This is a genomic window from Aliisedimentitalea sp. MJ-SS2 (genome assembly GCF_032586155.1).
Classification (GTDB): Bacteria; Pseudomonadota; Alphaproteobacteria; order Rhodobacterales; family Rhodobacteraceae; genus JAWHTC01.
On the sequence record NZ_JAWHTC010000004.1, the window covers coordinates 166,946 to 222,740 of the forward strand.

The following is a 55,795-nucleotide window of genomic DNA, read 5'->3' on the forward strand; positions in this document are numbered from 1 at the left end:
ATCTGGAATTGGCCGGTGTTGCCAGCTCGTCCTATGTCAGCGGCGTGTCGTCGCTGGTCGAGGATGAACAGGAATTGGGCGCGGCCTGTATTGATCTGGGTGGCGGCTCGACCGGGATTTCGATCTTTATGAAGAAACACATGATCTATTCGGATGCGGTACGCATTGGCGGGGATCACGTGACCGGCGATATTTCGATGGGGCTGCAAGTGCCGCTGACCACCGCCGAGCGGATCAAGACCTTCTATGGCGGGGTTGTCGCCACTGGCATGGATGATCGCGAGATGATCGACCTTGCGGGTGACACGGGCGATTGGGAACATGACCGGCGCAGCGTCAGCCGGGCCGAGATCATCGGGATCATGCGGCCGCGGGTTGAAGAGATTTTGGAAGAGGTGCGGGTACGGCTGGATGCGGCCGGGTTCGAACATCTTCCCAGCCAGCAGATCGTCCTGACCGGGGGTGGCAGTCAGATCCCCGGGCTGGACGGGTTGGCGTCAAAAATTCTGGGCCAGCAGGTACGGCTGGGCCGTCCGATGCGGGTGCATGGGCTGCCGCAGGCGGCGACGGGGCCGGGCTTTGCCAGCGCCGTGGGCATGTGTCTGTTCGCCGCCCATCCGCAGGACGAATGGTGGGATTTCGAAATCCCGGTTGACCGCTATCCGGCGCGGTCGCTGAAGCGGGCGGTGAAGTGGTTCAAGGACAACTGGTAACTCCTGTAACTGGCATCACAGAAGCCATTCCACCGGGAGCAAGCCGATGATGGTCAACGCGATCTGCTGAGTCCAGCTTGCTCCGGGCTCTTGCTGATAGATATTGGGGTCCCCTTGGAGTAAGTCCTCGCGCCAGATCATTTTGGTTTCGGGCGTCAGGGCGGGGCGGTAGCTGACCGCCTTCAGTGGACCGTCAAAGGCGCCGCTGATCCGACTGGCGAGAGTGGGGCTGTCGATCAGGAACCCCATTTCGCAATTCAGCATGGCCGAGCGCGGATCGAAGTTGAACGAGCCGATGAAGATGCGTTTGCCATCCACCGCGAAGGTCTTGGCATGCAGGCTGGCGCCTGACAGGCCAAGGGGCAGGAGTTGCAGATCGGCCTCGGACTCGGCGCCGCCGCGGAGTTTCAGCTCGAACAGATTAACGCCGGCTTCAAGCAGTTCGCGGCGGTACTTGGTATAGCCGGAATGTACCATCAGCACGTCGGTGGTGTTGAGCGCGTTGGTCAGGATGTTGACGGTCTTGCCCGACCGGGCGAGATCGGAAAAGATCTGCGTGCCTGTGCTGCCGGGTACGAAGTAAGCCGAGATCAGGTCCAGACGGGTTTCGATAGCGCCAAGAAAGCCGCTAAGCCGGGTAATCATCAACTGGTCGCGCCGCGCCACGCCCTGACCCTTGATCGGATCATCGGCCACAAGCTGTACGCTGGTCCATTCCAATGCGCCGCTGAGTGGCATACGGGCAAGTATGGTTTCGGCCTCGGACAGGAAGGTCTTGGCGGCGCTGCTTTCGTGGACTTGAGCAATGCGTTTCCTGAGCGCGCCGAGGTCGCCTGTGCCGTCGATAATGGTTTCAGACGCGTGAACGGAAATGCTGTTCCAGTAGTCGTCGAACACGGTTGTGGTGTCCGCCACGATGGCGCCTGCCGCCAACACATCGAGGTCGACATAAAACTGATCTTCGCCGACCTGGAAGTACTCGTCTCCGATGTTGCGCCCGCCGATGATTGTCATCGCCCCGTCAACGATCAGCGACTTGTTGTGCATCCGGCGGTTCATGCGAAAGAAGTCGAAGGTGTAGCCCAGCAATTTCGGGCTGCGCACGGTCGAGGGATTGAACAGGCGAATTTCGAAATTCCGGTGGGTATTGAGGGCCGCGACAAAACTATCGAGGCCGGGAATGCCGTTGTCATCGAGAAGAAGCCGCACATGCACGCCGCGTTCGGCGGCATCAAGAAGGGCCTCGAACATTAGGACGCCCGAGGTGTCGTCGTGCCAGATATAATACTGGCTTTCGATGCTGTGCCGGGCGGCATTGATCATCGCGATGCGGGCCGCAAGGGCGGCCGTGCCATCAAAAAGGGGAACGACACCAGACTTGCCGGGGTTGGCGGCCATGTCCGTGCTGACCATTTGCGCGAGCGGGTTGTCGGGGTCAGGTGTTTGCGCGGCGCTGTGGGGGCGTTCAGAAATGTCGGGCAGCGGGAATGTGAGCCGCAGGAGGAAGACGGCGATCACCCCAACAAAGACGAAAAAGCCGAAGAATCGCAGAAACCGCATGATGGCTACTCCAGACCGACAAACAGGTATGGACGAGTTTTGGCGAGAGTTCGAAAGACTGCAATAGTGAACATTGCGACGGTTTTCCCTGCGAATACCCCGGCGTCAAAGCAGCCATTCCACGGGCAGCAACCCGATGAGAGTGAGCGCAACTTGTTGGCCGAGCGAAGCGCCGGGTTCTTCCTGGTAGATGCGGGTCGAGCCGTCTTCTCGCGCTTCGCTCCACACCATCCGCTTTTCCGGTGTCAGCTGCGGCTTGTAGCTGACGGCGTCGACCGGCCCGTCGAAATGAGACTGCATGCGCCCGGCCATTGTCGGGCTGTCGATAATCAGCCCCATTTCACAGTTCAGTATAGCCGAACGGGGATCGAGGTTGAGCGAGCCGATAAAAACCCGGCGACCATCCACGGCGAAGGTTTTGGCATGCAGGCTGGCACCGGCAAGGCCCAGCGGTTTGAGCTGTGCGTCAGGGCCGGTTGCCATCCCGGGGCGGGGTTTGAGCTCGAACAGCGAAACACCGGCCTTGAGCAGGCGACGCCGGTAGCGGGTATAGCCGGAATGCACCAAGAGCACGTCGGTGGTGACAAGCGCGTTGGTCAGGACGTTGACCTTGACCCCGCGCTTGGCGAGATCGGTGAAAAACCGCGCGCCCCGCACGCCGGGCACGAAATAGGCCGATATCACGTCCAGCCGGGTTGAAACACCACCCAGGATGTCGGCAAAGTGCGAGATCAGCAGCTTGTCGCGCGACACCTCGCCTTCGCCCTTGGCGGGATCGTCGGCCACAAGGGCGACATCGGTCCATTCCACCTGTTCTTTGTTGGCGATGTGCAGGTCTTCTGCGGTTGCCGCCTCGGTGAGGAAGGATTGGGCCTCGGGACTGTTTTTCACCCTGTCGGCGCGGGCCTGGAAAGCGGTAAGATCACCGCTGCCTGAGATGATGGTTTCGGCCTCGAAGGCGGAGGCGCAGTTCCAGTAGTCGTCGAAGACCCTGGTGGCCCGGGCGACGACCGGCCCCACGGCCAGCACGTCGAGATCGAGGAAGAACTGACCCTCACCAATGGCGAAGTATTCGTCGCCGATGTTCCGCCCACCGATGATCGCGGCGGTGCCGTCAACGATGAATGACTTGTTGTGCATTCGCCGGTTCATCCGCACGAAGGAAAAGGCGTAGCCCAGAGTTTTCGGGCGGCGCACGGTGGACGGGTTGAACAGGCGGATTTCGAAATTTGGCTGGGCGTTCAGCGTGGCGACGATGGGATCGAGCCCGGTAATGCCGTTGTCATCGAGAAGCAGCCGAACCTGCACGCCGCGACGAGCAGCAGCAAGCAGCGCGTCGAGAAGCAGGATGCCCGAAGTGTCGTCGTGCCAGATGTAATACTGTGCGTCGATGGCGCTTTGCGCGGCGTGAACCAGGGCCAGTCGCTGGGCCAGCGCGCTGGAGGCTTCGTTCAGAGTGACCACGCCGGTTTTGCCGGGATTGTTGTCTATCTCTTCGGTCAGGAAACAGCTCAGTGGGCCGGTCTTGTCCGCCGGCAGGGCATAACTGGGCGCGCGGCGGGAAATGCCGGGCAGGGGGAAGACCAGGCGCAGCAACGCGACCGCGGCAATGGCAGCCAGAACAATGAGGACGAGACTTCCCAGAAAGGTCATAGAGTTTGCCCGGTTAGACAGGCGCGGGGGCCTGGCAGTAATCTGGGCCATGCCCAGGCCGGATTCAATCGAACAGCGCGGATTTACATGCTGAGCGGGAAAAACCGGCTGGTCTTGTCGCGCGACACTGGCTAAGATGCGTGCAGCCTTCCATAAGAGAGGGCCGGAGGGTCGAGCAGGGACCCCGAAAACTTGGAACGGTGACTCGCGCGCGAAGCTTTCGCGATTACGCGACTAATCCCTTTTTGTGCTGGACATGCCGATTTCCGCAATATCTGGACAAATCGGCAAAATCCCGCGTGAATCCCCAATAAAACGCGCCACATTTTGTGTTGAAACTGTGTTTTTTGGGTGACGTTTGCGGCTGCAATGGTTAAGAATGGGACAGATAAGGCAGAAAAACCCGCGGAATGCGGGGCTCACGACATCAGGCGGACAGTATCCATGACATTGAACCTTACCATGCCCGGACATGAAGAGTTGAAACCCCGTATCACGGTATTTGGCGTTGGGGGCGCAGGCGGTAACGCGGTCAACAACATGATCGCCAAGGAACTGGATGGCGTGGATTTCGTGGTGGCCAACACCGACGCGCAGGCGCTGCAGCAGAGCAACGCGACAAGCCGCATCCAGATGGGCATCAAGGTTACCGAAGGTCTGGGCGCTGGCGCCAAGGCCACGATCGGCGCTGCCGCTGCCGAGGAAAGCATTGAGCAGATCGTCGATCACCTGGCTGGCGCGCACATGTGTTTCATCACCGCCGGGATGGGCGGCGGCACCGGCACCGGGGCCGCACCGATCATCGCGCAGGCCGCACGTGAACTGGGCGTTCTGACCGTGGGCGTTGTGACCAAGCCGTTCCAGTTCGAGGGCGGCAAACGGATGAAACAGGCGGAAGACGGTGTCGACAGCCTGCAGAAGGTCGTCGATACCCTGATCATCATTCCGAACCAGAACCTGTTCCGTCTGGCCAACGAGAAGACCACCTTTACCGAGGCGTTCTCGATGGCGGATGACGTTCTTTACCAAGGTGTGAAAGGTGTGACCGACCTGATGGTGCGCCCGGGTCTGATCAACCTCGACTTTGCCGATGTGCGTGCCGTTATGGACGAGATGGGCAAGGCAATGATGGGCACCGGCGAGTCCGCTGGCGAAGATCGCGCCACCCAGGCCGCCGAGAAGGCGATTGCCAACCCGCTGCTGGATGAGATCAGCCTGAAAGGCGCCAAGGGCGTGCTGATCAACATCACCGGTGGTCATGATCTGACCCTGTTCGAGTTGGACGAAGCCGCCAACCGCATTCGCGAAGAAGTCGACCAGGAAGCCAACATCATCGTCGGTTCGACGCTGGATACCGGTATGGAAGGCGAGATGCGCGTCAGCGTGGTTGCCACCGGCATCGATGCCAGCGAAGTGCATACCGACATTCCGGTCCCGCGCCGCAGCCTGGCCGAACCGCTGAAGCAGACCGTGTCGGTTGAGGACGAACATGAAGCCGAGGTCGCCGTTGCTGCGCCTGCCGCGTCGGAACCGAGCCTGTTTGAAGACCTGGACGCCCAGGCGGCTGCCGCCGAGGACCAGATGGAAGACATCTTCGAAGAACAGCCTGCCGCCGTAGCGCAAGAGATTGCAGACGATTTGCCGCCACCGGCCTATCAGCCGGAAGTGGCAGCGTTCCAGCCGCAGGCCGATGCGCTTGATGCGGATCCGGAAGAGTTCGTCGCGCCGCAAGCTCCGGCCCCCGGCACACCCAGCCCGGATGCCATGGCCCGACTGAAAGCCGCTGTGCAACGCGCGCCGGGCGCCGCCGCGCCGCAACAGCCCGAACAGGCTGCTTCGCAAGAGGCTGAGCCCGAGGTCGAGCGCCCGCGTTTCGGCATCAACTCGCTGATCAACCGGATGACTGGCCACGGTGCCGAGCCGCAGCAACAACAGCAGCCGCAGGCCCCGGCACCGCGCCCGGTGGCACAGCAGCAGGCCCAGCCCAGCGTTCAGGCGCCGAGCCCGGCAGAAGAGGCCGAGCAGGATCGAATCGAGATCCCGGCCTTCCTGCGGCGTCAGGCGAACTGATCGTTAACGGTCAATTGTGACAGTTATGAAACCCGCCCCGCGAGGGCGGGTTTTTCTTTGGTCACAAAGGGTTACGCTGCGTTGCGGCGACAAGTTGCCGATTGAGAGGGGTGACTGTTTCAACACCGTTGCAAAGCGTGAATTGAGGCGGACCCCGGCTTTGCTTAAATTCGCGCCAACAGCGGACCAGTGTGTCCGCCCAGACCTGGGGCCCTTCGTGCAGACGACCATCAAATCTCCAGCCGTTTTTCAAGGCGTCGGATTGCATTCGGGCAAGCGCACGCGGATGGTGATCCGTCCGGCCTCGGCCGAGCATGGCATCTGGTTCAAACGTAGCGATATCCGTCTTGGCGATGCATTGATCCCGGCCCGATGGGACGCGGTCGAGCAGACGCCGCTGTGCACGTTGCTTGTGAATGACCGGGGAGTAAGCGTCTCGACCGTCGAACATGTCATGGCGGCGCTCGCGGGTTGTGGGGTGCACAACGCACTGATCGAGATTGACGGGCCGGAAGTGCCGATCCTGGATGGCAGTGCTGCGGCTTTTGTCCGGGGCATTTTGGCACGGGGTGTGGCACGGTTGGATGCGCCTGTGCGCGCAATCGAAGTTCTCAAGCCGGTCGAAGTGCGCCGCGGAGAGGGCGCGAATGAAGCCTGGGCACGGCTGGAACCGGGCAAGAGCCTGACCATCGATTTTTCCATCGAGTTCGAGGATGCCGCGATTGGAGAGCAGCGCAAGGTGCTGAACATGGCCAACGGCTCCTTCGTGCGCGAGCTGTGCGACAGCCGTACCTTCTGCCGCCAGGCGGATGTGGACGCGATGCATGCGCAAGGTCTCGCCTTGGGCGGAACGTTGGAAAACGCCGTGGTGGTCGACGGTGAAAAGGTACTTTCGCCCGGCGGGCTGCGCCACGCTGACGAGGCTGTGCGCCACAAGATGCTGGATGCACTGGGTGATTTGGCGCTGGCGGGTGCTCCGATCATCGGTGGCTATTTCGGGCACCGTGCCGGTCATGCGCTGACCAACGAGCTGTTGCGTAAAATGTTTGCGACCCCGGGGGCGTTCCGGATGATCCGCTGTGATGCCGAGACGGCGGCGCGTTTGCCGGGAGCGGGGGTGCATGCCGGTGAGATTCCCACCATCGCCAAGGCCGTTGCCTAACCTCTCTCCATGCCCCTCGAGGACGGGTTCAAGCCGCAATCCGCGAGAAAATGCATGGGATTCCGCACAAGTAAATCAGGATTTTAGGGCTCAAATGCGAATTGACAGCCACGTTAGGTGTCAAAGGCGTTTTGCACCGGAATTTTCTGTGCTAGGAGAGGCATTAAGAAACGGGGCGCAGAGCCCATGAACTTGTTCGAGCAAAGGGTTTTTCGAGCATGACAGGCGGCGAGGGCAACAAATTCAGGGCCAAGATTCTGGCCATGGGCGTGGGCTTGGCAATGCTTGCGGGCTGTGCCGACAGCGTGGCGAATGCCGTGCGGCGCGGCGACGTGCCGATCGAGAACTACACTGCGCAACAGATTTACGAGCGGGCCGAGTTCGAGCTCAACCGGAAACAGGCCGGCGAGGCGGCGCATTTCTTTGGCGAGGTCGAGCGGCTTTATCCCTATTCTGACTGGGCCAAGCGTAGCCTGATCATGCAGGCCTATGCCTTCCATCAGGACAAGGATTACGAGAACAGCCGGTCAAGCGCCCAGCGGTTCATTGATTTCTACCCGACCGATGACGATGCCGCCTATGCGCAGTACCTGCTGGCGCTAAGTTATTATGACCAGATCGACGAGGTCGGTCGCGACCAGGGGCTGACCTTCCAGGCGCTGCAGGCGCTGCGTGCGGTGATCGAGCGTTATCCCGGAACGGAATATGCCCGCTCGTCGGTGCTGAAATTCGACTTGGCCTTCGACCACCTGGCGGCCAAGGAAATGGAGATCGGGCGCTATTACCTGCGTCACAAGCATTACACGGCCGCGATCAACCGATTCCGCGTTGTGGTCGAGGATTTCCAGACCACCTCGCACACCGCCGAGGCGCTGCACCGGCTGGTCGAATCCTACCTGTCGCTTGGTCTGACCAACGAAGCACAGACCGCAGGCGCCATCTTGGGCCACAACTTTGTCGGCACCGACTGGTACGAGGACAGCTACAAGCTGCTGACCGGGCGCGGGCTTGAGCTGAAGGCCTCGGGCGACAACTGGTTGCGCAAGATCTATCGTCAGATGGTCAAGGGGCGGTGGTTGTAAGCCATGGGCGAATGGTGCGTTGAAAACGCACCCAACGGGGCGGTCATCTGATGCTGCGCACGCTTGAAATCCGCGACATGTTGATCATTGACCGGCTGGACCTGGAATTCCGGCCGGGTCTCAACGTGCTGACCGGGGAAACCGGGGCGGGCAAATCTATCCTTCTGGACAGCCTGGGATTCGTGCTGGGCTGGCGCGGGCGGGCCGAGCTGGTGCGGGCCGGGGCCGAGCAGGGCGAGGTCACGGCGGAATTCGATCTACCCAACGGGCATGCGGTACACGCGGTTCTGGCGGAAGCGGGATTGCCGCAATGCGAGGACGGCACGCTCTTGTTGCGCCGGGTTAATGGGCGCGACGGGCGCAAGACGGCCTGGGTCAATGATCGGCGCTGTTCGGGCGAGGTGCTCAGGCAGTTGTCGGACGTGCTGGTTGAACTGCATGGGCAGCATGACGATCGAGGGCTGCTCAACCCGCGTGGGCATCGGGCGCTGCTTGACGAGTTTGCCGGCAACGCGGAGGCGATAGATCGCACCCGCAAGGCGTGGGCCGGTTGGCGCAGGGCGGAGAAGGAATTGGGTGTGGCACGGGCCGCGCTGGAGGCGGTGCGCGACGAGGAAGAATTCCTGCGCCACGCGGTGGGAGAGCTGGATGCGCTGGACCCACAGCCGGGCGAGGATGAAGTGCTGGACCGTGAACGCCGCCGGATGCAGGCGGCCGAACGGGTGCGCGAGGATATCGACAAGGCTCGCGGGGCTGTGTCCGGTGGCGACGGCGGCGCCGAAGGGGCTGCCGAGGATGCGCTGCGCTGGCTTGAGGCGGTGGCCGGTGATCTGGACGGGCTGCTGGATGAACCCGTCGAGGCTTTGGGTCGGGCCCTGAACGAGTTGGCCGAGGCCGGGGACGGGATCCGCCGCGCACTGGACGCGTTGGATTTCGAGCCCTTTGCATTGGAAGCCTGTGAAGAACGGCTGTTCGCGATCCGGGCACTGGCGCGCAAACATGACGTGTTGCCCGATGAGTTGGGCAGTTTTGCCATGGGACTGCGTGACCGGCTTGACGCGCTGGAACGCGGCGATGCGGATATTGCCGCACTGGAAGAGGCCGAACAGGCTGCGAAAGTGGGCTATGACAAGGCTGCGGCAGTGTTGAGCGGCAAGCGGGCGCGCGCGGCCAAGGCTCTGGACAAGGCGGTGATGGCGGAGTTGGCGCCGCTCAAGATGGAGCGGGCAGTGTTCGTCACCGAGATAGACCTCGCCGCGCCAGGGCCTGAGGGGATGGACGCAGTGAGTTTCACGGTGGCGACCAACCCGGGCGCGCCTTCCGGGCCGATTGCCAAGATTGCCTCGGGTGGGGAGTTGAGCCGGTTCCTGCTGGCGTTGAAGGTGAGTCTGGCGCAGAAGGCCAATCCGGGCGTGACGATGATTTTCGACGAGATCGACCGGGGTGTCGGCGGGGCGACTGCGGATGCGGTGGGCCGCAGGCTGGCGGCACTGGCCGAGGGAGCGCAGGTGTTGGTGGTGACCCATTCGCCCCAGGTGGCGGCGCAGGGCGGGTATCACTGGCGGGTCGAGAAACGGGTCGAGAAAGACATGACCCTGTCGACGGTGGTTCCACTGAATGGCGTTGAGCGGGTGGACGAGATTGCCCGGATGCTGTCTGGCGACGTGATAACCGATGAGGCCCGCGCTGCGGCGGAACGGCTGCTTGGTTAGGGCTGTGGGTGGCGGGTTTTGGTCTGAAGCGGACTTTCGAATTGCTTCGCAATCCGACCAGCTGGGGGGCGCTGCCCCCCAAGACCCCCCGGGATATTTCTGGCAAAAGGAAGAGGCGGCGCTGGTTGTTTGAAGGGCCGCTTCAGGCCATTTCAGACAGCTGTTAGATAAGGCAGATAGGTTGACCCTAGCAATATGGTAAAGCCAGCCGGGGATCGCCGGGTTCGGCCTGGCGCAAACGAAAAAGCCCCGCACCGGGTACCGCCAATACGTTGCGGCAGGGCCAGTGCGGGGCCATTTTTTTTGCGGGAGGCCCGCTTATGTCGCAGACCCGGTAAAGACGGGACATGCTCGTTAAGTAAAATTTCGTGCCCGGGGGCAGCTGAAAATTCGTTGTGGAATCACCATGCCAAAGCCTGGACGAATTGTCATACCCCAGATGGTGTAAGGCGTGTTTCGTCAGATATATTTTTCAACCAGATCAAGTACTTCGGGCCACTTTGCAAAGAAAACAAGTTGGCCTGAATCCTCGTAGTTTATGAAGTCGATCCAGGGGTATTCCCCCTTGAGTTCGGCGAGTGTCGCCGGTGGTGTTTGCGGATCTTGGCTGCCGTTGAGGAAGTGAACCGGGCATCGGTCCCGCGTGCGTCTGACCGGGCCGCTCCAATCGGTGGTTTCCTGCAAGGTCACTTCGGAGGCAAAAGCGGCATGGGCGGAATGATCATCCGACAAGCAGACTTCGGAGCCGACGACCATGGCCTCGAACACCTCAGGGTTTTCGAAAGTGGCGACGTCGGCGGGGCTGTCGCCATAGACCGCGTGAACAAATTTGCGCTTGCCCAGACGGCGGGCCAGCGCAAAGCCGGCCTTGACCATGAAGGGCAACAGGTGCGGGGTATAGCGCGCACCGGCCAGGATGAAACGGTGCCATTTGTGCATCCTTTGATATTGTTCGGCGCGGTTCAGCGGCAGGATCCCGGCACAGGCGATGAGAGCGCTGACCCGGTCGGGATAGGTATCGTGGAAATGCGCCGAGAAGAAGAAATCGCCACCCAGCGAGATGATCGGACAGCGGCTGACGCCGAGATGGTCGAGCAGGTGAGCATAATCCAAGATGATGCTGCGGGTCATGTCAGCGTCACGCGGCAAGGGGGTGGAATTGCCGTAACCCGCGCGGACTGGCACGATCACCTTGACGCCGCGCAGGGCGGCGTCGGCCTCGGCCGAGGCGGGCCAGCGGGTAAGGCCGTAATCCTGCGGGCCAAAGAGAACGGGCCGTCCGGCTGGATCGCCGAGTATAAGATAGTCGAAGCGCCGCCCGTCCGGCAGCATCAGCGTGTGATAGGGGCGTGGTCGCAGCGCGGCAAATCCGCTACTGTGATCGGTCTGGGGCCGTTGCGCCTGCGCGGCAGCGTCCTGGGTGTAGGTGGCGATGTCCATCGTTGACAGCGTCAGGCGGATCAGTTCGGCTTGGCTGTGGGTTTCGGTTTTGGCCAAAATCGACTTGATCTGGGTGCGCACGGTATCGAGCGAACGCCCGCGCTGGTCGGCGATGTCCTGCAACGAGTGGCATTCGGAGAGCGCGCGGAGCACCTGGGTCTCGGCCTCAGTGAGGGAAAAGACCGATTTCAGGAAGTCGTCGAACCTGTCGGGCCAGATCAGTTCCGAACTGACCGCAACGATGAAGGGTGGCGCGTCCTCAGGGCGCAGCACCCGCAGCTGGAACACGGCCAGCCGCGATGTCTCGCGCAGGCGGGCACGCAGCAGATGCGGGGTATCGACATTCGCGGTGAAGGCCCGGGTGACCTGTTCGATCAGCGCCGCAAGGTCATCGGGTTCCAGCGGCAGCGACGACAGCGGCGCCCCGGTAAAGAGGTTGAAGACCTGCATGGCGGGCGGGTTGATTTCACCCAGCGTGAGATCGCGGTTGATGGTGAAGGCCGCGGAAGTCTGGAACCGGGACAGGATGCCCGGGGTGGTGGTGTTTGGGTCGGCATTTGCAGTGAGACTGTCGAGAACCTGATCCGCCCGGCGGAAATGGCTTTCAAAGTCGATCGCGGTCAGGGCGATTGGAGTATCGAGGCCCAGGGTCCGGCGATACGGGCTGATCAGGGTTTCCCACTGATCCAGAAGCTCCTCGTAGCGTGCAGGATCGACCGCGACTTCGTAAAGCCGGTCGATCACGTCCTGGGCAAGCCGGCTGGGACTGCCGCTATCGGTTGAAATCCTGTGTGGTTTGGCATTCATACCCGCAGCCGTCCCGTTTCTCGTGTCGCAAATTTTACCCGTTGGTAAGATATCGCGCGGGGGCAAAGGGTCAAATACGATATTCTATACCTTTGCGCAGCAGAACGAGCGGCAAAAACTCCCTGTGGAGGATTAATTGGACGGCGGCACAAGCTTTCCGGGATTCATGATGTTGTCCGGGTCGAGCGCCCGTTTGACCGCCCCCATCACCGCCCAGCCCTGGCCATGTTCGGCCTGCATGTAATCGAGCTTGCCCAGGCCGATGCCATGTTCTCCGGTGGCCGTGCCGCCCATGGCCAGTGCCCGTTCGACCATTCGGTTTGAGGCGGCCTTGACCGATTTGAACTGGTCCGCGTCGGACGGATCGAACATGATCACCGAATGAAAATTGCCATCACCAACATGGCCCAGGATCGGGCCATAAAGCCCGGCCTCGGTCAGGTCGGTGGCGGTTTCGTTGATCGCATCGGCCAGGCGCGAGATCGGTACGCAGACATCGGTGACCAGCGATTTCCAACCGGGGCGCGCGGCATAGATCGCATAGGCGCCATTGTGACGCATGGTCCAGAGCGCAGTGCGGTCCTCGGGGCGGGTGGCCCAGTTGAAGCCGTGGCCGTCATGTTCGGCAATGACCTCGCCAAAGGTGGTGGCCATTTCCTCGACACCACTTTCCGATCCGTGAAATTCGACCATCAGATGTGGACATTCAGGCATGGTGGCGCCGGAATAGGCGTTGAAGGCCTTGACGGTTTCGGTATCGAGCAGTTCGATCCGTGCCATGGCAAGGCCGAGCTGGATCGTGTCGATGACCGCGCGCACGGCGTCGTCGACGTTGTCGAAGGCGCAGATCGCGGCGGTGATCGCCTCGGGCTGTCCATGCAGTTTCAGGGTCAGTTCGGTGATCAGGCCAAGGGTGCCTTCTGAGCCGACCATCAGGCCGGTCAGATCATAACCGGCAGAGGATTTGCGGGCGCGGCTGCCGGTGCGGATGATGCGGCCATCGGCCAGAACCACCTCAAGCCCCATCACATTTTCGCGCATGGTGCCATAACGTACGGCGGTGGTGCCAGAGGCCCGGGTCATCGCCATGCCACCCAACGACGCGTTTGCACCGGGATCAACTGGAAAAAAGAGCCCGGTGGCGCGTAACTCTTCGTTCAGCTCTTCACGGGTGAGGCCCGGTTGAATTGCCGCGTCCATGTCACCCTGACGGACCTCAAGCAATTTGTTCATGCGCGAGAAATCGACCACCACGCCACCGTGCACCGCCTGGGCCTGACCTTCGAGCGAGGTGCCGGTGCCCCATCCGACCACAGGCACGCGATGGGCGGCGCAGATCTTGACCAGTTCGGACACTTCAGCACTGGTTTCCGGATAGGCCACGGCATCCGGTGGTGTCAGCGGAAAATGGGTTTCAGACCGGCCATGCAGCTCGAGATCGGACTTGGAGCGCGTCAGCCGTTGGCCTAGTAATGTGGAAAGCGCATCGAGCGCATTCTGGATCGGCATCGTTCCCCCCGGTGAGATGCGGTTTCACGATCCTAGGACAAGCATGGGGCATGGGGAAGGGGAGGCGGTTCCGATTTGATTAAAATGCCGGATATTTGCCAGTCATGACCCCGGGGCCCCGATCATTCCTTGGGCAATACATGGCGTCGGCCTGGGCCGATCTGCGCCGTGCGATCGGTATCATGCGCAGCCATGGACCAAGCCAGGTTCAGTTTTGGTTTCTCGCGTTGCTGATCGGGATTGGCGCCGGGTTTGCAGCGCTGCTGTTTCGGCGCGGGATCGAAGGGCTGCAGGCTTGGGCCTATGGCACCGACGATACCGCACATATCCATTCCTTTGCCGCGACGCTGCCGTGGTACTGGCTTATCCTCATCCCGACCCTGGGCGGGTTGGCGGTAGGGCTGATCCTGCATTTTTTCACCGATGACGGACGGGTGCGGTCTGTGGCCGACGTGATCGAGGGGGCGGCAATGTACCAGGGCCGGGTCGAGGGCCGGGCCGGGCTGGCCAGTGCTCTGGCTTCGCTCATCACCCTGTCGACCGGTGGTTCGTCGGGGCGCGAGGGACCGGTGGTGCATATGGCCAGCGAGATTTCCAGCTGGATCAGCGAGCGAATCCATGCGAGCGGGATCACCGGGCGTGATTTGATGGGATGCGCCGTGGCGGCGGCGGTGTCGGCCTCGTTCAACGCGCCGATTGCTGGGGCATTGTTCGCCATGGAGGTTGTGCTGCGCCATTTCGCCGTGCACGCCTTTGCGCCGATCGTGATTGCATCCGTCGCGGGCACGGTGATCAATCGGCTGGCCTTTGGCGACGTGACCGAGTTCACCCTGCCCACAACCTCGGCCCTGGAGTTTTACGCGGAATTGCCGGCCTATCTTATTCTGGGCGTCGTCTGCGGGTTCGTTGCAGCAGCGTTGATGCGGTCGATCTTCTTTGCCGAAGATGTGGCGACCCATGTGCAGGGACGGATCGGCCTGCCCCGGTGGCTGCGTCCGGCGGTAACGGGCTTGATGTTGGGCGTGCTGGCGATCTGGTTCCCGCATGTGATTGGCGTGGGCTACGAAACCACCAGCGCAGCGCTGACCGGTAAGCTGATCCTGCATGAGGCGGTGATTTTCGCGGTGCTCAAAGTGGTCGCGGTGACGCTGACCATGGCCGGGCGCATGGGCGGCGGGGTGTTTTCACCCTCGCTCATGGTGGGCGCGCTGACCGGATTGGCGTTCGGGCTGATTGCTACCGCGATTTTTCCAGAGGTGTCGGGGTCACACACGTTATACGCTTTGGCGGGTATGGGGGCGGTGGCGGCCGCGGTGCTGGGCGCGCCGATTTCCACCACGCTGATCGTGTTCGAGATGACCGGCGACTGGCAGACCGGATTGGCGGTGATGGTGGCGGTGTCCATGTCGACGGCGATTGGCACACGGTTGGTGGACCGGTCGTTCTTCCTGACGCAGTTGGAGCGGCGCGGCGTGCATCTGGCGGCAGGGCCGCAGGCCTATTTGCTGGCGATGTTCCGGGTGGCGTCTTTGATGAAACCGTTGGGGGAGAAGGATTGCCCCAGCGAGGAAGAGCTGTGGGAGATGGTGCAGGACGGGCTTTATGTCGATGGCAACGCCACGCTGGAAAGCGCCATGCCAGTGTTCGAACGCTCGCAGGCGCTGCATCTGCCGGTGCTGAGCATCTCGGGCGAAGATGCCCCGCCGGAACTCTGGGGGGCGCTGTGCCACGTGGATGCGCTTGTCGCTTACAACAAGGCGCTGGCGGCGACGGCGGCGGAGGAGCACAGTTGAGGTAATGGTGGGTTAACACCCGCTCGACGGTGCCGGCTTAGTTAAAGGGCACATAAGTCCTGCGTTGTGCGCGTTTCGCGAGAACCAATAGGCCTGATGTTTCGCGAAACGCGTTGGATTACCTGTCTTTAGGTGTTGCGGGAACGTGCCCGAACGGGTTTAGAAACTCATCGACGCGTCAGCGGCCAAAACGGATGCAGCCATTTCGCCGGGTTTCGCCACGCCTATTCCGTCAAGCAGTACGTCTTTTTCGGCACCGGTTGCGGGCAGGTAGATCGCGCATACCTCGACCTTGGCATTGGGCATTCCGATGATCTTCTTCATCAGGCCTTGCGGGCTCATGCCTTTTGGCGGTTGTCCCTGGGTCGCGCTTTCGGGGGCGTCTTTCAACGCCAGGTCACCGGCGGAATCACACAACAGAACATGGGCCGCCGCACCTTGTTTTGCGGCTTGCATCGTCAGGACCATGGCCATGAGCTGGGTTTGCGGCTCGGCATCGGTCAGGATGGTAACCAGTTGTTTTTGTTCATCTGCCTGCACGGAAAAGGCGGCAAGCGAAATGGCCGCAGCTGTTAGTAGTTTTTTCATCAGTGATGCTCTTAGATATGAGATACTCTGCGAACGCGCGTTGGCAATTATTCCCGAGCAGGAATAAACCACATCGCGCCTATGAGTGTCATGATGCAGGTCAAGGTTTTTCAGTATCGCAAGTACAGTCCGCTAAACCCGCTCCACCGTCACCTCATCCCCGGTGTAGAACGCCAAGTGATCCTTGATCCGCGACACGCCGTCGTTGGGGGTCTCATATGACCACACCGCGTTTTCGATCGTTTTCGACTTGGTGATGATCGAAAAATACGAGGCATCCCCTTTCCACGGGCAATGGGTAGTGTGATCGCTGGTATCCAGAAGCGCCATGGCAATATCCGAGCGCGGGAAGTAGATCACTGCAGGATAGTCGCCCTCGACCAGTTCCAGCGCGTGTTTCGATTCACCCAGAACGGCACCGCCGGCGCGGACGGTCCAGGTGCCCGGTGCGGCGGCGACGGTGATTTTCGGTGCCATATGCGTATTCCCCCCGTTTGAGCGGCCAAGCCTAGCGATGAAGTGTTACGTCAACAAGTCAAAGCGGTTTTGTCGCTGCGTCCAACCATAGACGGGCGGCGTCGGAAACCCGAGGGCCGATTTTGTCGCGGCAGGTGATGTGGTAGCGGTTGAGCCAGTCGATCTCACCGGCGTCCATCATCGCAGGCAGGATCAGGCGGCGGTCGATGGGGACATAGGTCAGCGTCAGGAAATCATACATTTCGCGATCGTCAGCCCCGTCAAACAGTTCGGCCTCCTGCACCACGATCAGGTTTTCGATGCGGATGCCGAAGGCGCCTTCGCGGTAATAGCCCGGCTCGTTTGACAGGATCATGCCGGGTTTCAGCGGCACGTGAGAGACGCGGGATATCCGTTGCGGGCCTTCGTGAACGCAGAGATAGACGCCGACACCATGGCCGGTGCCGTGGTTGAAATCCTGCCCCGCCAACCACAGCGGATAGCGCGCCAGCGCATCGAGATCGCGGCCTGCCAACCCCTTGGGGAACCGTGCCCGCGAAATGGCAATCATGCCCTTGAGGACGCGGGTGAAGGCGCGGCGTTCCTCGTCGCCGGGCTGGCCGATGGGCAGGGTGCGGGTAATGTCGGTGGTGCCGTCGATATATTGGCCGCCGGAATCAACGACGATCAGCTGGCCGTCTTCGAGTGTCGAGTTGGAGGTTTCCGTCACCCGGTAATGCATCACCGCGCCATTGGCGCCGGTGCCGGCGATCGTATCAAATGAGATGTCCAAGAGCGCGTTGGTGTCGCGGCGGAAACTCTCCAACCGCTTGGCCATGTCGATCTCGGTCAGGCTGCCGGGGGGCTGGACATCGAACCAGGTCAGGAACTCGACCATGGCGGCACCGTCGCGCAGATGCGCCTCGGAGGTGGCGCTGATCTCGGCCCTTGTCTTGGTGGCCTTCGGGATCAGGCAAGGGTCTTCGCCGTGTTCAAACGCGATATTGGCCTCATCCAGTGCATGACGCACGGCCATGGGGGCCGTTTTCGGGTCAAGCCGGGCGATTCCGGTGATCGAGTGCAATGCGGGCAGGAAGGCCTGGGTTGGGCGCAGGTTGACTTCGGGGCCCAAGTGGGCGCGCAGGGCGTCGTCCACCTTTGCCGGGTCGACGAAAAGCGCCACATGGCCGTCATCACGCAGGATGGCAAAACAATGCGGCACGGGGTTACGCGGAATGTCAGAGCCGCGGATGTTCAACAGCCAGGCGATGGAATCGGGCAGGGTGATGATCGCCGCGCCGTGGCCTTCCTTTTTCAGGCCTTGCGCAAGGCGGGCGCGTTTCTGGCCATGCGGTTCCCCGGCAAGCTCGGTCGGATAGGGGGAGATGTGACCCTGCGGCGGGGCAGGTTGGTCGGGCCAGACGTGATCGATCAGGTTGTTCACAGCGGCAAAGCGGATGCCATTCGCAGAGCAGGTTTTTACCAGTTTCTCGATTTCTTCGGGCGTGTGCAGCCAGGCGTCATAGCCGACGGTGCCGCCGTCAGACAGCTGATCGTTCAGCCAGTCGCCCAACTGGACCTCGGGCCAGTTGACGGGCGTGAAATGTGCAAGATCAACCTGACGCTTGACCTGAGTGCGATAGCGGCCATCGACAAAGACCCCGGCAATGTTCGCGAGCGCAGCGCAGAACCCGGCCGAGCCGGTAAAGCCGGTGGCCCAGCTGAGGCGCTCGTCATGGGGAGCCACATATTCGCCCTGATGTGCGTCGGCGCGGGGGATCAGAAACCCGGCGAGGCCTTCGCGCACCATTTCGGTGCGCAGGGCAGCCAAGCGCGGCGGGCCCTGTTCCGGGCTGGCAGTGTCTTGGAAAGATTGGAACATGTTCGCTTCCCCTGTGGCTTGGCCCGTATTGAGCCGCGATTAGGGGCTGGGTGCAAGGGCGAATGCGGACTGTCAGGCCAGGCGCCGCCGTTTGCGGATGATCCGGATGGGCAGGTAGATCATCAGGGCCACCAGGCCGACGCCCAAGACCAGCAAACCGACGGCGGCCCATGTCAGGTAGTTTCCGCCGGAAACCAGCTTGATCGGGTTCAGGCTGTCTACGATCACCTGGCGGCCTTCGAGGGCGGCATAACGCTCGGGCATGTTGGGCAGGCCGTTGGCGTTGGTGTCAGGGAAAGTCTGGACATATTCGATCAGCGCGGCCCATTCCTTGACCTCTTGCAGACCGGCGGTGGTCGGGTCGGCGTCGATCAGGGCAGTGTCAAGATCGTCAATCGGTTGGTTGTTGGCATCCTTGGGCACGATCGTCAGGATTCCCTGGGTAAAGCTGCCGATCACCTTGAGGAAGGTGGCGTGGTAAAGGCTGGCCACGACTTTGTAAGTCTCTGTATTTGAGGGTGAATAGTCGAGCGGGACAAAGCGGCCCTCGCCGTCGTCAAGGGCGATTGCGGTGACCCGGTCGAACAGCATCCGGTTGGGGTTATAGGTAACCTTGGCACCCGAGGCGTGCAGGTAGTAATAATCGCCCTTGAGGTGGGGCAGGGTGGTGAGGACCTCGAACATCTTTTTGATCTCGGGGCCGGTCATGTAGACAGACACCAGCGGGTAGCCGATGGAGCCGTCCGAGCCGATACCAAGGGGCACGACGCGGAACAGGTCGGCCACGGTGATCTGGCCGGTTTTACCTGCGATGATGTGATCACGGATCCCGCCATTGGAATGCAGTGCCAGACGGACTCGGCTATGCGGGTCGGCGGGATCATGTTCGGCCCGGTCAGCGGCCCAGCGGGTGGCATCGGTGACCAGGTTGCCGAGGGCGGCTTCGTTTTCGTGGATCAGCAGGTCAAAGCCGGTTTCGACCACGGGTTGATCGAAACTCAGACCCAGCGGAGCGAGGGTTTGCGCGGTGACCATCTGCTTAGCGCCTTCCACCAGGGCGGTGATGTCGGGGTCGCCGGGAATGGCATCATCGACGGTGGTGTAGGTGTAACCTGCCAGCGCTATGCCTTTGTCAGTGATATCAAGGTCAAGCACACCAAGACGTTGGCCATAGATATAGGCGTGCACGATGATCGTGTTGTTTTCGACGATCGGCTCGGGCAGCACAGTGTCAGTATGGCCGCTGATAATGAGGTCGAGCCCGTCCACGGCCTGGGCGAGCAGAAGGTCCTCGGATTTCTTCGGGTTGTCATCAAGGCCGGAATGGCTGAGGCAAATGACGATATCGACGGCTTCATCGGTACGCAGTTTGGCGACCATGGCTTTTGCGGTTTCAATCGGATCGCCAAAACTGACCGGGCTGGCGAAGGGGGCGGCAAAATCGGCGTCCTTGCCCACCAAACCGAAAATCCCGACCCTGAGGCCATCTTTTTCAATCACGGTGTAGGGTTTGATCAGGCCGTTTGTGACATGGGCCTGCAGGCTGTCGTCACGCGGGTCGGCGGGATCGAAGATCAAATTGGAGGCAACGATTTCCGGCATGGCAGCCTTGCCGATTGCCACCCGGAGAATCCGGGCAAGCCCGTCAGGGGTCAGGTCAAACTCGTGATTGCCGAGGGTGGTGACTTCGACGCCCATTTCCTTGAGTAACACCAGTTCGCTGGCCTGTTGCCGGCTGATGGTGTGGAACAGCGAGCCCATGAGGAAATCCCCGGCATCAAGCACCAGGACCGGGTTGTCACGGCTCGCTTTGGCTGTCTTGATGATCGTTGCAATCCGGGCCCAGCCGCCAAGCGTGGCGTCATCGTTGACCGTGTTGGGGGTATAGTCGGAATTGGGCGAGAAGCCGAGGACATGCGAGTGCAGATCGTTGCTGTGAACGATAGTCAACTTTTGGGTTTCGGCTAATAGCGCGGGTGCGAAGCCAAACAGGATCGCGGTGAGCAGCAGCAGTGAACGTGTAAAACGGCGCATGAGCAAGGCCCCTTCCCATGGTGGCCGACCCCGATAAGGGCCGAGTCTCACCACGGGCAAGGATGCCACGTTTTACCGGTTTTCGGTATGATGTGCGTCAACGCCAAGGCCGGGGTCAGCCGGCCTTTTTGATCCCGAGGAAGCGGGCGCGGGCGCGCGGGTCGTTGTCGAACAGAGCTGCCAGTTGCTCGGTCATCGCCCCGGCCAATTGCTCGACGTCCGTGATAGTGACGGCGCGGTCATAATAGCGGGTCACGTCGTGTCCGATGCCGATGGCCAGAAGCTCGACCATGCGTTTCTTCTCGATCATGGCGATCACGTCGCGCAGGTGTTTTTCGAGATAGTTTGCGGGGTTGACCGACAAGGTTGAATCATCCACCGGGGCACCGTCGGAAATCACCATCAGGATCTTGCGGGCCTCTGGCCGCATACCCATGCGCCGATGCGCCCATTCCAGCGCCTCGCCGTCGATGTTTTCCTTCAGCAGCCCCTCTTTCATCATCAGTCCAAGATTGGGCCGGGTGCGCCGCCACGGGGCGTCGGCGCGTTTATAGACGATGTGGCGCAGGTCGTTCAGGCGCCCGGGTTGTTGCGGGCGACCGTTGCCCAGCCATTTCTCGCGGGACTGGCCGCCTTTCCAGGCACGGGTGGTGAAGCCGAGGATCTCGACCTTCACGTCACAGCGTTCCAACGTGCGGGCCAGAACATCGGCGCAGATCGCGGCGATCGAGATCGGGCGGCCGCGCATTGAGCCGGAATTGTCCAGAAGCAGCGTCACCACGGTGTCGCGGAATTCCATGTCCTTTTCGCGCTTGAAGGACAGCGGCGTCGTCGGGTTGGCCACCACCCGGGCCAGGCGCCCGGCATCAAGGATGCCTTCTTCGAGGTCGAATTCCCAAGAGCGGTTCTGCTGTGCCTGAAGCCGGCGTTGCAGCTTGTTGGCAAGACGGCTGACCGCGCCCTTTAGCGGTTCGAGCTGCTGATCGAGATAAGCCCGCAGCCGTTCCAGTTCGACCGGTTCGGCCAGGTCCTCGGCGGCGATTTCCTCGTCGAATTCGGTTTCGTAGGCTTTGTAATCCGGGTCGGCATCGGAAAGCGGCGCAGGGGGCGGGGGCTCCAAGGGGGCCTCGCCATCGGGCAGGTCGGCCTCGTCGCCCATGTCCTGATCGGCCATCTCGTCCATGCTGACTTGGGCCTCGGCTGCGTCCTGCTGGTCTTCCTGGGTCTGTTCGGGATCGGCCTCGCCAGATTGGTCCTGGCTTTGCTCGTCGCCGCTGTCGTCCTGTTGTTCCTCGTCTTCGGATTGTTCGTCCTGATCGTCCTGTTGGTCGTCGTCCATGTCCGGGTCATCGCCCAGCTGGTCACCATAGCCGAGATCGGTGATCACCTGGCGGGCAAAGCGGGCGAACTCGGCCTGATCCGATAGCGCCTCTTGCAGCCCGTCCAGCGTGCCACCGGCCTGTTCTTCGATGAAGCCCTGCCACAGTTCCATGACATTGCGCGCACCCGCAGGCAGGTCGCGCCCGGTGGCGAGGTGGCGGACAAGGTAACCGGCAGCATGGCCCAGCGGGGCTTCGGCCCTGTCAGAGATGCTGTCAAAGCCCGAGCGCGCCGCGTCATTGCCGATCTTGGCGTCGATATTGCCAGCGGTGCCGGGCATGTCGCGTGCGCCCATCGCCTCGCATCGGGCGGTTTCCATTGCCTCGTAGATGTCGCGGGCCATATCTCCGGGCGGCACGTAGCGGGCGTGGGTCTGGGCATCGTGATACTTGTGGCGCAGCGCCAGCGCGTCCGCCGTGCCGCGGGCCAGCAAGACCTCATCGCGCGACATCCGGCGCGAAACCTGAGGCAGGCGCATGGCGTCACCGGTCAGGCCCGACGGATCCACCGTGTAGGAAACCGACAGTTCGGGATCGTCGGCCATGACCTTGGTGGCCTCGGCCAATGCCTTCTTGAACGGATCGGCGGGGTTGTCGCTGGGCTTTTTCATTCAGGCATCCTCGGGCAGAGGCTCGTCGGCCCTTGCGGGCCACTTCGAGAGACCGGCGTGTAAGGGAGAGATGAGAGCGCCTTTCTCACCCCAAGCTCACGCTGGCCGCGCTTTCCGGCAGTTCCTCGTCAAAGCAGCGCTGGTAGAATTCGGCCACGGTCTGGCGTTCGAGTTCGTCGCATTTGTTCAAGAAGGTCACCCGGAAGGCATAACCGAGATCGCGGAAAATCTCGGCGTTCTGGGCCCAGTTGATCACCGTCCGCGGCGACATCACGGTCGACAGATCACCGTTCATGAAGGCGGTGCGGGTGAGGTCGGCCACGGTCACCATCTGAGCGATCTGCTGACGGCCACGCTCGGTGTTGAAATGCGGGTTCTTCGACAGGACGATCATGGTCTCGGCGTCGTGGCTGAGATAGTTCAGCGTCGCCACGAGGCTCCAACGGTCCATCTGCGCCTGGTTGATCTGTTGCACGCCGTGGTAAAGCCCGGTGGTGTCACCCAGGCCAACGGTGTTGGCGGTGGCAAACAGGCGGAAATACGGGTGCGGTGTGATCACCTCGTTCTGGTCCAGCAGCGTCAGTTTGCCGTCATGTTCCAGGATCCGCTGGATCACGAACATCACGTCGGCGCGGCCAGCATCGTATTCGTCGAACACGATCGCGGTGGGATGGCGCAGGGCCCAGGGCAGGATGCCTTCGTGAAATTCCGTGACCTGCTTGCCGTCTTTGAGCTTGATCGCGTCCTTGCCGATAAGGTCGATCCGGGAAATGTGGCTGTCGAGGTTGACCCGCACACAGGGCCAGTTCAGCCGCGCGGCGACCTGTTCGATGTGGGTCGATTTGCCGGTGCCGTGATAGCCCTGAATCATCACCCGGCGGTTATGTGAGAACCCGGCCAGGATGGCGAGCGTGGTGTCAGGGTCGAACTTGTAGGTGGTATCAAGGTCCGGCACGCGGTCGCCTTTTTCGGCGAAACCTTTGATTTTCATATCCGAATCGATGCCGAACACGTCACGGACCGAAATCTCGTCGGTGGGTTTCGCGTTGTTGTCCATCTGTCCGTCCGCCATGGTGTTCTTCCCTATCTTCCCGGCCCCTTGGCCGGTCGCGCAGCAATATCGCCCCGTGGTGCATGAAAACGCCCCCAAGCGCAAGAGGCCGGGTGGCGGAACGCGGGGTCGGAACGCCCGGCACGGGATCACGCGGAATTGTCCGGTTTGTGAAAGGGTGTTTGTTGCATGGGCTGACCGCGCTGCGCAGAAAGGGCGGCAAGGAGGAATTCGCCATGCAGAGACGCTTTCTTGTTGGAACCGCACTGGCCGGAACGGCACTGATGCTGGCGGGGATATCACCGCGCAGGGCGGCGGCCTTTGAGGTGACGCGCAGCGACGCGGAGTGGCGCGCCATGCTGACGCCCTTGCAGTACAAGGTGATGCGGCGCGAGGGGACGGAACGGGCTGGGTCGTCGCCCTTGGACAAGAATTACAAAAAGGGCAGGTATTTTTGCCGTGGCTGCGACCTGCCTCTTTATAGCTCGAAGCATAAATTCGACAGCGGAACCGGCTGGCCCAGCTTCTGGAAGGCGCTGCCGGGTGCAATCGGCACCAAGCCCGACCGGACCATCTGGGGCGTGCAGACCGAATGCCATTGCAAGCGTTGCGGTTCGCATCTGGGCCACATCTTTGACGACGGCCCGAAGCCGACCGGCAAGCGGCATTGCATCAACGGTGTGAGCCTGGTGTTCAAGCGGTGATGAGTGTTACCGCAATTCGTTAAGAAGTGTGAATATGGGCGTTCGGAGCCTTTGCGGCGGCCACAACCATGAGCTTATCCGCGCCTATACCTATCGTTTATGTTGCTGACCGCAAGTTTATGGCACCCGTTTTGCCGGTTGGGCAGGGTGGTGTCAGTCATTGTCCTTACCCAACGACATGACCTTGAGCGGCAGGGCACGGCGCCCCACCTTCAGTCGGGCTGTTCCCCAAGCAGCTTTGGATGCTGTGGCCTGCCGCTTATCCCAGATTGCAGAAAACCTGCGCAAAGCCGGTGGTTCACCTGCGCCTTGGCGCGGGTAGAGCGGATCTTGGACCGCGTTTGACAGGGGAAAGGAAGATGGATTGGTCCATAGGGGCGTTGCGCGAACCTGCTTGGGAGATCGCCGGGCAGATAGGGGCGATGTCGCCGATCATTCTGGTCTGGTTGGTCGTGATGGCGCTGATCCAGGCGCGGACCCTCACTTTGCGACAGTGCAGGGACGCGCGGATCCTGGCCGAAGGCTGGCGCGCGTAATTACTTGAAGTTCCGGCTTTCCTTGATCTGATCCCAGGCCCAGACAACCTCTTGCAGCTGCTCTTCCTGGCTGCGGTCGCCGCCGTTCATGTCAGGGTGAAGAACCTTGATCAACTTCTTGTAAGCCTTGCGGATTTCCACCTTGGTCATGGTGTCCTCAACCTCGAGGATTTCCACCGCGCGGCGTTCGGTGGGCGGCAGTCGACGGCCGCCACCGGGTTTGCCCTTGCCGGGGTTCTGGGTGGCGTTGCCGCCCAGCACCTGATGCGGATCTTCGATGCCCAGACGGGCCCAGGCGCGGGCCTCGGGGTCGCCCATCGGTTTGGTCTGACGTTCCCAGACTTTGTCCTTGGACATCTGGGCATTTAGCTCTGCCTCGGTGGTGCCGTCAAAGAAGTTCCACTTGAGGTTATACTCGCGGATGTGGTCCTTGCAGAACCAGTAGAAATCATCGAGCACATCGGGCGCCTTGGGCGCGCGATATTTACCTGCCTCTTCGCAGCCCTCCTTGTGGCAGACACGCTGCGAGGTTTCGGACGCGCCGGACATGCCACGGCGGCCGCGCGGGTTCTTCTTCTTGGCCGTCGAGACGGACATATCGAAACCGAAGGGATCGTTTTTTGCAGGCATGGGTCTTGGCACCTTTTCGACTCGGACGCAGGAGTTTACCCTAACCAGCGAAAACCGGAAGGGGTGAGGTGAGAAAAAATGAGCAGAGAGGCAGAAATCCGCAACGCACTGGAAACAGCGTTCGAGGTGCAAGAGCTTGAAATCATGAACGAATCTTCGCGTCACGCGGGGCATGGCGGGGATGACGGATCAGGTGAAAGTCATTTCGCCGTGAGGCTGCGGGCGCCGGAGCTGGGGCCATTGAGTCGCGTGGCACGGCATCGCGCGGTGCACAAGGCGCTGGGGGCGGAGCTGGTTGCGGCGATCCATGCCCTGGCGCTGGACCTCGGTTAGAGGTCAGTCGCGGCGGTAATCGTCCTCGGCCACGTGGTCTTCGGCGTGCTCTTGCCAGTGCTCGTCGGGGGTTTCGGCGGCGTAGGCCGCTTCGTCGTCGGGCATTTCAAGCTCGGCTTCGTCGTCTTCGGCGATGTCTTCAGAGACTACCGGTGCGGGGTTAACCGGCTCTTCTTCTTCCGCGCGGGCGCGGCGGAAGACCAGCAGATCGCGGTAGACGGTCTTGGAGGCTTTCAACCCGTGGCGTTCGTCACTGGGAAGGGTTTCGGCGCGCTGAAACTCCCATCCCTCGGCGGCCATTTCGTTCATAAGGGTTTGAATTGCATAGGCAAACCGTGCCTCTGCGCCCTTGATGCCCTTGCCCTTTTGGCCTTTGCGGGGGGCGGGAACGATCTTGTATTCGAAATGCGCCATTGATGGTGATCCTGAGTATTGACCGGCGCGTTGTAGCAGGGGTTTTGCACGGATTCCAGCGGTAGGATTCGGCGCGTTTTCGGGGACAAAGGTAAAGGCAGCGTCCGGGCGGGTTAACGAGCGGTGTTAACCGGATGGAAAGGGGCTGGAATCCGTCTGGTTTCCGTCGGGTATCTGTCTGGCGCGCGGTGGGGCAGGAATTTGTTAGGGAATGGGTTAACGCGGCGGGTGGTGGGTGTTGAAGGGTGTAAATTGAGGAGTTGCGGTGGATGAACCTTCACGTCGGCGAAGAACCACCCATCCTACGCCAACGCATCGAGCGCGGCTTGGATATTGCTGCGCAGTTGAGTGGCCGTTTCATAGCCGGTGTGTACCGGCTCATAGACGGTGAGTGCTTCCTGTACATGTGTAAGGGCGGTTTCGAGATGGGACCGAGGATCGGTGCAGGCGTCGTGTTCGGACCATTGGGTGTGGAGTCCGTGGATGTGTATGGGGCGTTTGTTCCCGGAAAGTCGGAACTGTACCTGGCAGCGGCGGGGTTATACGTGCTGTTGTGGGTGAGGGGGTGAGTTTCACCCGGCCTTTGGGCCGGGCAGCCCCCGACCGCCCCCATGGGCGGGGGCTTGGCCCCCACCCGCGGCCGGGGGCTGCCCTTGTATATTTGCCAAGTGGCTTAGCGGCGGATGGCGATGGCTTTGCCGGTGGTCTCGGGGCGGGGCATGGGGGCGTGGGCGGCCTTGAGGGCCTGGAAGCCCGAGAGGATCGCGGGCGGCATGGGAGCGACGCGGGGGTTGTCGCCCGATTGATCAACATGCAGACCGAGGCCTTCGCCACGGGCCGAGAGCCAGCCATCGATATGGCGCAGTTCCTGGTAGAAGTGGAAGCTTTTCTCGGTGTGGTCGATCAGTTGGAAGGAGACGCGGACCTGATCGCCGAGGTTCAGCTCGCGCATGTAGCGCATGTGATACTCGGCGGAGAAAGTGGTGCATCCCGTGCGGGTGCGATAGTCAATGCCGAAGCCGAGAAGGTCCCAGAGCTGATCGACGCCACGATCCATCAGCACGTTGTAATAGGCCATGTTGAGATGGTCGTTATAGTCGATCCATTGTGGTTCGACCGGCATCGGGTCGCTGATGAAGGGGGCGTCGAATTGCATCAGAAGGGTTTGACCACGACGGTCCAGAGGATGGCGATGGCGCCGATGACCGAGACCTCGTTGAAGATGCGCAGGAACAATTCGCTCTCGCGGAACTCGCCGCGTTTGCCGCGCACCACGAGGACGCCGGTCCAGATGTAATGCAGCGCCAGAAGCGCCACGAGGCCGAGTTTCAGGTGGGTCCATGCGGCGAAGTCCCAAAGGCTCCACGCCAGCCACAGGCCGGTGATCACGCCGATGATCGCAAGGCCCGCCGAGAAGCGGTAGAGCCGGATGGTGAGATCGCCAAGCGGGCCGAATTCGTGGATCCGGTCATATTCGCGTTTCCAGTAGATGATGGCGCGGGGCACGGCGAAGACCGAGGTCATCCAGCCCATGACAGCGAGGATATGTATGATTTTGAGCCAGTCCATGGGGCGATGAATGCCCGCATAGGCTGGTGAGTGCAAGGGGTATGGCAGCACAGGCTGTTAGACCGTGACCTCGCGGATCAGGGTGTCGAGATACGCGCGGGTTTCGTTGTCCCAATCGTCCGGGTTTTCGTCATGCGCGATGCGGGCGTGGTGGCCCATGAGTTGCCAGAGTTCGTCCTTGGTTTGAGCAGTGATGCTGGCCGGACAGGCCTCCATCCCCTCACAGTCACGGCAGGCATAGGAATAGGCTTTGGTCATGGCAGTCTCCTTTCAGGGAAAGCGCGGATAGTTGCGCGCGGTTTCGTCATAGGGCGCCCAGGGCTGGCGGTGATCGAGAAAGACGTTCGATTCCGGGGTGATTGCGCCGGGATCGTCCAAAGATGCAGCTGTGATACCTAGCTCGTCCCAGCCTTCGCCGCGGAAGGTGAGCGAGGTGCCGCAGCGGCCGCAAAACCCGCGCTGGATCCCGGGCGAGGTTTCGCAATGGGTGATGTTTCCCTTGGTGACCTTGAAATCCCCGGGCTTGGCGCCGATCCAGGTGACATAGGCCGCGCCGATCGCATGTTGACAATCGCGGCAGTGACAGTTGCCGGCATAGGTCAGTTCGCCGTTGATTTCATAGCGAACCGCGCCGCAGAAGCAGCCGCCCGAGTAGTACGTGTCGGTTCCAACCATTTTTTCCCTATCTGTTAGTTATTGCGCAGAGCACAGAGGTGTTTTCCAGTGGTTTCCTAAGGCAGTTTCGTTGGATTTTTGCGCATTTTGCGTTCATAAGCGATATATTAATTCTTCCTATCTGAAAGGAAATCTAACAGATGGACTGGAAGGTGTTGCCGTCACTGAACGCGTTGAGGGCCTTTGCGGCACTGGCCGATTGCGGGTCGTATTCCGAGGCAGGCCGGGCTCTGAACGTGACCCATGCGGCAGTCATGCAGCAGGTCAAGGCGTTGGAAAAACGGTTTGGTCTGGCGTTGGTTCTGCGATCGGGTCGCGGTATTGCGCTGACCCCTGACGGGGCGGCATTGGCCACTGCACTGGAAGCCGGGTTTGCGCGGATCGCGCGGGGCGTGCAGGCCGTCAAGGAGAGCGGCGAAAGCCAGCCGGTACAGGTCACGATGTCGCCGGTTTTTGCGGTGAAATGGCTGATGCCGCGGATCGCAGATTTTCAAAACCGGCACCCCGAGATCACGCTGATGTTAAATCCGACGGGGCGAATTGTGGACCTACGTCGGGGAGGTATGGATCTTGCCATCCGCTATGCGCCGGCGGGGCAGGAGCCGAGGGACGCAACTGTCCTGATCAAACTTGACCTCGGGATCATGGGGGTGCCGTCCCTTCTTGATCCGGCCAAGGTGAAACGGCCAGCAGACCTGCTCGGATTGCCGTGGCTACAGGAGCTTGGAACCAATGAAGTTGGAGAATGGTGTGCCCGGCGCGGGATGGATACGCGGCCTGCTCTGGTATCCCATATGCCGGGCAACCTGATCATGGAGGCGGTGACACGGGGCGACGGGATCACATTCACGGCGCGGCAATGGCTGGCGTCGGAGCTGCATGACGGAACATTGATCGAGGTGTTCCCGGAAGAGAAAAGCGGATTGTTTTACCTGCACACGCCGCCGGGCGAACCGCACCGGGGGGTGCGGACTTTCATGGCGTGGCTGAAGAAACAGGCCGCAGGGTAGGGCATCATGAGCCGAGTTTTGCTTGCACCAGTTGGTTTACCGCCTTGGGGTTGGCCTTACCGCCGGTGGCTTTCATCACCTGGCCGACGAACCAACCCGCCAGTTTCGGGTTCACCTTGGCCTTTTCGACCTGGGCGGGGTTGTCGGCGATGATCTGATCCAGGGCGGCCTCGATGGCACCGGTATCGGTGACCTGCTTCATGCCTTCGGTCTCGACAATTTCTTCGGGATCGCGGCCCGAGTCGTAGGCGATGCCAAAGACGTCCTTGGCGATCTTGCCCGAGATGGTGTCGGACTTGATCAGCTTGATGATCCCGCCCAGTTGGGCCGGGGTCAGGGGGCTGTCGCCGATGTCTTTTTCATCCGCCTTGAGACGGCCGAAAAGTTCATTGAGCACCCAGTTGGCGGCCATCTTGCCGTCGTCGCAGGCGGCGACAACGTCTTCGAAATATCCCGCGCTGGTGGTGTCGGCGGTGAGGACGCTGGCATCGTAATCGGTCAGGCCATAATCGCCGATGAAACGGGCCTTCTTGTCATCCGGCAGTTCGGGAAGCGAGGCGGCGATGTCGTCGACCCAGGCCTGTTCGATCTCCAAAGGCATTAGGTCGGGGCAGGGGAAGTAGCGGTAATCATGCGCTTCTTCCTTCGAGCGCATCGAGCGGGTTTCGTTCTTGTCCGGATCATAAAGCCGGGTTTCCTGATCGACGCTGCCGCCCTCTTCGACGATGCGGATCTGGCGGCGGGCCTCGACCTCGATCGCGGCCTGGATGAAGCGCATCGAGTTCATGTTCTTGATCTCGCAGCGGGTGCCGAGATGCGAGAAATCCTGGGTCTCCATGTATTTCTCGTACTGGCCGGGGCGGCAGATCGAGACGTTGACGTCGGCGCGCAGATTGCCGTTTTGCATGTTGCCATCGCAGGTGCCGAGGTAACGCAGGATCTGGCGCAGCTTGACGACGTAGGCGGCAGCCTCTTCCGGGCCACGGATGTCGGGGCGGGAGACGATCTCCATCAGGGCAACGCCGGTGCGGTTGAGGTCGACGAAAGACATGTTGGGGTCCATGTCGTGGATCGATTTGCCGGCGTCCTGTTCGAGGTGGATACGCTCGACCCGGACCAGCCTGGCGATGCCTTCGCCCATTTCGACAAGGATCTCGCCCTCGCCGACGATGGGTTCGTAAAGCTGGGAAATCTGGTAGCCCTGCGGCAGGTCGGGGTAGAAATAGTTCTTGCGGTCGAAGGCGGATTTCAGGTGGATTTCCGCCTTGAGGCCAAGACCGGTGCGCACGGCCTGTTCGACGCAGTATTCGTTGATCACCGGCAGCATGCCGGGCATGGCGGCGTCGACGAAGGCGACGTTCGAGTTCGGCTCGGCGCCGAATTTTGTCGAGGCGCCGGAGAAGAGCTTGGCGTTCGAGCTGACCTGGGCGTGGACCTCCATCCCGATGACGAGTTCCCAGTCGTGCTTGGCCCCCGAGATCACTTTCGGTTTCGGGGCTTCATAGGTGAGATCGAGCATGTGTCCAGCCTTACGTCAACGCAACGCTTGGCTTTTAGGACAGGGGCGAAAGAGGGGCAAGAGACAAGAACAGATCGCTTGCCCCCTGAGTCTTCGAATTCGTTTGGTTCAGGCGCGTTGCAAGCGGGCGTGGCACAGGGCGCGGGCGTCCGCTTCGGCCACCGCTCGGGCTGCTTTCGCCCGAATTCGCAGGTGGAGGTAGGGATTTCCGCACCCCGAATTGCGGCAAAGGGCGGGAATTCCGCACTGTCGGACAGCCCGGGTGCGTGGTGTGATCAGGTATATCTGGAGGGTATTGCCATGAAATTTCATCACAAGATCGTTTTGGCGGCATTGAGCTTTTCTGTTCTGGTCGCCGGGGCGCAGGCCCTGCCGGGCGCGGACGGGGCGCAGGACCTTGTCGATCCGGGTTACTGGGTGGCATTGGGCGAAAGCATGGTCGGCATGGGTGAAAACGGCTGGAGCAAAGGGTCCTGAGCCTGGCGGGAAAAGCCGCCCTCAGGCACGCTCCCATCCGAATTCACCGTCTGTGCGCTGGGCGAGGAAGCGCCTGCCCACCCCGGTGCCTTCGGGCGGCTTTGGGTGTCGGATTTGATGGCTTTAGCTTGCGTGGTGGCGTTGCCGATTGAGTATTTGAACCAGGAAGGAGATCCGTGTGCAACTCCGTCGTACCCTTTGTCTCTTTCTTTGCAAAAATACTCATTCAAACCTGTCCGCTTGGCGTTTCGCTTGAAACTGATGCACCGGAAAGCAGTCCGCCGCATTCCAGCGCGGCGCCTGCAGAGTCCGTGTGGGGCCGAGCGGAGCGAGGCCCCCTGGCGACGCCGTCAGGCGGCGCAAAGCCTCGATGGGCTGAAAGCCTCCCGGGTTTTGCGACATTTTCAGGCTTTTCTCCATCCTTCGGAGTGCCACGAATTGCCGTAGCGTTTTGGGGGCTTGGCATCGGACAAGTCCATCGGCTAGGCTCACGTCCAAGCGGCCCCGGGAGCGGTCGCAAAATGGGAGAGATACTTATGAAGATGTGGAAAACCGCCGCTGTGGCGGGTTTGGCTTTTGGCTTTGCAACAGAAGCGATGGCGACCGAATGGAACGTGTCCGTCTGGGGTAAGCGCCGCGCCTTTACCGAGCATGTCGAGAAACTGGCCGAACTGGTGAGCGCCAAGACCAATGGCGAGTTCACCATGAATATCAGCTATGGTGGCCTCAGCAAGAACAAGGAGAACCTTGACGGGATCTCGATCGGGGCCTTCGAAATGGCCCAGTTCTGCGCCGGGTATCACCGCGACAAGAACCGCGCGATCACTGTGCTGGAGCTGCCGTTCCTCGGCGTGGCGAACCTGGATGAAGAAGTCGCTGTAAGCCACGCGGTTTACGCTCATCCGGCCGTACAGGATGAAATGGCGCAGTGGAATGCGCGGCTTCTGATGACCAGCCCGATGCCGCAATACAACATCGTCGGCACCGGCGAGCCGCGTGATACACTGGCCAAGATGGACGGCATGCGGGTGCGTGCCACCGGTGGTATCGGCAACGCGTTCAAAAGCGTTGGCGCCGTGCCGACCTCGGTAACTGCGACCGAAGCTTACAACGCCATGGAAAGCGGCGTGGTCGACACCGTGGCCTTCGCCCAGCACGCGCATTTCGCCTATCGCACCATCGACATCGCCGAATGGTGGACTGCCAACCTGAACCCCGGCACGGTGAACTGTCCGGTGGTGGTCAATATCGACGCCTATGAGGCGCTGTCCGATGCCGAGCGTGAGGCGCTGGATAGCAGTGTTGACGAAGCAATCGCCCATTACCTTGATAACTACGGTAAGGTTCTGGCCAAGTGGGACGCCGTTCTGGCCGAGAAGAACGTCAAGAAGGTGATGCTGGAGCAGGGCGAGATTGACGCCTTCCGCGCCAAGGCTGCCGACCCGATCCGCGAAGCCTGGATCAAGGACATGACCGCCCAGGGCCTGCCCGCGCAGGAGCTTTATGACCTGGTCATGGAGACCCTGAAGAAACAGCGCATGTAAGCGTCCAATGCACGGCCCCGGCAGAGTGATCTGCCGGGGCTTTTTTGACATCATGCGGGGGGCAGAGCGATGGCAGGTGGGGCATCGGTTCTGGAGGATGGTTCGGTTCTAAGCCGGATCGACCAGAAATTGCACAAGATCGAGGGTTGGCTGGCGTTGATCAGCGGCGTTGGCGTGTTCATGCTGATGGTGTTGGCGGTTTATTCCGTCGGCGGGCGCAACATGTTCAACCGGCCGATGCCGGGATACGTGGACTGGATCGAGCAGCTGCTGCCGGTGATTGCCTTTCTCGGCATTGCCTATACCCAGCGCGATGGCGGGCATATCCGGATGGATATTGTTGTAGGGCGGTTGAATGGTCGTGTGTTGTGGGCCGCCGAGCTGATTACCTCTGTCGTCACGCTGATCCTGATCGTGCTGCTGATCTGGGGGACGTGGTCGCATTTCGACCGGGCCTTTGATATGGGCCGCCCGAATTGGAGTCGCGATAGTTCGATTGATATCGGGATTCCGCTGTGGCCGGCCAAGCTGCTGGTTCCCATCGCCTTTTCAGTGCTGAGCCTGCGTCTGCTGATCCAGATCTGGGGCTATGGGCGCGCATTGGTGCTTGGGTTGAGCGAGCCGGTTTCGGTGCCGATGGTGCTGTCGGCGGCGGAGCAGGCCGCCGATGAGGCGGCTATCGTCTCGGACGATGACGGTCAGGAGGCACGTTGATGGAACCGATTGAAATTGGATTGTGGGTTTCGGGCGGGCTTTTGGTTCTGGTCATTCTGGGAATGCGGGTCGCCTTTGCCGCAGGTCTGGCCGGACTTGTTGGCCTGGTGTGGATTTTCTGGGCCAAATTTGGTTACGACCCTGAGCGGTTTGGCAAGGCGTTGACCATTGCGGTGAAACAGGCGGGGCAGGTGCCCCATTCGAAGATTACAACACAGGCGCTTAGCCTGATCCCAACTTTCATCCTGATCGGCTATCTGGCCTATTACGCGGGGCTGACCAAGGCGCTGTTCGAGGCCGCCAAACGCTGGGTTGGCTGGTTGCCGGGGGGCTTGGCGGTTTCCACCGTGTTCGCGACGGCAGGCTTTGCCGCCGTATCCGGCGCAAGCGTGGCAACGGCGGCGGTGTTCGCCCGGATCGCCATTCCCGAGATGCTGCAACAGGGTTACGACAAGCGGTTCGCCGCCGGGGTTGTGGCCGCAGGGGGCACGCTGGCCAGCCTGATTCCACCAAGTGCAATCCTTGTGATCTATGCAATCATCGTCGAGCAGGACGTGGGCAAGTTGTTGTTGGCCGGGTTCATTCCGGGGGCGTTTTCGGCGCTGGTCTATGGCGGGTTGATCGTCGGTATGGCATTGATCTGGAAAGGGTTCGGGCCGCCAGTGGGCGGATTCACCTGGAAAGAACGCTTCGCTTCGATCCCGCCAGCGTTTCCGATTTTCTTCGTGGTTCTGATCATCATCTTCTTTATCTACAACCCGTTTGGCGATGCCTGGGGCACGCCGACCGAGGGGGGCGCGCTGGGGGCCGCCGTGGTCTTCATGATGGCGCTGTTTCGCGGGATGAAGTGGGCGCAGCTGAAGGATGCGCTGTTGGAAACGGCGAAGCTGTCGGCGATGATCTTCACCATCATCTGGGGCGTGCTGATCTATGTGCGCTTCCTCGGGTTTGCCGATCTGCCCGGGGCGTTTTCGGACTGGATCACCTCGCTTGAACAGAGCCCGATGATCACTTTGATCCTGATCCTGCTGGCCTATGCGGTGTTGGGGATGTTCATGGATGCGATTGGCATGCTGCTGTTGACCCTGCCAGTGGTTTACCCCGCTGTCATGGCGCTGAATGGCGGTGAGTTCGTGTCTGCTGCCGATAGTGCCTTTGGCATGTCGGGGCCGATGTGTGCGATCTGGTTTGGTATTCTGGTGGTGAAGATGGCCGAGTTCTGCCTGATCACGCCGCCCATCGGGTTGAACTGTTTCGTGGTGGCGGGCGTACGCGATGACATCAGCGTGCAGGACGTGTTCCGTGGCGTGACGCCGTTCTTCATTGCCGACGCGCTGACCATTGCCGGGCTGATCGCGTTTCCGGCGATCGTGTTGTGGTTGCCGTCACTGGCGTAAGGAATGGTGGGGTGAACCCCGCCCTACGGGATTGGCAGCGGCGCGTGAGGGGCCTATACGGCGGCCATGGCGGAGTTTGAGCGCATAAGGCGGGCGGCACGGTTGAGCGTGGCGCCGATGATGGACTGGACCGACAGGCATTGCCGGGTTCTGCATCGGATGCTGTCGCGCGAAACGCTGCTTTATACCGAGATGGTGACGTCGCCCGCGCTGGTGCGGGGCGGGGCCTTGCATCTGCTGGAGTTTTCGCCGGTCGAGCATCCGGTGGCGTTGCAACTGGGTGGGTCGGAGCCGGATGAGCTGGCCAAGGCGGCGACGCTTGGGGAAGAAGCCGGCTATGACGAGATCAACCTCAATGTCGGCTGTCCCAGTGACCGGGTGCAGTCGGGCACGTTTGGCGCGGTACTGATGCGCGATCCCGGACTGGTGGCAGAGTGCTGTGCGGCAATGATCGACGCGGTTGACGTCGAGGTGACGGTGAAATGCCGGATCGGTGTCGATGAGCAGGAGCCGGAAGACGTGTTGCCCGGTTTCCTGGATCGGGTGGCCGGGGCCGGGGTGGCGCGTTTTGCCATCCACGCGCGCAAGGCGTGGCTGCAGGGGCTGAGCCCGAAGGAGAACCGGGACATTCCGCCGCTGGATTATGATCTCGTGCTGCGGATGAAGGAACGGTTTCCCGAATTGCACCTGTCAGTGAATGGCGGGATTACCTCACTTGATGAGGCCAAGGGGTTTTTGGAGGCGGGGTTTGACGGGGTGATGATCGGACGGGCGGCTTATCATCAGCCGTCTGACATTCTGTCGCGGGCGGATGTGGAGATTTTCGGGGCCGGCGAGGCGAGCGATCCTGTGGGCGTGGCGCGGCAGATGCTGCCCTATATCGAGGCGCATCTCGGCACGGGCGGCAAGTTGGGGCAGGTGACCCGGCATATGTTGGGGCTATTTGCCGGGAAGCCCGGCGCGCGGACCTGGCGGCGGGTGCTGTCGGAAGGAGCGCACAAGCCGGGGGCCGGGCCGGAGCTGGTGGAAGAGGCTTTGGGGCATGTGATTGCTGCCGCAACGTAAGGCGGCAAAAGATTGTAAATCTGCGTGTGAATACGCACCCTGTGGTGCAGCGATAAGGGGAAGAGAATGCCGGAAATGCCGTTGCTGTTGGCCATGGTGGCCCTGTTGGTGGTGACCGGCGGGATTGCTGGGGTGCTTGCCGGTCTGCTTGGTGTGGGTGGCGGAGTTGTGTTGGTCGTAGCGTTCTTCTACGTGTTTCAGACACTTGGATTTGACGGGCCGCAATTGATGCAGGTGTGCCTGGCGACGTCGCTGGCGACGATCATAGTGACTTCGGTCCGCTCGGTCATGAGCCACAACAAGAAGGGCGCGGTGGATTGGGACATCCTGAGGGGCTGGGCCCCGGGGATCGCGGTGGGAGCGGTTCTGGGCATGTTCGTCGCCTCGAGACTGAGTTCGACCACGTTGCAAGGGATATTCGGGGTTCTGGCGCTGATCGTGGCGCTCTACCTGGCGTTTGGGCGGCAGAACTGGCGGTTGGGTGAGGAGATGCCCAAGGGGCGCGCGCGCGTGGCAACTTCACCGGTGGTTGGCTTCCTTTCGGTGCTGATGGGTATTGGTGGCGGCAGTTTCGGGGTGCCATTGATGACCCTGCACGGGGTGCCGATCCACCGGGCGGTGGCGACGGCCGCCGGGTTCGGAGTGATTATCGCGGTGCCCTCGGTGATTGGTTTCCTGTTCCTACCAATAAAAAACGCGCCGCCACTGACGGTGGGGGCGGTGAACCTTGTGGCCTTTGGTATCGTGATCGCGATGACGCTGATTACCACACCGTGGGGGGTGAAGCTGGCCCATGCGATGGATCCGAAACCGCTGAAGCGGGTGTTTGCGGCCTTCCTGGCGCTAGTGGCCATCAACATGCTGCGCAAGGCGCTGGGGTGGTAGGCGGGTTTGCCGAGAAGGGGTATTGCCGGTTCGGGTTCGACCCGGCGCTGAAGTCTTGGGCCGAGGCGGCGCTGCCGCTGGCGCGGGCGGCGGTGGCGGATCCGGAGCAGCGCGCACGGTGGCTGGTGTGCCAGGGGACGTGGTTTGTCGGTGTCGACGCGCTGCCCAACGGTGGGGACGGGGCGATTGGCGATGTGCCACTGGCGGGCGAGGCGATTGAGTTTGCCGAAGGCTTGTTCGGGGCGTTGCCGTTGCATCCGGCACAGGTGTCGGTGGTGTGGCCGGGCTATCCCAGGCCGCGACAGGGGGAAAGCGAAGCGGCGTTTCGTTATCGTGAAAAGCGGGATGCGGCGCATCTGGACGGGGTGAAGGCTTCGGGCGCGGATCGGCGGCGGCGGATCGAGGAAGCTCATGGCTGGATTTTGGGCATACCGCTCAACGAGGCCGGAGCCGGGGCGAGCCCGCTGGTGGTCTGGGACGGCAGCCACAAGGTGATGCGGGCACGGTTGTTGGCAGCACTGAACGGCATGGATGAGGCCGGATGGGGTGAGGTCGATGTCACCGAGGCCTACCAGGCCGCGCGGCAGGAGGTGTTCGAGACCTGCGCGCGTATCGAGTTGGCAGCCAAGCCCGGGGAGGCCTATCTGCTGCACCGGCTGAGCCTGCATGGGGTGGCACCCTGGCGGCAGGGGCCGGACGAGGGGCGGATGGTGGCGTATTTCCGACCGGAGATGCCAGGCGGTGTGGCAGAGTGGTTGAAGGGCTTGAGCAGCCTCATCTGACAGGTCCAGATTGATTGTTAGTGCATGATCGGCCTGGGTTCCATCGGGATGTTGGTTTCCGGGTGGCCCAGGGCCGGGCCTGCTGCGTGGACGGGCCGGTGACGATGCGATCACGGGTGGTGACGAAGAAGATACCATCGAAGGCGGTGCCGAGAACGATTTTCTCTTTGGCGAGGAAGACAATGACGTGATCCGCGGTGGAACCGGGGATGACGTGATCGAAGGTGAAGGTGGAGATGACACTCTGTTCGGCGGGCCGGGTGCCGACTACTTGGATGGCGGGGCTGGTAATGACAGCCTTGATGGCACCAACGGGGCCCTGACTGGCGGAACCGATGGTCTGGAATTCGATACGCTGGTTGGTGGCGAGGGTGACGATACCCTGGTCATCGGCAGCAATGACATTGCCACCGGTGGAGCAGGGGCAGACGTCTTTGTCACCGGAACCTGGGCCGAGGGGACCGATGGGATCAATGACGCGCCCTATATCTCCGATTTCACCGTGGGCGAAGACACCATGGTGATCATGGTGCCGGCAGGTTATGCCGGTGCGGGTGATGTAGTGGTCGAGAATGTGCCGGGTGCGACGACTGCGCTGGTGCGGGTGTTGCTTGACGGCGTTGTTGTCGCGCATATCGCCGGGCAGACGGCAGCCGCTATTCCTCTGTCATCGCTGTCGATCGTGGAAGCTGCGGCCTAGGCGAAAGACCAGCTGCTCAGCAAGTCACGTATCGCGGTTGAGCCGCGCAGTCCGACCGCCCCGGCGTTTGCGAAGCCGGGGCGCTCGCGAGGGGAGTTCAGCCATCAAGGTCCGGCGTTCCTCGGGCGAAAGGCGCGACCAGCGGGCGATCTCGTCACCGGTACGAAAACAGCCGGTGCAGATACGTTCCTCACGGTGGATCACGCAGATGTTGATGCAAGGCGACTCGATCTCGTCGCGTTGCCAGACGTCGTCACTCATAGATGCCTCAAACGGTCCAGTAGCCCCTGCAGGATATAGGAGGCCGCGACGTGGTCGATGACCTCGGCGCGACGTTTTCGCGACGTATCCGCCTCCAAGAGCGCGCGTTCGGCAGCGACGGTGGACAGGCGCTCGTCCCAGAAGGTGATCGGCAGTTCGGTCAGGCGGGTGAGGTTGCGGGCAAAGGCGCGGGTGGATTGGCAGCGCGGGCCCTCGGAGCCGTCCATGTTGCGGGGCAGGCCGAGAACGATACCGACAAGGGCACGGTCCTTGGCGATTTCCAAGAGGCGGGCCGCATCGACACCGAATTTCTTGCGGCGCACGGTTTCGAGCGGTGTTGCGACCGAGCGCAGCCCGTCGGAAACTGCAATGCCGATGGTCCGATCGCCGAGGTCGAGCCCCATCAGGGCGCCACTGGGCGGCAGGGTAGTGGTAAACTCTTCGACCTCGTCAAAGATCATTCGGCCAGCCCGACCGAGCGGGCGGCGGCATCGATCTGTGCAAGTGCTGTGTCGTTTCCAGCATGGGCGGCGCGGGCATCGGCAAGCGCCTTCATGGCGGCGTCCTTGTCGCCCAGCATCGACTGCGAGGTGATCAGGCGGCCCCATTCGGCGGGGCTGCCGCCATCTTCGGCCAGGCGTTCGGCCAGCTGCGCCACCATGCCCTGGATCATTTCCTGCCGTTCCTCGGCCGTCATCGTGGCGGCGTTCTGCATGTCTTCCCGGGTCGGGCCCGAAAGGCCGCCATCGCTCAACCCGCCATCGGGCGGCAGGTCGGGGGCCTCGGCCACGCCGGCCTGGATCGCGCCCTTGCGGACGATCTCGACCGCGCCGGGTTCAGATCCAAAGACCTGTTGTGCCTCTTGCCAGATCGCCGCAGCCTTTTCACGATCGCCCAGAATGCCCAGGCCCTGGATAAGGCGGGCCCATTCCTCCGGCGAGCCGCCTTGCGTCGCCAGGCGCTCGTTGAGGCGTGCTACCATGCCCTCGATCATTTCGGCGCGCTCTTCCGGGCTCATTTCGGCCGCGGCGGCCATGTCGGCGGCGGACGGGCCGGGGGTTTGGGCCTCAGGCGAGGGCGGGGTGTAGTCGACGCCCGCGCGCCAGGCCAGTTCTTCGATCTGACCACGGATGATGTGGTTCCAGGGCGCCGAGGGCGGGCCCTCTTCCAGCAACCGTGACCAGAAGCGGAAGGCGGCATCGGGACGGTTGTTCTGGATCAGCATCAGCCCGGTATAGTAACGCGCCGGCTTGTGCCCGGGGTCGCGCAGCAGCGTGCTGCGCAGGGCCTCTTCGGCCTCGGGCGAGACATAACCTTCGGTGGCGGTGATCATCATCTCGGACAGGATGGCAAAATCGGTGGCGGTGGCGCGCTCGCCCTTGATCCGGATCACGCCCTGTTGCGCCTTGTAGGCGGCGCGGAAATTACCCAGCGAGGCCTCGTTTCGAGCCAGAAGCTGGTGGCCCTGGAGGTCGTCGGGACGCTCCTGAACGGTCTGGCGCAGCTTGATCATCAACTCGGCAAACTTGGCGTCGTTGGGTTCGTTGCCGACGGCAGGCAGCTCGGCCTCGGCTTCGGTCTGGGTCGGGCGTGATTTGCGCTGCTCGTCCGAGATGGCGATGCGGGTTTGCAGTGGCAGGTCGCGGGCGCCGGGCTTGCCGATGGCGGTGTAGATGCCGATGGTGCCACCGATGAGGACCACCGCCGCCAGCGCCGTTGCGGCCAGCGTGACGCCACGGGGTTGATCCGCGCCAGTGTCAGCCTTTTGCAGCTGGGCGTCGGCGGCCAGCACCCGGCGACCGACCTCGGCGCGGATACGTTCGGCATCGCCTTCGCCGATCACGCCGCGGGCGAGGTCGCGATCGACCTCCTTGAGTTGATCGCGATAGACCCGCAGATCATAGGCGGCGGGGTGTTCCGCGTCAGCGCGTGTGCGCAGAAGGGCAAGACCCAGAAGCGTGGCAATCACGACGGCCAATGCAATGGCGGTGATCCAGAAAATCATGACGCTAACCATCCCCGATCAAACATGTGTTGCAGGGTGATGTAATAGGCCTAGCGTGCTTTAGAAAGGGCAAAAGGACCGCCAGACGCGAGATGTCGCAATTGTGGCCGATTGTGACGAATTGAGGCGCGGTCGGAATCTGCCAAACGGGCACTAACATGCCATGACGCAAATTGCGGGGAATCGGACACGATGAGACGGTATTCAGCCTTTGCCGTGGCGCGCGAAGCGGCGCGCTATCACAGCGGATGGGGACGGGCGTGGCGCTCGCCCGAGCCGAAGAAGAAATATGACGTTGTGATTGTCGGGGCCGGGGGGCACGGGCTGGCGACGGCCTATTACCTGGGCAAGAACCACGGCATCACCAATGTGGCGATCATCGAGAAGGGTTGGCTGGGCGGTGGCAACACCGGTCGGAACACCACGATCATCCGCTCGAACTACCTGCAGGATCCGTCGGCGGCGATCTACGAGAAGGCTCGGTCTTTGTATGAGACCATGTCGCAGGATCTGAACTATAACGTGATGTTCAGTCCACGTGGCGTGCTGATGCTGGCGCAGACCGAGCATGAGGTGCGTGGCTACAAGCGCACGGCGCATGCCAACATGCTGCAAGGGGTTCAGACCGAATTCATTGGGCCCGAGCGGGTGAAAGAGATCGTGCCGATCATCTCGCTTGAGGGGCCGCGCTATCCGGTTCTGGGCGGGCTGTGGCAGGCGCGCGGCGGCACGGGGCGTCACGACGCGGTGGCCTGGGCCTATGCGCGGGCCTGTTCCGACATGGGCATGGACATCATCCAGAAGACCGAAGTGATTGGTGTGCGCAAAGAGGGCGACAAGGTTGTCGGCGTCGATACCACCAAGGGTGCGATTGATTGCGACAAGCTGGGCATGATTGTCGCCGGGCATTCCAGCGTGCTGGCCGAAATGGCCGGTTTCCGTCTGCCGATGGAAAGCGTCGCCTTGCAGGCGCTGGTATCCGAGCCGATCAAGCCCTGCATGGACATCGTGGTGATGGCCAACACCGTGCACGGCTACATGAGCCAGTCCGACAAGGGCGAGATGGTGATCGGCGGCGGCACCGACGGGTTCAACAACTATACCCAACGCGGGTCGTTCCACCATGTCGAGGAAACGGTGCGGGCGCTGGTCGAGACCTTCCCGATGATCTCGCGTCTGAAGATGCTGCGCCAATGGGGCGGGATCGTGGATGTGACCGGGGACCGCTCGCCGATTATCTCGAAGACACCGGTGGATGGGGTATTCATCAACTCGGGCTGGGGGACAGGTGGGTTCAAATCCATTCCGGGATCGGGCTGGGGCATGGCCGAGCTGATGGCCAAGGGGCATTCCTCGTTGACCGAAGAGTTTGGGCTGAACCGGTTCACCGAGGGGCGGTTCGTGGACGAGTCAGTTGCTGCTGGTGTGGCGCATTGAAACGGCTTTGAGCCTCAGGGAAGGAGATTTCGCATGTCGAATGCAATCAAAGTTGTCGTTATCGCCGCCATCGCAAGCGCCTTGCTTGGGGTGGTTTCCGCAGCGCTGCCACTTCCCGCCATTGTTGGCGCGTTGCTAGGGCTTTTTGCGCTGATGGGGTGGTTGCTTTACCTCAACATTGATGGCGGCAAGGGGATGAAGGTGATCGTCGCGTTGATCTCGGCCGGATTGAATGTTGTTGCGTTCTGGTACGTTTGGATCACGATGACTTATGACCTCGAGACTGCGAACTTCGTCTTGACCGGCGGGTCCGTGGCGTTCGCGCAGTTCTGGCAGTCACTGACTTCCACCGAAGTCTCAGTGCGTGGCACCGACCTTGGCAACTACATGACGTATACGTCCTATGCATCCACCCTCGCGGTGGCGTTTCCGCCGCTGATCTGGGCGGTTTTTGCAGGCAATTCCAAACCCGCGGAAGAGTGAGGTACGACTATGCTGATCCTTGAATGCCCCTACTGCGGGGTCACGGCAGAAGAAACCGATTTTCACGCGGGCGGCGAGGCGCATCTCAAGCGCTTTGGGCCGGACTCGTCGGAAAGCGATTTTGAAGGCTACCTGTTCCACCGGGAAAACCCGCTGGGGGTGCATTTCGAGCGCTGGCGGCATGTGAACGGCTGTGGCAAGTGGTTCCACGCGGCGCGCGACACGGCGACGCTTGAGGTGTTTGGCACCTATAGCGCGCAGGTCACTGAGCCGCCGAAAGAGATCAAGGACAAGATCACGGCCAAGCGGCCGGGTTGGAGCTGGAGGGAGTTCGCATGATGGCGGGCCGGTTTGGATTGTCGGCCGGGGCGCTTGCGGCCCGGCATGCACCCGCCCGCCCCAAGGCGGGTGCATTCGCACCCACCCGGGCGGCTGCATGCCTCTGGTCCGATGTGAAAGGAAGATCGAAATGAGCACGCGTCTGGCAAATGGCGGGCGGCGGATTGACCGCTCGAAACAGGTCGAGTTCACCTTCAACGGTAAGCGGATGAAGGGGTATGAGGGTGATACGCTGGCGGCGGCGCTGTTGGCGAATGACCAGATGATGATGGGTCGGTCGTTCAAGTATCACCGTCCGCGCGGTGTTGTCGCCAGCGGGGCGGAAGAGCCCAACGCGCTGGTCAATATGGGCGAGGGGAGCCGGTTCGAGCCGGATCAGCGGACCACGACGACCGAAGTGTTCGACGGGCTGACGGCCACGTCGCAGAACCACTGGCCGAGCCTCGAGTTCGATGTGGGGGCGATCAACAACAAGCTGGCGCGGTTCCTTCCCGCCGGGTTCTACTACAAGACCTTCAAGTTCCCGCGCTTTGCCTGGAAGCATCTCTACGAGCCGATCGTGCGCCAGTCCGCCGGTCTGGGCCAGGTGCCCAAGGATCGCGATGCGGATACCTATGAGCATTACTATGCCTTCTTTGATGTCGTCGTGATCGGCGGCGGGATTGCGGGCCTCGTGGCGGCCAAGACGGCGGCCGAAGCCGGGGCCAAGGTGCTGTTGATGGAGCAGACACCCGAATGGGGCGGGCGTGCGCCGGTTGATGGTGGCGAAATTGCCGGTATGACGGTTGATGCCTTTGTGGCCGACATCGTGGCGGCGCTGGAAGGCATGAAGAATGTCACGATGCGCACCCGGATGATGGGGGCCGGCGTTTATGATCACGGCTATGTGCTGGGATACGAGCGGTTGCGCGATCATTGCCCGGATGACGCCGGGCCGCGGCATCGGTTGTGGCGGATCAGGGCCGGGCGGATTATCACCGCGACCGGCGCGATTGAGCGGCCGCTGAGCTTTGCCGGGAACGACATTCCGGGGGTGATGCTGGCAAGCGCGCTGCGCGACTACATTGTCGATTATGGCGTGTCGCCCGGGGATCGGGTTGTGGTCGTGACCAACAACGACGATGCCTATCGCACAGCGATTGCAGTGAAACAGGCCGGGTTGGCCGTGCCGGTGGTGCTGGATGCGCGCGCTGGCGGCGGCGGGGCCTTGGCCGATGAGGCGCGTGCCTTGGGTATTCGCGTCGAGAACGGCAAGGCCATTGCCAAGGTGTACGGCTACAAGCGCGTCACTGGCGTGGCGATCTGCTCGCAAGCGGGCGAAGGTGCCGTGGACGAGGAAATCGGCTGTGATGCGGTGGCGATGTCCGGTGGCTGGTCGCCGGTGGTGCACCTGTGGTCGCATTGCGGTGGCAAGCTGACCTGGGACGAGGCGCAGGCGCATTTCCGGCCCGATGTTTCGCGTCCGCCGACCAACCAGAATGGCGAAGGGTTCGTCCTGACCGCCGGGGCGGCAAGCGGCGCCATGGATACGGCCGTTGGCCTGACCGATGCGAACTGGGCTGGGGCCACGGCCGCCGAAGGTTGCGGGTTCACCGGCAAATGCTCGTCTGCGCCGCATGTTGTGCCGGGTGTCGAGAAGGCGATGGAGCCAGTGTGGTTGATGCCGCAGGGGGCCGGGGCCAAGCTGCGGATGAAGGCGTGGCTGGACTATCAGAACGACGTGAAAGTTAGCGACGTTCAGCTGGCAGCACGCGAAGGCTATGAAAGCGTGGAGCATACCAAGCGCTACACCACGCTGGGTATGGCGACGGATCAAGGCAAGCTGAGCAATATCAATGGGTTGGCGACGTTGGCAGGGGCGCTGAATGCACCGATTCCGCAGGTGGGAACGACCACGTTCCGTCCACCTTATACACCGATTTCCTTTGGCTCGATTGCCGGGGAAGCGCGCGGCGATATCTTCCAGCCGCTGCGCCGTACGCCGATGCATGAATGGCACGAGGAAAATGGCGCGGTCTGGGAGCCGGTCGGTCATTGGCGGCGGCCTTACTGCTATACCCAAGGGGCCGAGAGCCATGCCGAGGCGGTGAGTCGTGAGATCAAGGCGACGCGCGAGAGCCTGGGGCTGCTGGATGCCTCGACACTGGGCAAGCTCGTCGTGAAAGGACCGGATGCGGGCAAGTTCCTCGACATGATGTACACCAACATGATGTCGACGCTGAAGCCGGGCAAATGCCGCTATGGGCTGATGTGCAGCGAGAACGGCTTCCTGATCGACGACGGCGTTGTGGCGCGGATCGATGAGGACACGTTCCTGTGTCACACCACCACCGGCGGGGCAGAGCGGATCCATGGCCACATGGAAGAGTGGCTGCAGACCGAATGGTGGGACTGGAAGGTCTATGTTGCCAACGTGACCGAGCAGCATGCGCAGATTGCCGTGGTTGGGCCGAATGCACGGAAAGTTCTGGAAAAACTGACCGACGAGGAGGTCAGCGCCGAGGCGTTGCCGTTCATGACCTGGAAGGATGTGACGCTAGGTCGCGTCAGTGCACGAGTTTATCGTATTTCATTCTCGGGAGAGTTGAGTTACGAAATCGCCGTGCCTGCCAGCCAAGGTCGCGCCTTGTGGGGAATGTTGCTGGAGGCCGGAGAAGAGTTTGGCGTGACACCCTATGGCACCGAGGCGCTGCACGTGATGCGGGCCGAGAAGGGTTTCATCATGATCGGGGACGAGACCGACGGGACGATCATCCCGCAGGATCTGGGTCTGCACTGGGCGATTTCCAAGAAGAAGGAGGATTTCCTGGGCAAGCGGGCGCAGAAACGCTCGTTCATGGACAATCCGGATCGCTGGCAGTTGGTGGGTCTCAAGACCGAGGATGGCAGCGTGCTGCCGGACGGGGCCTATGCGGTCGCCGAGGGCAAGAACGCCAATGGTCAGCGCAACGTACAGGGCCGGGTGACCTCGACCTACTACTCGCCGACACTGGATTGTGGCATTGCCATGGGGCTGGTCCACAACGGACCCGACCGGATGGGTGACGTGATCGAGTTCCCGGGAACGGATGGCAAGACCTACAAGGCGCGGATCGTCGATCCGGTGTTCTATGACAAGGACGGGAAGAAGCAGAATGTCTGACGCAGTCAGTGCAATGATGGGCGCCTCGTTTGACGGGATTGCCAAGGTGGAAGAGGCCGGTCTGATTGGGATGATCACCCTGCGGGGTGACCTTGCCAGCGCGGCGATGGTCAAGGCCGTGAAGGTGGCGACTGACGCTGCAATTCCGGGTCAGCGCGAGATCACCCATGCGGGCGGGTTCCGCGTTGTTTGGATGTCGCCGGACGAGTTGTTGATCACCTGCGATCATGCGCAGGCCGAAGCGGTGGTTGGCAGTCTGACGAAATCACTGGAGGGGGAGCATTCCCTTGCGGTCAACGTCTCGGACGCGCGCGCGGTATTTGATGTGAGCGGGACCCAGGCGCGTGACGTGCTGGCCAAGGTGATGCCTGTCGATTTCTCAGCAGGCGGATTCGGTGCCGATAGCGTGCGGCGTTCGCGACTGGCGCAGGTTGCGGCGGCGGTGTGGGCCGAAGGCGAGGACCGGTTCCGCGTGGTCTGTTTCCGGTCTGCCGGGCGCTATGTCTTTGACGTGCTGAGCGCGGCGGCGGCCGAGGGCAGCGAAGTGGGGCTGCTGGGCTGATCGTAAAAGGCGATTGCTGAGCCAAAAAAACGCACACTGCGTGCATTTGTGTGGTTGACGCCAAGTTGCGTCATGTATTGATTGGTGAACATCGGGACTTCCTGCGGAAGCCCGTGCTCATTGCATCAATACAGGGGGCGACGTATGCGGACGCGATTTTGGGGAACAGTATTGGCATGTTGCGTTGCTGCTGGCGGAGCGCCTGATGCGGCGACGGCCAAGGATCGCATTTTGCGATGCGAACTGCGGCAAGACGGGTATTATGGCGGGACGCCGCCCGAGGTTCACATTGCCTATAAACCCGGTGAGAGCCGGATGGTGGTCTATGACAGTTTCCTGCATTTTCTCGAGGCCGGTCCGGTATGGGGCCGCGTTGACCGCGACAACGACAGGCGGTTCATCATCCGCTGGAAGGTCGACGACATGAAGACCGATTCAGGGCACACGATGGATTGGCGAATGAAACTGTCGTGGGACAAGAAGACCGGGCGGGCGACGATCACCGGCAAGGCTGCCGTCAGCGACGATGACAATAACGGCAGCGGCAAGTGTTTCTTTAAGAAGTGACCGGATTGGTTGCCGCAATCTTCACGACAGGTGAGGCGGTGGATTTTTTGCATACGGAGTAATAAACAAATGCGTTTTAAAAAAATGGCTGCGGTGGCGGTTGGCGCGAGCTTTTTGATGGTAGGGCAGCAGGTGAGTTCGGCAGAGTTGTCGCTGCAATGCGATTTAAAGAATATCCCCAGAAAAGCCGGTTTGTCACAAACCTATTTTGTCGGTCATCGGGAAGGTCAGCCGTTCGTGGTTGTTGCCGATGAGTGGATCCTGCATTTCAACGGGAAACCGGTAAAAGCAGAAATCAGCCGCAACGATTCCAAGTCACTCGTTTTTACGTGGGAATTGGATCCGAATGGCACGTCGAACTCGACGAGATCTAGGCTGGCTTACCGTGCGCACTACATGAAGACGACTGGACAATTGAACGTTCGAGCGCAGCCAAAGCCATATCCGCCGTTGGCGGGAGCGCGGGGCAAGTGCAAGACGGTAAAGCGGAAAGGTTGGTAGACTGTTTCCAAGGAAGTTTGATTATTGCCAGAACATTCGATCGCATCGACGCGGATTTGCAGGGTGATAGTATCTGTCAAGAAAATCAATGTGGTCTCTTGACCTTTTGACCTTGAAAGGTCCATTTGAGACCCAGGTTTAACGCAAACATCCGAGGGAGCTACCCCATGGCTTTTGAACTTCCCGATCTTCCTTACGCCCACGACGCGCTGGCCGTAAAAGGCATGAGCGCCGAGACGCTGGAATATCACCACGACCTGCACCACAACGCCTATGTGACCAATGGCAACGCGGCCATTGCCGGGACCGAGTGGGAAAGCAAGTCGATGGAAGACATCATCACCGGCACCTATGACGCGAACGCCGTCGCCCAGAACGGGATCTTCAACAACATCAGCCAGTTGTGGAACCACAACCAGTTCTGGGAGATGATGGGCCCGGGCGACAATGGCATGCCCGGCGAGCTGGAAAAGGCACTGAACGAAGCGTTCGGTTCGGTTGACGAGTTCAAGTCGCAGTTCAGCGCCGCAGGCGTAGGCCAGTTCGGTTCGGGCTGGTGCTGGCTGGTGCAGAATGCTGACGGTTCGCTGGCCGTGACCAAGACCGAGAACGGGGTGAACCCGCTCTGCTTCGGTCAAACGGCTCTGCTGGGCTGTGACGTGTGGGAGCACTCCTATTACATTGATTTCCGCAACAAGCGTCCGGTCTACCTGTCGAACTTCCTCGACAATCTGGTGAACTGGGAAAACGTCGCCGGCCGGATGAAGTAAATCCGCCGGGCATGAATTGGAAATGGCCGTCCCGGTTGGGGCGGCCGTTTTCGTTTGCCCGGCAGAAAGCGCTTTCCCTTGGTTGCGGCCTTGGCCATGGTGCGGCAGGGGTTAAAGGGGATCATGGTGAGCGAGACAGGGCGTGGCGTAGCGGCGATGGTGGTGGCCTGCCTGATCTGGGGGCTGGTGCCGATCTTCTACAAGCAACTGGTGCATATCGATGCGCTGGAAATCCTGGCGCATCGCACCTTCTGGTCGTTTCTTCTGTTTACCCTGCTGCTGATGATGCAAGGGCGGGTCGGCGCGTTGGGCGCCGCGCTGGGTGATTGGAAGACGGCACGGGTGATTGCCCTTGCGGCGGCGATGATTTCGATCAACTGGGGCCTTTACATCATGTCGGTGCAATGGGGCCGGGTGACGGAAAGCGCGCTGGGCTATTACATCTTTCCACTGGTGGCGGTGATGCTGGGCCGGGTGGTTCTGGGCGAGGTGCTGAGCCGGGCGCAGTGGACGGCTGTCGCGCTGGCCGTCGCGGGGGTATTGGTGCTGACCGCTGGATTGGGGGCGGCGCCTTGGATTTCCATCATCCTTTCATTGAGCTTTGGCGTCTATGGTATTGTCAAGAAACAACTTTCCGTCGGACCGATCGTGTCCGTGACTGCGGAAGCAGCGATAGTCGGGACGATTGGCCTGGCCTGGTTGATCTGGCTTGAAACACAGGGGCGCGGGGTGTTTGGCGAGGACCATTGGGACAGCTTCCTGCTGGTTTTGTCAGGGGCGTTGACCGCGACGCCGCTCATACTGTTTTCCTATGCGGCCAAGCGGGTGAACCTGTCGACCATCGGGTTGCTGCAATACATCAATCCAACCGGGCAGTTCCTGTGTGCCGTGGTGCTGTTTGCCGAACCGTTCACCGGTTGGCACATGGCGGCGTTCGGGCTGATCTGGGTGGCGCTGGCGCTTTATTCGGCGTCGGCCATTGCTCAGGACAGAGCGTCGCGCAGGGTGGCGATGGCGGCTTCGGGTGACGGTACGACCGAAATCAGCGCCCGCAGCGAGGCGTCGGCAAAGCCCTGATCGATAACGTGGTCGATAAGGCCAATCAGCGGATCCCAGTAACCATTGGCGTTGAGCAACAGGATCGGTTTGGCATGCAGGCCAAGCTGCGCCCAGGTCAGGACCTCGAAGAACTCATCGAGCGAGCCGGCGCCGCCGGGCAGCACGACGATGGCGTCAGAGTTCATGAACATCACCTTTTTGCGTTCGTGCATGTTCTCGGTGACGACGAAACGGGTCAGGTCGCGTTTGCCGACCTCAAGCTGCATCAGGTGGGTGGGGATGACACCGAACGTGTCGCCGCCGGCGTCCTGTGCCGCGCGGGCCACCGCGCCCATCAGCCCGACATCGCCCGCGCCATAGACCAACCGCCAGTCTTGGGCGGCGAGCGCGGCGCCAAACCGGGTCGCGATGTCCATATAGGCAGGGTCGTTTCCGGGGCGGGCGCCGCAATAGACGCAGATCGAGGGCTGTTGCATAGGCGACGACATGGGCAGCGAATCCGATTTGAGAAAGAGACGTGTTTTGACCCGTGTTAGCCTTGTTGGTAAAGAGGCTCAACCGCGTGCATAGGGGGCGACGCGGAGGGGAAGGACAAGATGAGCAAACTGGCCGGGCTGACAGGGGTGCAGGGCGGCATGATCGCCGGAGCTGCCGTGGTGGTGATCATGGGCGGGGCCGCGTGGTATTCCGGGGCCTTCGCGCCTGGTGTGCCCGCGCCGCAACCGGAGAAGGTGGCGTTGCTGCCGCAAGCCGAAGAAACGCCGGAGCCGGCAGCCGCGCCTGAGCCGAAATCCGAACCGGTGACGGCAGAGCCGCAGACGACAGAGCCGGAGGTGCAGCCAGAGGCCGAACCGGAGACAGCGAAGGCCGAAGCGGCTGCGCCGGACGTGATGCAACCGGCCTTTGACCTGGTCCGGGTGGAAAAAGATGGCAGCGCGACGATCGCCGGGCGCGCCGATCCCGGGGTCGAAGTGCTGATCGAACTGGACGGGCAAGAAGCCAGCCGGGCCACAACCGGGGGCGATGGCAGTTTTGTCCAGTTCATGAAGATTGAACCCTCGACCGAACCGCGCTTGGTCAGGTTGATGGTTGAAGGGGTGGATGGACAGCCGGTCTATTCCGCCGACAGTGCCGTGATCGCGCCGATGTTGCAGGTGGCAGCTGTCGAACCGGAGAAGGTTGAGCCCGCGGCCCGGGAGCCGGAAGCGGACCCGGTCGAGGTGGAGACGCCGAAGGTCGCGGAGGCGCCGGTGGTCTCGGAGCCCGAGATGGTCGAGCCAGAGCCGGAGCCCGTGGTGCAGGCCGTGGCCGAAGCGCCGCAGGTCGAGCCGGTCGAGATAGTGGCGGTCGAACCGGAAGTGGTTGCGGAGCCTGTTGTACAGGCACCGACGGCCGGATCGTCCGACCCCGAACCTGAAACATCGCCCGAGCCTGTTGTTGAAACGGTGCAGGTGACCGAACCGACGGCATCTGAACCCGCCGCAGGCGAACCTGAGGTGGCGTCGGACAAGATGGCCGAACCTGCTCAGCTGGCGGCCGTTGAACCCGAGATCATCACACCGCCCGAGCCGCAGGCTCCGGCGGTCATCATTGCCGGGACGGAAGGGGTGAAAGTGGTGCAGCCGCTGGCGCGCGCGCCGGAGGTGATGAGCGCCGTGGCGCTGGACACGATTTCCTATACCGATCAGGGTGAGGTGCAATTGGCCGGACGCGGGCAGGGCAGTGGTTTCGTCCGGGTCTATGTCGACAACCGGCCGGTAACGACCTCGCGGATCGCGGCGGACGGCAACTGGCGCAGCGACCTGCCGGATGTGGACACCGGGGTCTACACGCTGCGGGTCGACGAGATCGACACTGAGGGCCAAGTGGTGAGCCGGGTTGAAACCCCGTTCAAGCGCGAGGCACAAGAGGTGGTGGCCGAGGCCGGTCAGGCAAAGGTGATCACGGTGCAGCCGGGCCATACGCTCTGGGCGATTGCGACGGACAATTACGGTGAAGGGAACCTCTATGTCCGGCTTTACGAGGCCAACAAGGACAGGATCCGCAACCCCGACCTGATCTATCCGGGGCAGGTGTTCGATATTCCGGGCGAGTGAGCCGGGCTGCCAAACCGCGACGGAACGTTATTTGAGAAACACCCTGCCAATACTTGGCAGGGTGTTTCACATTGGACGGACAGGAATTGCGCGGGAGGATGGGCATGGCAGGTCAGGTATGGGTGGATCAGGCGAATATCACGCAGGCCGCATTGCACGAGGTGGTTAGTGCGCCCCTGCAGGCGGGTCAGGTGCGGCTGGCGCTGGAGAGTTTTGCACTGACGGTAAACAACGTGACCTATGCCGCGACCGGGTTTGTCATCGGTTATTGGAAATTCTTTTCCACCGGTGCGGACGGACAGGGGATCGTGCCGGTCTGGGGCGTGGCAAGGGTGATGGAAAGCCAGAACGACGCGGTGGCCGTGGGCGAGCGGTATTACGGCTTCTACCCGATGGCCGAGGAACTGGTGGTGTTGCCCGAGGCGGCGCCGGGCGGGTTCATTGACAAGGCAGCGCATCGCGACGGGTTGCCACTGGTTTACAACATGTATGCTGCCGTGAGGGACAGTACGCCGCAGCAGGACCATCTGCGGGCCTTGCTGCAGCCGTTGCTGGCGACCTCCTACCTGCTGTTTGACTGGCTGAGCGACAACGGTTGGTTCGGCGCCGAGCAGATCATCGTCGGCAGCGCCTCATCCAAGACCGGGCTGGGGCTGGCAAAGTTCCTGGCCGAGCCCGCTGGGCGGCCCTATCGGATCGTCGGGCTGACCTCGGACGGGAACCGCGGGTTTGTCGAGGGGCTGGGCGCCTGTGATCAGGTGCTGAGCTACAATGAGATCGGGCAGCTGGATCGGGTGCCTTCGGTCTATGTCGATATGGCGGGGAATGCCGAGGTGAAGCGGGTGTTGCATACCCACCTGGGGGATATGCTGCGCCATTCCGCGGCGGTGGGGACCAGCCATTGGGACAAGTTTGAACAGCCAAACGATCTGCCCGGGCCGAAACCGCAGTTCTTTTTCGCGCCTTCGCAAGTGGCGAAGCGGCGCGAAGACTGGGGGCCGGGGGTGATCGAACGCGAGATCACAGCGGCGTGGAAGCGGATTGCCGCAGATGCCAGCGCGTGGCTGGAAGTGATCCCGCATCAGGGGCTGGACAAGGCGCCTGAGGTTTACGCCAGGCTGGCGCAGGGGCAGGCCAAGCCGAGCGAGGGGCATGTTGTGGTGATCTAGGCGCCGTCGGGCCGGTTGGGAGTGGCCTTGAGCAGACATTCGAATTGCTTTCGCAATCCGACCGGCTGGCGGGTCGGATCGTTCGAGTGGCGGCTTGAGGCAAAAGACTGACGATGGTGAAGCTGAAGTTTGTGGGTTGTTACACCGGATGCTGGTCGATGATCCGTACATTCAACCGGCGGAGTTGATCGTCGACAAAGGAGCGTTCGTCCAAAGACAGGACCTGGTGGCGGGGGTAGACCGGCGCGACGCGGTCATCCATCACCGGCGCGTCCCAGCCGGCAGTTGTATCGAAAAACCGCTGTGCGCCCTCTTCGCCGAAATGGGTCAGGTAGCCCTGCACGACAACGTCGACATAGCTGAGCAGAACAGGGTGGGCGTCGTCGGGGCGGCCATGGGCCTCGTCAGGGATGGCATAGAGCGCCACAGTGGGATCGTAATCGAGCGCGTGATCGACATCATCGCAAGCACGCACACGGGCATAGGCGTGTTCACGCATGTCCAGCGCCGCCCAGTCATCGCCGGGCACGTGCGCGATCATCCCGTCGATGGCGCAGGCGGGGTCGCGCACCGCCGTCAGGAAAGCCACACGACGCAGGTTGGTATGGCGCCAGGCCCGACGCCAGCCGCGGGCCGTGGCGGGGTGGGCGTCGGCATAATCATGGGTGGCGAGGTTCACCAAAGAGCCGTAGCCAAAGAAATAAGCCCGTGAAACTGTCTCGGTCCTGTCGGTCATCGGTTCAATTTGCTTGCAGATTGATCCATGTCAAATAGATAGTGGGTCAAACAGGTAACAATGCTTCATCTTTAAACCAGCAAAGCGGGGCCGACGACGTGCGGATCACCAAAAGAACCAATATTGCCATTCGCGTTCTTATGTTCTGTGAGGTTCATGCCGGACGGTTGGTCACCAAGGCGGAAATCGCCGAGTGCTGCAACACCAGCGAAAACCACCTTGCACAGGTGATCAACCAGCTGGGTCAACTGGGCTACCTGCACACCCAGAGGGGCCGCAATGGCGGGCTGGAACTGGGTAAGCCTTCGGACCATATCGTCATTGGTGATGTCTTCCGGGCGCTGGAATCCCACGTGCCCCTGACCGAGTGTTTTGCCGATGTGGACAACACCTGTCCTCTGGTCGATGCCTGCCGCTTGCGGCTGGCGATCCAGAGTGCTGCCGAGGCGTTTTATGCTCATCTTGACGAGGTGACGCTGGATCAACTGGTCTGTGACAACGAGCCGTTGAAAGCGATCATGACGGCGGGTGGTTGTGGCGTCTCGCCTGCGGCGGCGATGTAACGATTCTCAAGCCATCTGCAAGAAGAAGATGAAATCATTGAGAATTTAAGGGACTTGCTTTTGCGGGCCACTGTATACTAGCGTATGCGCATCACTCGCCGGGAGAACCGTCCACCGTGATGGTGCCGAAGGAGCAACCGCCCCGGAAACTCTCAGGCCACAGGGACCGGCAGGTGATTTGAAACTCTGGAGAGAGCCCGGTTTTCGGATTGGGACGCCGAAGGGATAGCGATCTCAGGCGAAAGGACAGAGGGGGCATCGGATTGCACGCGGTTGGTCCGCGCGCGGGAATGATGCCGGGCAAGTCTGCGATTTGTTTGGTCAAACTCGGGAGAGGGGCGATGGTCCAGACAAAGAGCGAATTGCGCCGAACATGCCTATACGATCTGCACGTGTCTTTGGGGGCCAAGATGGTGCCCTTCGCGGGCTATGAAATGCCGGTGCAATACCCGATGGGGGTGATGAAGGAGCACCTGCATTGCCGTGCGGCAGCCGGGCTGTTTGATGTCAGCCATATGGGGCAGGTGATTCTTCGGTCCAAGGATGGCAACGCGGCCGCCGAATTCGAACAACTGGTGCCGCAGAGCATTCAGGGGTTGCCGGAAGGGCGGCAGAGATACGCTTTTTTCACTGATGAGAACGGTGGTGTATTAGATGACCTGATGGTGGCCAACCGGGGCGATCATCTTTTCGTGGTGGTCAATGCCGCCTGCAAGGAAGCCGATATCGCGCTGATGCGGGCGGGTCTGCCGGGTTGCGAGGTCAAAGAGGTTGAGGGCCGTGCGCTGTTGGCGTTGCAGGGGCCGGGGGCCGAGGCGGCGCTTGAGTTCATCGCGCCGCAGGTCAAGGACATGCGCTTCATGGACGTGATCGTCACCGACAGCGTGTTCGACGAGCTGTGGATTTCACGCTCGGGCTATTCCGGGGAAGACGGTTTCGAGATTTCCGTGTCCGAGGGCCAAGCGGTGAATCTGGCAAGCGTGCTGTTGTCCGAGGACGGGGTGGAGCCGATTGGCCTGGGCGCGCGGGATTCGCTGCGGCTGGAGGCGGGGCTTTGCCTTTACGGCAATGACATCGACACGACGACCAGCCCGGTCGAGGCGGCGCTGGAATGGGCGATCCAGAAAGTGCGGCGCAGGGGCGGGGACCGCGAAGGTGGCTTCCCGGGTGCGGAGCGTATTCTGGACGAGCTGGAGAATGGCGCGTCGCGGCGACGTGTTGGCCTGCTGCCCGAAGGCCGGGCGCCGATGCGGGCGGGCACGCAGTTGTTTGCGAACGACGAAGGCGGCGAACCGGTGGGCGAAGTGACCTCGGGCGCGTTCGGTCCAACGATACAGGGGCCGATGGCAATGGGATACGTGCCAAGCGCCTTGTCGGAAATTGGAACCCGGCTTTATGGTGAGGTGCGCGGTAAGCGCATGGCCGTCAATGTGGCGGCGATGCCGTTCACACCTGCAAATTTCAAGAGATGAACCTGAAAGGGAGAGAGCATATGAAATTCACCGAAGAACATGAATGGCTGCGCGAGGAAGACGGCGTTTACGTGATCGGCATCACCGAGCACGCCAGCGAACAGCTGGGCGACGTGGTGTTCGTGGAATTGCCGGAAGTTGGCAGCGAAGTCACCAAGGACGAGGAAATCTGCGTGA

At 61.6% G+C, this 55,795-nt stretch carries 54 protein-coding genes, 1 pseudogene and 1 riboswitch (2 of these 56 cut by a window edge); of the genes and pseudogenes, 33 read left to right on the forward strand and 22 right to left on the reverse strand.

What is annotated here, in order from left to right; genetic code table 11:
* Positions 1–713: the 3' portion of a cell division protein FtsA gene (gene ftsA / locus RXV86_RS16005; RefSeq protein WP_316301263.1), read on the forward strand. It extends 616 nt beyond the left edge of the window; the window shows 713 of its 1,329 coding nt (coding positions 617–1,329); its start codon lies off the left edge, out of view; it ends in the stop codon at positions 711–713.
* 15 nt (positions 714–728) lie between these two features.
* Here the strand turns inward: ftsA and RXV86_RS16010 are convergent, their stop codons facing one another.
* On the reverse strand, positions 729–2,273 hold the full coding sequence (locus RXV86_RS16010) for a phospholipase D family protein (RefSeq protein WP_316301264.1): 1,545 nt from the start codon (positions 2,271–2,273) through the stop codon (positions 729–731).
* A 105-nt stretch (positions 2,274–2,378) separates the two neighbouring features.
* Positions 2,379–3,926 (reverse strand): phospholipase D family protein, encoded by a 1,548-nt coding sequence (locus RXV86_RS16015; protein WP_316301265.1) that lies wholly within the window; start codon positions 3,924–3,926, stop codon positions 2,379–2,381.
* Between the two features lie 444 nt (positions 3,927–4,370).
* Here RXV86_RS16015 and ftsZ point away from each other — a divergent pair, with 444 nt between their 5' ends.
* The 4 genes from ftsZ to recN all read left to right on the forward strand — a co-directional run bounded on the left by ftsZ (position 4,371) and on the right by recN (position 9,952).
* On the forward strand, positions 4,371–5,996 hold the full coding sequence (gene ftsZ, locus RXV86_RS16020; RefSeq protein WP_316301266.1) for a cell division protein FtsZ: 1,626 nt from the start codon (positions 4,371–4,373) through the stop codon (positions 5,994–5,996).
* A gap of 217 nt (positions 5,997–6,213) precedes the next feature.
* Positions 6,214–7,158 (forward strand): UDP-3-O-acyl-N-acetylglucosamine deacetylase, encoded by a 945-nt coding sequence (lpxC, locus tag RXV86_RS16025; protein WP_316301267.1) that lies wholly within the window; start codon positions 6,214–6,216, stop codon positions 7,156–7,158.
* Positions 7,159–7,421: 263 nt separating this feature from the next.
* A complete protein-coding gene (locus RXV86_RS16030; protein WP_316301579.1) occupies positions 7,422–8,240 on the forward strand; it encodes an outer membrane protein assembly factor BamD in 819 nt (272 codons plus the stop codon).
* 50 nt (positions 8,241–8,290) lie between these two features.
* Positions 8,291–9,952, forward strand: a complete 1,662-nt coding sequence (gene recN / locus RXV86_RS16035; RefSeq protein WP_316301268.1) for a DNA repair protein RecN — start codon at positions 8,291–8,293, stop codon at positions 9,950–9,952.
* A 459-nt stretch (positions 9,953–10,411) separates the two neighbouring features.
* Here the strand turns inward: recN and RXV86_RS16040 are convergent, their stop codons facing one another.
* Together RXV86_RS16040 and RXV86_RS16045 are read right to left on the reverse strand one after the other, a co-directional pair.
* Complete coding sequence (locus RXV86_RS16040) at positions 10,412–12,199, reverse strand: LuxR C-terminal-related transcriptional regulator (protein WP_316301269.1); 1,788 nt, start codon at positions 12,197–12,199, stop codon at positions 10,412–10,414.
* 132 nt (positions 12,200–12,331) lie between these two features.
* Positions 12,332–13,708: an FAD-linked oxidase C-terminal domain-containing protein gene (locus RXV86_RS16045; RefSeq protein WP_316301270.1), complete on the reverse strand. Its 1,377-nt coding sequence runs from the start codon at positions 13,706–13,708 to the stop codon at positions 12,332–12,334.
* A gap of 140 nt (positions 13,709–13,848) precedes the next feature.
* Here RXV86_RS16045 and RXV86_RS16050 point away from each other — a divergent pair, with 140 nt between their 5' ends.
* Positions 13,849–15,501: a chloride channel protein gene (locus RXV86_RS16050; protein WP_316301580.1), complete on the forward strand. Its 1,653-nt coding sequence runs from the start codon at positions 13,849–13,851 to the stop codon at positions 15,499–15,501.
* 159 nt (positions 15,502–15,660) lie between these two features.
* Here the strand turns inward: RXV86_RS16050 and RXV86_RS16055 are convergent, their stop codons facing one another.
* The 6 genes from RXV86_RS16055 to cobS form a co-directional block, all read right to left on the reverse strand.
* Positions 15,661–16,089: a hypothetical protein gene (locus RXV86_RS16055; RefSeq protein ID WP_316301271.1), complete on the reverse strand. Its 429-nt coding sequence runs from the start codon at positions 16,087–16,089 to the stop codon at positions 15,661–15,663.
* Positions 16,090–16,221: 132 nt separating this feature from the next.
* Positions 16,222–16,566: a DUF427 domain-containing protein gene (locus RXV86_RS16060; RefSeq protein WP_316301272.1), complete on the reverse strand. Its 345-nt coding sequence runs from the start codon at positions 16,564–16,566 to the stop codon at positions 16,222–16,224.
* 58 nt (positions 16,567–16,624) lie between these two features.
* Positions 16,625–18,427 (reverse strand): aminopeptidase P family protein, encoded by a 1,803-nt coding sequence (locus RXV86_RS16065; RefSeq protein ID WP_316301273.1) that lies wholly within the window; start codon positions 18,425–18,427, stop codon positions 16,625–16,627.
* Positions 18,428–18,499: 72 nt separating this feature from the next.
* Entirely contained in the window at positions 18,500–20,461 is a 1,962-nt protein-coding gene (locus RXV86_RS16070) for a bifunctional UDP-sugar hydrolase/5'-nucleotidase (RefSeq protein ID WP_316301274.1), read from the reverse strand.
* Between the two features lie 115 nt (positions 20,462–20,576).
* On the reverse strand, positions 20,577–22,451 hold the full coding sequence (cobT, locus tag RXV86_RS16075) for a cobaltochelatase subunit CobT (protein WP_316301275.1): 1,875 nt from the start codon (positions 22,449–22,451) through the stop codon (positions 20,577–20,579).
* Between the two features lie 85 nt (positions 22,452–22,536).
* Positions 22,537–23,523, reverse strand: a complete 987-nt coding sequence (cobS, locus tag RXV86_RS16080; RefSeq protein WP_316301276.1) for a cobaltochelatase subunit CobS — start codon at positions 23,521–23,523, stop codon at positions 22,537–22,539.
* 215 nt (positions 23,524–23,738) lie between these two features.
* Here cobS and msrB point away from each other — a divergent pair, with 215 nt between their 5' ends.
* Positions 23,739–24,206, forward strand: a complete 468-nt coding sequence (msrB, locus tag RXV86_RS16085) for a peptide-methionine (R)-S-oxide reductase MsrB (protein WP_316301277.1) — start codon at positions 23,739–23,741, stop codon at positions 24,204–24,206.
* A 359-nt stretch (positions 24,207–24,565) separates the two neighbouring features.
* Entirely contained in the window at positions 24,566–24,742 is a 177-nt protein-coding gene (locus tag RXV86_RS16090; RefSeq protein WP_316301278.1) for a hypothetical protein, read from the forward strand.
* Here RXV86_RS16090 and RXV86_RS16095 read toward each other — a convergent pair whose 3' ends face one another.
* Complete coding sequence (locus RXV86_RS16095; protein ID WP_316301279.1) at positions 24,743–25,372, reverse strand: J domain-containing protein; 630 nt, start codon at positions 25,370–25,372, stop codon at positions 24,743–24,745. It lies immediately after the preceding gene.
* 78 nt (positions 25,373–25,450) lie between these two features.
* Here RXV86_RS16095 and RXV86_RS16100 point away from each other — a divergent pair, with 78 nt between their 5' ends.
* Positions 25,451–25,705, forward strand: coding sequence for a BolA family protein (locus RXV86_RS16100; RefSeq protein WP_316301280.1), 255 nt, complete (start codon positions 25,451–25,453; stop codon positions 25,703–25,705).
* Positions 25,706–25,708: 3 nt separating this feature from the next.
* On the opposite strand, the gene RXV86_RS16105 is transcribed toward RXV86_RS16100, so the two are convergent.
* Complete coding sequence (locus RXV86_RS16105; protein WP_316301281.1) at positions 25,709–26,119, reverse strand: hypothetical protein; 411 nt, start codon at positions 26,117–26,119, stop codon at positions 25,709–25,711.
* A 269-nt stretch (positions 26,120–26,388) separates the two neighbouring features.
* On the opposite strand from RXV86_RS16105, the gene RXV86_RS16110 reads away from it, so the two are divergent.
* The gene (locus tag RXV86_RS16110; RefSeq protein WP_316301282.1) at positions 26,389–26,688 is read left to right on the forward strand and encodes a hypothetical protein; all 300 of its coding nucleotides are present in this window, start codon (positions 26,389–26,391) and stop codon (positions 26,686–26,688) included.
* A gap of 104 nt (positions 26,689–26,792) precedes the next feature.
* Here RXV86_RS16110 and RXV86_RS16115 read toward each other — a convergent pair whose 3' ends face one another.
* Genes RXV86_RS16115 through RXV86_RS16130 form a run of 4 tightly spaced genes read right to left on the reverse strand, consistent with a single transcriptional unit; the run spans position 26,793 to position 28,363 of the window.
* The gene (locus RXV86_RS16115) at positions 26,793–27,275 is read right to left on the reverse strand and encodes a thioesterase family protein (protein WP_316301283.1); all 483 of its coding nucleotides are present in this window, start codon (positions 27,273–27,275) and stop codon (positions 26,793–26,795) included.
* Positions 27,275–27,688 carry a CopD family protein gene (locus tag RXV86_RS16120; RefSeq protein WP_316301284.1) on the reverse strand — a complete coding sequence of 138 codons (414 nt, stop codon included), beginning with the start codon at positions 27,686–27,688 and terminating at the stop codon, positions 27,275–27,277. Before RXV86_RS16120 ends, RXV86_RS16115 begins: the two co-directional genes overlap by 1 nt.
* A gap of 57 nt (positions 27,689–27,745) precedes the next feature.
* Complete coding sequence (locus RXV86_RS16125; RefSeq protein ID WP_316301285.1) at positions 27,746–27,946, reverse strand: DUF1059 domain-containing protein; 201 nt, start codon at positions 27,944–27,946, stop codon at positions 27,746–27,748.
* A gap of 12 nt (positions 27,947–27,958) precedes the next feature.
* Entirely contained in the window at positions 27,959–28,363 is a 405-nt protein-coding gene (locus RXV86_RS16130) for a GFA family protein (RefSeq protein WP_316301286.1), read from the reverse strand.
* 140 nt (positions 28,364–28,503) lie between these two features.
* On the opposite strand from RXV86_RS16130, the gene RXV86_RS16135 reads away from it, so the two are divergent.
* A complete protein-coding gene (locus RXV86_RS16135; RefSeq protein WP_316301287.1) occupies positions 28,504–29,373 on the forward strand; it encodes a LysR family transcriptional regulator in 870 nt (289 codons plus the stop codon).
* Between the two features lie 4 nt (positions 29,374–29,377).
* Here the strand turns inward: RXV86_RS16135 and gatB are convergent, their stop codons facing one another.
* Positions 29,378–30,892, reverse strand: a complete 1,515-nt coding sequence (gene gatB / locus RXV86_RS16140) for an Asp-tRNA(Asn)/Glu-tRNA(Gln) amidotransferase subunit GatB (RefSeq protein WP_316301288.1) — start codon at positions 30,890–30,892, stop codon at positions 29,378–29,380.
* A gap of 300 nt (positions 30,893–31,192) precedes the next feature.
* Between gatB and RXV86_RS16145 the strand changes: the two genes are divergently transcribed.
* The 8 genes and pseudogenes from RXV86_RS16145 to RXV86_RS16180 form a co-directional block, all read left to right on the forward strand.
* Complete coding sequence (locus tag RXV86_RS16145) at positions 31,193–31,369, forward strand: hypothetical protein (protein WP_316301289.1); 177 nt, start codon at positions 31,193–31,195, stop codon at positions 31,367–31,369.
* A 542-nt stretch (positions 31,370–31,911) separates the two neighbouring features.
* On the forward strand, positions 31,912–32,913 hold the full coding sequence (locus tag RXV86_RS16150; RefSeq protein ID WP_316301581.1) for a C4-dicarboxylate TRAP transporter substrate-binding protein: 1,002 nt from the start codon (positions 31,912–31,914) through the stop codon (positions 32,911–32,913).
* A 69-nt stretch (positions 32,914–32,982) separates the two neighbouring features.
* Entirely contained in the window at positions 32,983–33,627 is a 645-nt protein-coding gene (locus RXV86_RS16155; RefSeq protein ID WP_316301290.1) for a TRAP transporter small permease, read from the forward strand.
* Positions 33,627–35,024: a TRAP transporter large permease gene (locus tag RXV86_RS16160; protein ID WP_316301291.1), complete on the forward strand. Its 1,398-nt coding sequence runs from the start codon at positions 33,627–33,629 to the stop codon at positions 35,022–35,024. The genes RXV86_RS16155 and RXV86_RS16160 overlap by 1 nt, the downstream gene beginning before the upstream one ends.
* 66 nt (positions 35,025–35,090) lie before the next feature.
* The gene (gene dusA / locus RXV86_RS16165; RefSeq protein WP_316301292.1) at positions 35,091–36,089 is read left to right on the forward strand and encodes a tRNA dihydrouridine(20/20a) synthase DusA; all 999 of its coding nucleotides are present in this window, start codon (positions 35,091–35,093) and stop codon (positions 36,087–36,089) included.
* 66 nt (positions 36,090–36,155) lie between these two features.
* On the forward strand, positions 36,156–36,974 hold the full coding sequence (locus tag RXV86_RS16170) for a sulfite exporter TauE/SafE family protein (protein ID WP_316301293.1): 819 nt from the start codon (positions 36,156–36,158) through the stop codon (positions 36,972–36,974).
* Positions 36,968–37,756, forward strand: a complete 789-nt coding sequence (locus RXV86_RS16175; RefSeq protein WP_316301294.1) for a hypothetical protein — start codon at positions 36,968–36,970, stop codon at positions 37,754–37,756. The genes RXV86_RS16170 and RXV86_RS16175 overlap by 7 nt, the downstream gene beginning before the upstream one ends.
* 73 nt (positions 37,757–37,829) lie before the next feature.
* A pseudogene (locus tag RXV86_RS16180) lies at positions 37,830–38,456 on the forward strand (peptidylprolyl isomerase); the annotation flags it as partial.
* Positions 38,457–38,480: 24 nt separating this feature from the next.
* Here RXV86_RS16180 and RXV86_RS16185 read toward each other — a convergent pair.
* Genes RXV86_RS16185 through ccmI form a run of 3 tightly spaced genes read right to left on the reverse strand, consistent with a single transcriptional unit; the run spans position 38,481 to position 40,722 of the window.
* Entirely contained in the window at positions 38,481–38,717 is a 237-nt protein-coding gene (locus RXV86_RS16185) for a DUF1289 domain-containing protein (protein WP_316301295.1), read from the reverse strand.
* Positions 38,714–39,178 (reverse strand): Holliday junction resolvase RuvX, encoded by a 465-nt coding sequence (ruvX, locus tag RXV86_RS16190; protein ID WP_316301296.1) that lies wholly within the window; start codon positions 39,176–39,178, stop codon positions 38,714–38,716. The genes RXV86_RS16185 and ruvX overlap by 4 nt, the downstream gene beginning before the upstream one ends.
* Positions 39,175–40,722 carry a c-type cytochrome biogenesis protein CcmI gene (gene ccmI / locus RXV86_RS16195; protein ID WP_316301297.1) on the reverse strand — a complete coding sequence of 516 codons (1,548 nt, stop codon included), beginning with the start codon at positions 40,720–40,722 and terminating at the stop codon, positions 39,175–39,177. Before ccmI ends, ruvX begins: the two co-directional genes overlap by 4 nt.
* A gap of 192 nt (positions 40,723–40,914) precedes the next feature.
* Here ccmI and RXV86_RS16200 point away from each other — a divergent pair, with 192 nt between their 5' ends.
* The 9 genes from RXV86_RS16200 (at position 40,915) to rarD (ending at position 49,600) form a co-directional block, all read left to right on the forward strand.
* Positions 40,915–42,159 (forward strand): sarcosine oxidase subunit beta family protein, encoded by a 1,245-nt coding sequence (locus RXV86_RS16200; RefSeq protein WP_316301298.1) that lies wholly within the window; start codon positions 40,915–40,917, stop codon positions 42,157–42,159.
* A gap of 33 nt (positions 42,160–42,192) precedes the next feature.
* Positions 42,193–42,642, forward strand: coding sequence for a hypothetical protein (locus RXV86_RS16205; protein WP_316301299.1), 450 nt, complete (start codon positions 42,193–42,195; stop codon positions 42,640–42,642).
* A gap of 9 nt (positions 42,643–42,651) precedes the next feature.
* On the forward strand, positions 42,652–42,981 hold the full coding sequence (locus RXV86_RS16210; RefSeq protein WP_316301300.1) for a sarcosine oxidase subunit delta: 330 nt from the start codon (positions 42,652–42,654) through the stop codon (positions 42,979–42,981).
* A gap of 130 nt (positions 42,982–43,111) precedes the next feature.
* Positions 43,112–46,123 (forward strand): sarcosine oxidase subunit alpha family protein, encoded by a 3,012-nt coding sequence (locus RXV86_RS16215; protein ID WP_316301301.1) that lies wholly within the window; start codon positions 43,112–43,114, stop codon positions 46,121–46,123.
* Positions 46,116–46,685: a sarcosine oxidase subunit gamma family protein gene (locus RXV86_RS16220; protein ID WP_316301302.1), complete on the forward strand. Its 570-nt coding sequence runs from the start codon at positions 46,116–46,118 to the stop codon at positions 46,683–46,685. The genes RXV86_RS16215 and RXV86_RS16220 overlap by 8 nt, the downstream gene beginning before the upstream one ends.
* 144 nt (positions 46,686–46,829) lie before the next feature.
* Positions 46,830–47,252, forward strand: a complete 423-nt coding sequence (locus RXV86_RS16225; protein ID WP_316301303.1) for a hypothetical protein — start codon at positions 46,830–46,832, stop codon at positions 47,250–47,252.
* A 69-nt stretch (positions 47,253–47,321) separates the two neighbouring features.
* Positions 47,322–47,753, forward strand: coding sequence for a hypothetical protein (locus RXV86_RS16230; protein ID WP_316301304.1), 432 nt, complete (start codon positions 47,322–47,324; stop codon positions 47,751–47,753).
* Between the two features lie 167 nt (positions 47,754–47,920).
* Complete coding sequence (locus RXV86_RS16235) at positions 47,921–48,523, forward strand: superoxide dismutase (RefSeq protein ID WP_316301305.1); 603 nt, start codon at positions 47,921–47,923, stop codon at positions 48,521–48,523.
* Between the two features lie 126 nt (positions 48,524–48,649).
* A complete protein-coding gene (rarD, locus tag RXV86_RS16240; protein WP_316301306.1) occupies positions 48,650–49,600 on the forward strand; it encodes an EamA family transporter RarD in 951 nt (316 codons plus the stop codon).
* Here the strand turns inward: rarD and RXV86_RS16245 are convergent.
* Entirely contained in the window at positions 49,507–50,058 is a 552-nt protein-coding gene (locus RXV86_RS16245; protein ID WP_316301307.1) for a TIGR00730 family Rossman fold protein, read from the reverse strand. The genes rarD and RXV86_RS16245 overlap by 94 nt on opposite strands.
* A 120-nt stretch (positions 50,059–50,178) precedes the next feature.
* Between RXV86_RS16245 and RXV86_RS16250 the strand changes: the two genes are divergently transcribed.
* Together RXV86_RS16250 and RXV86_RS16255 are read left to right on the forward strand one after the other, a co-directional pair.
* Positions 50,179–51,678 (forward strand): LysM peptidoglycan-binding domain-containing protein, encoded by a 1,500-nt coding sequence (locus RXV86_RS16250; protein WP_316301308.1) that lies wholly within the window; start codon positions 50,179–50,181, stop codon positions 51,676–51,678.
* Between the two features lie 104 nt (positions 51,679–51,782).
* On the forward strand, positions 51,783–52,847 hold the full coding sequence (locus RXV86_RS16255) for a DUF2855 family protein (RefSeq protein WP_316301309.1): 1,065 nt from the start codon (positions 51,783–51,785) through the stop codon (positions 52,845–52,847).
* Positions 52,848–52,986: 139 nt separating this feature from the next.
* On the opposite strand, the gene RXV86_RS16260 is transcribed toward RXV86_RS16255, so the two are convergent.
* On the reverse strand, positions 52,987–53,583 hold the full coding sequence (locus RXV86_RS16260; RefSeq protein ID WP_316301310.1) for a gamma-glutamylcyclotransferase family protein: 597 nt from the start codon (positions 53,581–53,583) through the stop codon (positions 52,987–52,989).
* A gap of 98 nt (positions 53,584–53,681) precedes the next feature.
* Here RXV86_RS16260 and RXV86_RS16265 point away from each other — a divergent pair, with 98 nt between their 5' ends.
* The 3 genes from RXV86_RS16265 to gcvH form a co-directional block, all read left to right on the forward strand.
* Positions 53,682–54,146: an Rrf2 family transcriptional regulator gene (locus RXV86_RS16265; RefSeq protein ID WP_316301311.1), complete on the forward strand. Its 465-nt coding sequence runs from the start codon at positions 53,682–53,684 to the stop codon at positions 54,144–54,146.
* An 89-nt stretch (positions 54,147–54,235) separates the two neighbouring features.
* Positions 54,236–54,325: riboswitch (glycine riboswitch) on the forward strand.
* Between the two features lie 162 nt (positions 54,326–54,487).
* The gene (gene gcvT, locus RXV86_RS16270; RefSeq protein WP_316301312.1) at positions 54,488–55,618 is read left to right on the forward strand and encodes a glycine cleavage system aminomethyltransferase GcvT; all 1,131 of its coding nucleotides are present in this window, start codon (positions 54,488–54,490) and stop codon (positions 55,616–55,618) included.
* 20 nt (positions 55,619–55,638) lie between these two features.
* Positions 55,639–55,795, forward strand: the 5' portion of a protein-coding gene (gene gcvH / locus RXV86_RS16275; RefSeq protein WP_316301313.1) for a glycine cleavage system protein GcvH. The gene runs 203 nt beyond the window's last position; the window shows 157 of its 360 coding nt (coding positions 1–157); its start codon is at positions 55,639–55,641; the stop codon falls past the right edge of the window.

What these genes read in the sequence shown, in the direction of transcription:
- RXV86_RS16155 (WP_316301290.1), top strand. Translation starts at nt 32,983, where the DNA reads ATGGCAGGTGGGGCATCGGTTCTGGAGGATGGTTCGGTTCTAAGCCGG.
- RXV86_RS16170 (WP_316301293.1), top strand. Translation starts at nt 36,156, where the DNA reads ATGCCGGAAATGCCGTTGCTGTTGGCCATGGTGGCCCTGTTGGTGGTG.
- RXV86_RS16210 (WP_316301300.1), top strand. Translation starts at nt 42,652, where the DNA reads ATGCTGATCCTTGAATGCCCCTACTGCGGGGTCACGGCAGAAGAAACC.
- RXV86_RS16150 (WP_316301581.1), top strand. Translation starts at nt 31,912, where the DNA reads ATGTGGAAAACCGCCGCTGTGGCGGGTTTGGCTTTTGGCTTTGCAACA.
- RXV86_RS16055 (WP_316301271.1), bottom strand. Translation starts at nt 16,089, where the DNA reads ATGAAAAAACTACTAACAGCTGCGGCCATTTCGCTTGCCGCCTTTTCC.
- msrB (WP_316301277.1), top strand. Translation starts at nt 23,739, where the DNA reads ATGCAGAGACGCTTTCTTGTTGGAACCGCACTGGCCGGAACGGCACTG.
- ccmI (WP_316301297.1), bottom strand. Translation starts at nt 40,722, where the DNA reads ATGATTTTCTGGATCACCGCCATTGCATTGGCCGTCGTGATTGCCACG.
- RXV86_RS16095 (WP_316301279.1), bottom strand. Translation starts at nt 25,372, where the DNA reads ATGCCTGCAAAAAACGATCCCTTCGGTTTCGATATGTCCGTCTCGACG.
- RXV86_RS16235 (WP_316301305.1), top strand. Translation starts at nt 47,921, where the DNA reads ATGGCTTTTGAACTTCCCGATCTTCCTTACGCCCACGACGCGCTGGCC.
- RXV86_RS16215 (WP_316301301.1), top strand. Translation starts at nt 43,112, where the DNA reads ATGAGCACGCGTCTGGCAAATGGCGGGCGGCGGATTGACCGCTCGAAA.
- RXV86_RS16050 (WP_316301580.1), top strand. Translation starts at nt 13,849, where the DNA reads ATGGCGTCGGCCTGGGCCGATCTGCGCCGTGCGATCGGTATCATGCGC.
- RXV86_RS16230 (WP_316301304.1), top strand. Translation starts at nt 47,322, where the DNA reads ATGCGTTTTAAAAAAATGGCTGCGGTGGCGGTTGGCGCGAGCTTTTTG.
- RXV86_RS16225 (WP_316301303.1), top strand. Translation starts at nt 46,830, where the DNA reads ATGCGGACGCGATTTTGGGGAACAGTATTGGCATGTTGCGTTGCTGCT.
- RXV86_RS16260 (WP_316301310.1), bottom strand. Translation starts at nt 53,583, where the DNA reads ATGACCGACAGGACCGAGACAGTTTCACGGGCTTATTTCTTTGGCTAC.
- RXV86_RS16115 (WP_316301283.1), bottom strand. Translation starts at nt 27,275, where the DNA reads ATGCAATTCGACGCCCCCTTCATCAGCGACCCGATGCCGGTCGAACCA.
- RXV86_RS16245 (WP_316301307.1), bottom strand. Translation starts at nt 50,058, where the DNA reads ATGCAACAGCCCTCGATCTGCGTCTATTGCGGCGCCCGCCCCGGAAAC.
- RXV86_RS16135 (WP_316301287.1), top strand. Translation starts at nt 28,504, where the DNA reads ATGGACTGGAAGGTGTTGCCGTCACTGAACGCGTTGAGGGCCTTTGCG.
- RXV86_RS16130 (WP_316301286.1), bottom strand. Translation starts at nt 28,363, where the DNA reads ATGGTTGGAACCGACACGTACTACTCGGGCGGCTGCTTCTGCGGCGCG.
- RXV86_RS16040 (WP_316301269.1), bottom strand. Translation starts at nt 12,199, where the DNA reads ATGAATGCCAAACCACACAGGATTTCAACCGATAGCGGCAGTCCCAGC.
- RXV86_RS16065 (WP_316301273.1), bottom strand. Translation starts at nt 18,427, where the DNA reads ATGTTCCAATCTTTCCAAGACACTGCCAGCCCGGAACAGGGCCCGCCG.
- RXV86_RS16255 (WP_316301309.1), top strand. Translation starts at nt 51,783, where the DNA reads ATGGCAGGTCAGGTATGGGTGGATCAGGCGAATATCACGCAGGCCGCA.
- RXV86_RS16145 (WP_316301289.1), top strand. Translation starts at nt 31,193, where the DNA reads ATGAAATTTCATCACAAGATCGTTTTGGCGGCATTGAGCTTTTCTGTT.
- RXV86_RS16200 (WP_316301298.1), top strand. Translation starts at nt 40,915, where the DNA reads ATGAGACGGTATTCAGCCTTTGCCGTGGCGCGCGAAGCGGCGCGCTAT.
- RXV86_RS16120 (WP_316301284.1), bottom strand. Translation starts at nt 27,688, where the DNA reads ATGGACTGGCTCAAAATCATACATATCCTCGCTGTCATGGGCTGGATG.
- RXV86_RS16220 (WP_316301302.1), top strand. Translation starts at nt 46,116, where the DNA reads ATGTCTGACGCAGTCAGTGCAATGATGGGCGCCTCGTTTGACGGGATT.
- RXV86_RS16070 (WP_316301274.1), bottom strand. Translation starts at nt 20,461, where the DNA reads ATGCGCCGTTTTACACGTTCACTGCTGCTGCTCACCGCGATCCTGTTT.
- cobS (WP_316301276.1), bottom strand. Translation starts at nt 23,523, where the DNA reads ATGGCGGACGGACAGATGGACAACAACGCGAAACCCACCGACGAGATT.
- dusA (WP_316301292.1), top strand. Translation starts at nt 35,091, where the DNA reads ATGGCGGAGTTTGAGCGCATAAGGCGGGCGGCACGGTTGAGCGTGGCG.
- recN (WP_316301268.1), top strand. Translation starts at nt 8,291, where the DNA reads ATGCTGCGCACGCTTGAAATCCGCGACATGTTGATCATTGACCGGCTG.
- RXV86_RS16250 (WP_316301308.1), top strand. Translation starts at nt 50,179, where the DNA reads ATGAGCAAACTGGCCGGGCTGACAGGGGTGCAGGGCGGCATGATCGCC.
- RXV86_RS16205 (WP_316301299.1), top strand. Translation starts at nt 42,193, where the DNA reads ATGTCGAATGCAATCAAAGTTGTCGTTATCGCCGCCATCGCAAGCGCC.
- RXV86_RS16125 (WP_316301285.1), bottom strand. Translation starts at nt 27,946, where the DNA reads ATGACCAAAGCCTATTCCTATGCCTGCCGTGACTGTGAGGGGATGGAG.
- RXV86_RS16105 (WP_316301281.1), bottom strand. Translation starts at nt 26,119, where the DNA reads ATGGCGCATTTCGAATACAAGATCGTTCCCGCCCCCCGCAAAGGCCAA.
- RXV86_RS16110 (WP_316301282.1), top strand. Translation starts at nt 26,389, where the DNA reads ATGAACCTTCACGTCGGCGAAGAACCACCCATCCTACGCCAACGCATC.
- RXV86_RS16030 (WP_316301579.1), top strand. Translation starts at nt 7,422, where the DNA reads ATGGGCGTGGGCTTGGCAATGCTTGCGGGCTGTGCCGACAGCGTGGCG.
- RXV86_RS16090 (WP_316301278.1), top strand. Translation starts at nt 24,566, where the DNA reads ATGGATTGGTCCATAGGGGCGTTGCGCGAACCTGCTTGGGAGATCGCC.
- ruvX (WP_316301296.1), bottom strand. Translation starts at nt 39,178, where the DNA reads ATGATCTTTGACGAGGTCGAAGAGTTTACCACTACCCTGCCGCCCAGT.
- RXV86_RS16015 (WP_316301265.1), bottom strand. Translation starts at nt 3,926, where the DNA reads ATGACCTTTCTGGGAAGTCTCGTCCTCATTGTTCTGGCTGCCATTGCC.
- RXV86_RS16010 (WP_316301264.1), bottom strand. Translation starts at nt 2,273, where the DNA reads ATGCGGTTTCTGCGATTCTTCGGCTTTTTCGTCTTTGTTGGGGTGATC.
- RXV86_RS16100 (WP_316301280.1), top strand. Translation starts at nt 25,451, where the DNA reads ATGAGCAGAGAGGCAGAAATCCGCAACGCACTGGAAACAGCGTTCGAG.
- gatB (WP_316301288.1), bottom strand. Translation starts at nt 30,892, where the DNA reads ATGCTCGATCTCACCTATGAAGCCCCGAAACCGAAAGTGATCTCGGGG.
- RXV86_RS16060 (WP_316301272.1), bottom strand. Translation starts at nt 16,566, where the DNA reads ATGGCACCGAAAATCACCGTCGCCGCCGCACCGGGCACCTGGACCGTC.
- ftsZ (WP_316301266.1), top strand. Translation starts at nt 4,371, where the DNA reads ATGACATTGAACCTTACCATGCCCGGACATGAAGAGTTGAAACCCCGT.
- RXV86_RS16185 (WP_316301295.1), bottom strand. Translation starts at nt 38,717, where the DNA reads ATGAGTGACGACGTCTGGCAACGCGACGAGATCGAGTCGCCTTGCATC.
- gcvT (WP_316301312.1), top strand. Translation starts at nt 54,488, where the DNA reads ATGGTCCAGACAAAGAGCGAATTGCGCCGAACATGCCTATACGATCTG.
- RXV86_RS16045 (WP_316301270.1), bottom strand. Translation starts at nt 13,708, where the DNA reads ATGCCGATCCAGAATGCGCTCGATGCGCTTTCCACATTACTAGGCCAA.
- RXV86_RS16160 (WP_316301291.1), top strand. Translation starts at nt 33,627, where the DNA reads ATGGAACCGATTGAAATTGGATTGTGGGTTTCGGGCGGGCTTTTGGTT.
- cobT (WP_316301275.1), bottom strand. Translation starts at nt 22,451, where the DNA reads ATGAAAAAGCCCAGCGACAACCCCGCCGATCCGTTCAAGAAGGCATTG.